The sequence below is a fragment of the Acidovorax sp. Leaf73 genome, from assembly GCF_916855635.1.
GTDB classification, from domain to species: domain Bacteria; phylum Pseudomonadota; class Gammaproteobacteria; order Burkholderiales; family Burkholderiaceae_C; genus Acidovorax; species Acidovorax facilis.
The window spans coordinates 168298-225586 of the sequence record NZ_CAKASI010000008.1; the positions used below are offsets into that span (position 1 = coordinate 168298).

Genomic DNA, 57289 nt, shown 5'->3' on the forward strand with positions numbered 1-57289 from the left:
GGCCGGGCGGGCTATCGCAGCCGAGCCCGGCGCGGAGGCCGTCGTCGTGCTGGGTGATGCCGATGCTGCCGCCATGCTGGCCCTGGCGCAGTTGACTGAGCCCGGCCCGTTCCTTGCACGCACCCACACCATGGGCCGCTTTGTGGGCATCCGGTCCGAAGGTGTGCTGGTGGCCATGGCGGGTGAACGCATGCGTTTTGAAGGCGGCACCGAAGTGAGCGGCGTGTGTGTCCATCCCGAGTTTCGAGGGCGCGGTTATGCCCGCCGGCTTTCATCCGTGGTGGCCCACGCCATTCAACAGCGGGGGGACCAGCCCTTTTTGCATGCCTGGACCACGAATGAAGCCGCCATTGCCTTGTACGAAAGCCTGGGGTTTGAAATCCGCACGGAGGTGCAGGTGGCTGTCTTGGGAAAATAACGCAGCAAACCAGCTGAGGACACGCCATCCCAAACCGTCGCATTTATGTCGGCCATCTCAAAAGGGATCAAGCGGACTTGGGATATTGAAATTCTGAAGAGTGAAAATAAAATGCACCAAAGCATTCGATATTTTTTGCAGGAGCAATTGAATTAAGCAAAAATTAATCTGGCATGGCTAGCATGGAACCATCATTCCATTGGAGGCCTGTCGATGAACCATGCTGTGAGAAGCGCCGCTGCGAGTGCGGTGGGGGCCTTGGCCTTGGCTATGTCCGCGCTTGCGGCGGAGGCCGACAAGCCGCCCGTCCAGTCGGCGGGGCCAACCAGTTTCAGCCGTGAGCGCACTGAAGATGTGTGTACGCGGGAGCCGCGAAGTCAGTGGTTGCCTGAGGCGGAAATGCGCCTGCTGGCGGAGTTTCGTGGCTACAAAATCGCCACATTCAAAATCGCCAATGGCAGTTGCTACGAAATATACGGATTCAAGAGTGGCAATATGGTCGAGGCCTATTTCGACCCCGTAACGTCGAAACTCGTGCGGCAGAATATTGCCAAATAAAACCGCTGCAAAAAAGCTGGATGCTGTAGCGTAAAAAAACCCCGCACTCCGAAGAAGTGCGGGGGTAAATAGCTGTATGTCTGCCCTCCCACCAGTTAGGGCAGCAGCGGGATCAGGCCATCAGAAGTTGTGGCGCACACCCATCGCGAAGGAGCTGAAGTCGTTGCCCGCAGTGGCCACGCCGTAGCTGGCGTTGTGGTTGTTGTTGATGCGGGTGTAGTACGTGTAGATCTTGGTGCGCTTGCTCAGGTTGTAGTTGTAGCCCACGGTGTACTGGGTGGCGGCGCTGTCGGCCACGTTGGAGTACTTGCCGGCACGGCCCACGTTCAGGTGGAATTCCGACACGCCCATGATGTAGGCACCCGACAGGCGCACGTTGGTGCGGTTGCCGCCGTTGGCGAAAAACACGTTCTTGTCGCGCTGCACGTAGGCGCCCACCACGAAGGGGCCGGTCGAGTACGAAGCACGCACCGCGAACTGGTTCTGGTCGTCCAGCTTGGAGTAACCGGCGCCCAGGCCCAGCTTGCCGATCTCGTAGTTGGCAGCCAGGTCGAGGCTGTTCTTGCCGCCGGTGCCGCTGGCTTGCTCATGCATGGCCCAGCCGGCTTCGAACGTGGCGCCGCCCAGGCTGGGGGCGCGATAGGCGATCTTGTTTGCGTCGCGGGCAGGGTAGGCGTACAGCGCATCCGACGACGAACCGGTGTCGTGGTTGTGGTTGCTGATGAAGTCAGCGGTGGCGTAGTAGGACTCCGAAGTGAAGTTGCCCAGACGCAGCATGCCGAAGCCACCGGCAAGGTTCACTTCGCTCTGGCGGCCGAAGAAGGTGGAGCTTGTGGCGCCGGTGCTGGAGTCAAAGCCGCTTTCCAGCTGGAAGCCTGCCATCAAACCGCCGCCCAGGTCTTCCTGGCCCTTGAAGCCGAAGCGGGAGGAGTTGTTGAACAGGCCGGTCTTGGACACATTGCCTTCTTTTTGGTGCTCGAACGTGGTGTTGACCCGGCCGTACAGGGTGACGCTGCTCTGTGCAAAGGCAGCAGACGTACCCACCAGGGCCAGCGCGGCGAGGGCGCAGCGGTTAATCGTTTTCATTAGCAAGGTTTCCTTAAATCAAATTTTGTTTGATGACAAATAATCACCGGCCAAAAACGCACAGGGGTGATGCTTTCGGGCCGTCGCTACAAGCAAGTTTGATGCCTGTGGTGATGTGATCGTTGCACTTTGCAACGGAGGGGGATGCTAATGGCCTATTTGTATGTCCGCCACAGGGGTAAACACCTTTTACCCGTGGGGGTGTTGGTGCTGTGCAACAAAGTGGAACATTTTTCCTGGAGCGCCCCGGCTGGGCTCTCGGGCGCTTCGTCGATGCCGATGGTGCAGGCCCGTCCGGGCGAGCACCGATGCGGCGCACAGGGGCTCTGTGGCGGCAGGCCCAGAACGCGGCGTGTGGGTGGTGTAAGCCTGATCGCGTGCAGTTCCGACGATCAAGTCGTGACAGGCTTCAGAGACTTTGGGACCAATCAAATGCTCGGATGGATATGGTGCCCATCAGGAACGATATTTCTGAGGTGGCTAGATAATCGCTTCTACCAGGGCGCGGGCCATGGCGGGTGCTGTTGAGTATTTGCCGGTGTCGACGGATATATAGTTTCCGAGTCTTTGAATGCCATATTCCGAACGGGAGTGCAGTGTGGAATCTCGGTCCGAAAGCACACCTTGCCCGACAGCAAAGACCCATCCGCCTTGAATGGTGGAGCGCTCCGCTTGCTCGCGAATTTGTGCTACCCACGGTAACAAGGATTGGAGATGGTCGAAAATGGAGTTTGGCAAGTTCTCCAAGTTCTGGGCAGTCAAATGAGGCTCCGGTGGTGAAATATCGGAGCTGTCCACGCGCAAGCCATCGGAATACCAGGAGAGATAAAAATCCCGCCCATTGTAATTTTTGATGTCTCCGAAGGGGCCGGTGGCAATGACCACGCAAGGCGTATGAACCGGTTCTTTGGTGCGCAAGAACAGTGACTGGCGGTATCTGTGTGACCAAACTCCCGTGGGCTCCAGCCCAGCAGTCCGATCTATGGCCAATCGGCCTTGCCACAGCGAGTTGATGACGTAGTCGAATGGTCCAAAGATGCCTTCGGATGTTTCAATTTCCCACTTGCCGTCGATCCCATCTTTTGCGGGGCGCACCGCCGTGATGCGGGTTTTCATAAACTGCTGGATCGATGCTTCTGCGTCCATCGCAGGTATGAATCGTTCAGCCACCCAATTTGTGTCAACGGATCTCTCAGGAGTCCGAAAGCCCGCAACAATCTCTGTCGATGAGGTCAATCCAGCCAGTTCGGAAGCGCTCAGCGTGTGAATCCGACTGCCAGACGCATCTGCCAGGTATTGCGCCGCATCTGGGTGATTGCGTACACGCTCGACGACCTTCTCCATGTACGTCTTCATTTCTGCTGCAGATGTCACGGATTTGCGGTGACACAGGTACAGATCATCTTCGGAAGTGATCGCTGGAGCGAGGGATGTGCCGACCAATTCCTCGATCAAGGGGCGAAATTTGAGCCCACCGGGAATGACACGGTCCGCCGTGCTCAGGGACGGATCTGCGCTGTAGAGGCAGCCTAAGTGGATTTTCCCTTCATTCCATCGGCTCGCTGCGCTGAATGGTTGCTCTGCCATATCGAAGACAGATACTTCAATTCCTTTGCGGGCCAGAAATATCGCAGTCGAACAGCCCATGATTCCGGCGCCAAGGATGGCAATTCGGGGAGTCTTTCGCATTTATATCAGTTCCAGGTGGATATATATGACTCTGGATCATACGGTTCGCTGGCCAATACCAATAGTACGGAATTCGAGACGAGGTAAGTCTGGCGGCACCACACGCCTGCGCCCAAAAGGAGGCCTGGCCCCGCTGGGGTGAGCGCCGTAGTGGCTTCTTCGTACCCCTTTCTGAGCAAAAGGTCGATTTTCCCTTGCAGGCAAACGAGCAGTTGTTCCCCACTGCGGTGACCATGCTCCCCCCGGATGGAGCCGGCGGGGACGCCTGTTACGGTGAATACGCGGCGTGGCATGAACGGGAGGCTGTCGAAGTCGAGCGGTAGCAGGTTGCCACGCTCGTCTGAATGAATGGGGAGATCAACCAGGCGAGCGCGCCCTCCAAACCAGCTCGAACAGGATGCCGGGTCGGTGGTATTTATCACTTGCCCTCGCCGAGTCGATCAGGATTATTGTGGTAGAGCCATCTTGCCAAGGGACTGGCAAGCGTGAGCTTTTGCTCAGTGGTTAGGCCTGAAATCCATATTTCGCGCATTATGGCCGCGTAAACTTCATAGATCTGGTGTTTGGAAAACTGCCAGCTTCTCGATAAGCTTCCAAGCTTGTAATACTTGTAGCACAGGGTTTTGGGAACCCGTGCGAATTCTCCCAAAAGGCTCATATGGAACAGCCATGGCCAGTCTGCCGAAAACTCTCCCGCGTGGTGGGTTTTGAGGCCGTTGATTTGCCGAGCTTGACCAAGGCGGAATAACCCTCGGTTGGGCACCCACCATTTATTTTTTCCACTCATCATGAGAACACCCCGCTGAACCGGGTCACGAACGCCTTCAAGTTCGGTGAATACCCAGTGTTCTTCCGTTCCGTTGGTGTTTGTGAGGTGAACGTCCGAATAACTCATGACGACCTCTGGCCGTGCGTCAAGCACTTCTGCCAGCAGCGTGATGTAGTCAGGGTTCAGGATGTCATCATGAAATGCAAAAAGTACGTAATCAGCTTCGGCCTGATTGAGCAAAAAGTTGCAGTTGCCCACATACCCTAGCCGCTGCGATTGGCGGATTACTCGGAAACGAGAATCTTTCTGAGCATGGGCGATGCAAATCTCATAGGTCGAATCATTGCACTCATCGACAGAGACGATGACTTCCAGGTGTGGGTAAGTCTGGGCTGAGAGAGAGTCGAGGGTTGCTTGAATGAACGCCGAAGACTGCCACGCCGGAACCAGCGCGGCCACTTTGGAGGGCTTCGAATGGGGTTGCATGGGTTGGGTGAAGTGAACGCCAACGCCCAGTGTAGTGGGACTGAACAGGTGGGCGGTGCGGTAACCCGCCCACCTCCACTTCACGCCTGCTGTGTGCATGAATGCCGAGGCAGAGTGGGGGCTAAGTTGGGGCACCCCACGGCGTACCCCCAGTGCGCTTGGGGTGCCCCTTCCAGTCGTTAGAACCGATACGTCGAAGTCAGCGTGTACGTCCGCGCCTGCCCATAGAAACAATCCCCTCGCGCCAGGCACTGCGTGATGTGCACCTTGTCCGCCAGGTTCACCACGTTGAAGGCCACGCGCCAGTCGCCTGCGTCATACGCCACCATGGCGTCGGCCAGCGTGGCAGCCGGGGTGCTGATGGCGCTGGTGCCGCTCCACTGCGAGCCGGTGTAGCGCACGCCAGCGCCCACCGTCCAGCCGCCACGGCCTTCGCTGGCGAAGCGGTGGCTCAGCCAGGCCGATGCGGTGTGCTTGGGCACGCTGGCCACGGGTTGGCCCTGGTCGCCGGTGTTGCTGCGGGCAATTTTTGCATCGGTGAAGGCGTAGCCCACGGTGAAGTCCCAGTTGCGCGCCAGGCTGGCTTGCACCTCGGCCTCAAAACCTTTGACCTTGACCTCGCCGATCTGCAGGCTGTTGAGCGGGTTGCCCGGGTCGGTGGTCTTGCGGTTCTTTTCGCGCAGCTGGTAGACGGCGGCAAAGGCGTTGATGCCCTGGCCAGGCGGCTGCCACTTCACACCGGCCTCCCACTGCTCGCCGCGCTGGGGCTTGTAAGGCGTTCCATAGGCGTCCACACCGCCCAGGGGCTGGAACGACTCGGAGTAGCCCGCATACGGTGCCCACCCGCCATCCATCTGGTAGGTGACGCCAGCGCGTTTGCTCCAGGCCTTGTCGTTCACCGCAGCTGCGGGGCGGCCTTCGGTGTCGGTCTTGGCGTTGTCGTGGCGCAGGCCCACCGTGGCGGTGAAGCGATCCCACTTGATCTGGTCCTGCAGGTAAAAGCCCAGCTGCTTCTGCTCCACGCTGGGCTGGCGCACCAGCTGCGACGCGGTGGGCGGCGTGAAGTTGCCGTACACGGGGTTGTACACGTCGATGGCGGGCGCCACGGCGCGCCAGGCCTGCTGGCCCGTGTGGTTGCGCTGCACGTCCAGGCCCGCCAGCAGCGTGTGTTCGGTGCTGCCTGCCTTAAGCTTGCCTTCCAGCTGCGTGTCGATCAGCAACATGCGGCCGGTGTTGATGTTCCACACCGCGTCGCGCACCACGGTGCGGTTGTCCGCGTTGAACACGGGGCGTGCTGGGCGGCCCGTGGCTGCGTTGGCGGTAAAGCTGGTGTAGATGGTGCGGTAGTCCACCTCGCTCACGGTGCGACGCAGGTTCTGGCGCACCGTCCAGTCGCCGTTCAGGCGGTGGCTAAAGAGGTAGCCCCACGAGTTGTTGGTGGTGTCATACGCATCCCAGCCCGGCTCGCTGATGAAGGTGTTGCGCGGGATCTGGCCGTACTGGCTGGCCAGCTGCGTGCCCTGCCACGGAAAGAAGCCGATGAGCGAGCCGCTCTTGTCCTTTTGGTGCAGGGCCTGCAGCGTCAGCGACGTGTCGGCATTGGGCTTCCACGTCAGCGATGGCATCAGCACCATGCGGTCGTCGCTCACATGATCCACCTGCGAGCCGCTGTCGCGTCCCACGGCCACCAGGCGGTAGAGCCACTGGCCGTCCTTGTCCAGGGCGCCGGTCATGTCGGCCGCAATCTGCTTGCGGTTGTTGTTGCCCAGCTGCACCTGCACTTCGCGCAGCGTTTCGGCCTGCGGGCGTTTGCTCGTGAGGTTGAGCACACCGCCTACGCTGCCCTGGCCATACAGCACCGACGTGGGCCCGCGCAGAAACTCCACGCGCTCCAGCGTGTACGGGTCGGGGCGGCTGGTGTTGTAGGTGCCGTAGGTGCGCAGCAGCCCGTCCTGGTACTGGCTGACGGTGCCGCCGCGTGCGCTGAAGCTATCCACGCGGCTGTCGAAATAGTTGGACACGGCGCCTGCCGTGTACGCCGTCACCTGGCGCAGCGTCTGCACGCCCTGGGCCTCCATCTGGTCGCGGGTGATCACGCTGATGGCCTGCGGGGTTTCGATGAGCGGGGTGTCGGTCTTGGTGGCGCTGAGGGCGCGCTTGGCGACGAAGCCGGTGACGGGTGCGGTGGGGCTTTCCTGCTCGGCGCCCGCACTCACGGTGACGGGGGCCAGGGCCTTCTCTGCAGTGGGCGCCGCGGGTGCGGTGGGGACCGTGGGTGTGGCCTGCTGCGCATGGACCGCGCCGCACAGGGCGAGCAGGGCCGCGTGTGCGATGGCGGTGCGGCAAACGGTGATGCCAGATTGCATGGTGCTGTTTCTCCGATGGTTGAAAAAAGGGGGCGGGCCCGAAGGCCAGGCACGGCGCGTGGCGCGCCTGGAGTGCCAGGAGCGCTTGGCTTTCGGGGCTGGCGATGGGACAGGCGCAGCCTTGGCGCCGGTCTTCAGAACGTGTAGTCCAGCGACACCTGCAGGCTGCGTGGCGTGCCGGGCACCACGGCGCCAAAACCGGCGGCGGTGGTGGTGCCGTCGATGTAGTAGCGGCGATTGCCCGCGTTCTTCAGGTTGGCCTGCAGCCGCACGCCACCCGCAAATTGGTAGCCCACGGCCAGGTCGACCACGGTGTAGCCTGGCAGGCGCCACTTGTTGTCGTTGGCCGTGAACTTGTCGCCCTGGTGCACTAGGCCACCACCCACCCACAGGCCGGGCAGTTGCGGCAGGCGGTACTGTGTCCACAGCGATGCGTTGCGGCGCGTGGCCCGCTCGACGCGGTTGCCCACGTTGGCACCGGCCGTGGTGTCGGCCAGCACCTTGGGGTCGTGGAAGCTGGCGTGGGCCGTCACCGTCCAGCCGGGCGTGATGCGGCCCTGCAGCTCCAGCTCGATGCCCTTGATGCGCTGGCGTGCGGTGAGCACCGAGTAGCCGGGGTGCGCCGGGTCGGTGGCGGGGGCGTTGGTCAGTTCCAGGTCAAACGCCGACACGGTGGTCATCAGGCGTTGGTTCAGCCATTCCTGCTTCCAGCCCACCTCCAGCTGCTTGCCCTCTGAGGGCGGGGCCGACTGCGCGCCCCACACCATCGTGCCCGAGTTGGCCTGGAAAGAGCGCGCATGGCTCGCGTAGAGCATGCTGCCCGGGCGGGGCTCCCAGCTGATCGCCGCGCTCGGCTGTGTCTTGCTCACGTCGGTGACGGGCGTGGTGTAGGCGTCTTTGAAGCGGTCGTGGCGCAGGCCCAGCAACAGGCCGAAATCGCCCAGCACCATCCGGTCTTGCACAAACACACCGGTGTTGCGGGCGTCGGAGGAGAGCTTGCCCACGCCGGTGGAGGCCACGGGTGGCACCAGGCCTGCAACGGGGTTGTAGAGGTCGATGGCGCCCAGGTTGCCTGTGGTGCGCGCGCCATAGAAGCCCGCAATGGCGCGCCAGTCCAGGCCTGCCAGCACCGTGTGCTTGACCGCGCCGGTCTGCAGCTGCGCGCGCAGTTCGGCCAGAGCCGTGTCCGACGTGTATTTTTGCCCCGGCGCCATCCAGTAGCCGCGCGCCACGCGGCCGTTGGTCACCGGGCCCATGGGCGACACGATGTTCACGTTGCGAAAGGTCTCGTTGCGCGACAGGTGCACGCGGCCTTCCAGCTGGTCCGAAAAGCGGTGCTGCAGCTCGGTGGAATAAAAGCGCAGATGGCCATCGGTTTTCAACCAGGGCTCGCCGTAGAACGCGCCCACCGGCAGCACATCCGCGCTGCGTGGATTCTTGGGGTCGGGCACGGCCAAACCGGAGGTCGAAGTGCCGTCGATGCTTTGGGTCTCGGCCTGCGCGCGCCAGACGGTGTCGGGCGTGATCTGCCACTCCAGGCTGCCCGCAATGCCTTGCTTGCGCGGGGTGTTGCCATCCACAAAACTGCCGCCCCGGCTGGCGCCGCCGTCCAGGCGGTAGCGCAGCGTGCCATCGGTGGTGAGCGGGCCGGTCAGGTCGAAGTCGGCGCTGCGCCAGCCATGGCTGCCTGCGCCGATCTTCACGGTGCGCAGTGGGTCGGCCTGGGGGCGCTTGCTCACGTAGTTGACGAGGCCGCCCGGTGCGACCTGGCCAAACTCCAGCGCGGCCGGGCCCTTGATAACTTCCACCCGCTCGACGTTGAACAGCGGTGGATCCAGAAGGTGGACGAACTTGGCGCCGTCGCGCAGGAAGTTGTAGGTGTTGTTGGCCCACAGCCCCCGGATGGAGAACTGTGAGTACGAGCCGTAGTACTCGCTGCGCGAGGACACGCCCGAGGCATTGCGCAGCACATCGCGCTCGGTGGTGGCCATCTGCTGCTCCAGCAGCGCGTTGTCGATCACGCTGACCGAGCGCGGCGTCTCCAGCACCGACAGGCCCAGGCGCGAGCTGCTTTGCGCGCGCCGTGCGGGCGTGGCGGCTTCGCCTGCCGTGGAGTCGATGACATCGACCTGGCGCAAGGAGGGGGCGGCTGCTGGAGCGTCGGAGGGTATAGGTGCGGATGCTGTGCTGTTCTGCGCGAACGCGGTGCCGCACACAGCCAGCAATGCGGCTTGCGCCACCGCGGTGCGCAAGAGATTGGGGTGAATCATGGCGCTATCGAAGTAATAGCTGTCGGCGCTTTTACGTAAAGCGCTACAGCCCATTTTTAGTGATAGGAATGCCAGCCGCCCGAGCGTGCCAAGGCAGTACCACGCGCCGCGAGAGGGCGGTGGTTTGTGCGGCTAGCAAATCGGCGGTGGCGGCAGCCGGGGCTCAGTGGGCCTTGGGCGGCTCGGGCAGGGCGGGCGACGCCATGCCGTCGGCCAGCACAAAGGTGAGCGTGGTCACGTAGCTGGCTTCGCCGTACTTCTCGCCTTGCACTTCGCCGGGGGTCTTGTCGCTGTGCTTTACCTCGGCCACGTACTGGCCCTTCCAGGGGGTGACGAAGGTCACCGTGCCGTCTTCACCGGCCTCGGCTTCGCGCGTCCAGCCCGACGGGGCGGCCAGCTGCACCTTGGCCTTGGGCAGCGGCGCACCCTTGTAGACCACCTTCAGCTCGCCGGGCTTGCCGGTGGGCACCAGGTCCAGCGGCGCGGTGGGTGCCACGGGCTTGGCCAGACTGGCCACCCAGCGGGCCGAGGGCTGCCAGATCATGGCCGGCAGGTTGCGCTTGCTGCGGTCGATCAGCGGGTAGCTGGCGGCGGCGAACAGGGTGTCGGGCGTGCCCGTGGTGGTGTAGACAAAAGCGTCTTTGGCGAGCTGGCCTTCCACGCGCTGGGCGGCGGCACCTGCGCGTTGTTGTTCCAGTGCAGGCACACCCTTGAACTGGTCCAGCCGGCCGGGCGAGGTCTCGCGCAGGTTCTCGTTGAACTCGCCAAAGTGCAGGCGCGCCTGGCCGCCAGCGTTTTCGAGCCAGACCTGGTGGGCTTGGGCGGAGTTCACCGCGGTGAGGGCGCCGCAGGCCAGCAGGGCGGACAGCAGCGGGGCTTGGAGGCGTTGGTTCGAGGACATGGACGTTTTCCTTTCGGTGGTTTTAGTGACAGCAAAAAACAGCGGAGCGCAGTGCTCCACACCCCCGGCGCTACGGGGGAAAAAACTCATTTTTTGATAGCTGCCTGCGCTTGTTGGATAAGCGCTGGGTGGCTTTTTGACCCTGAAATGGGTCTTGGCAGTGCCTGTGTGGCGCGGGTTGCCGCTTTAGAAGTCCACGCTCACGCTCAGCGACAAGGTGCGCGGCGCACCCACCACCAGGTAGCCCGAGCCGGGGTAGCCGCCGACTGAGGCCCAGTGGTTGCGGTTGGTCAGGTTGTCGATGCGGGCGCGCAGCGTAACGAGCTTGCCTTGCACTTCCGTCATATAGCGGGCACCCACGTCGAGCCGGTTCCAGCCGGGCACGCGCAGGGTGTTGGTGGCGTTGGCATAACTGGCGCCGGTGTGCACCCAGCGGCCGTCCACGGCCAGGCCCGGCACGCCGGGCACGTCCCATTCCGCCCCCAGGTTGGCTTGCAGCTTGGGGACACCGATGACGCGCTGGCCGTCGGTGGCGGCAGCGCCGGTGGTCAGCTGCTTGGCATCCAGCCAGGTCAGGCCGCCCAGCAGGCGCAGGCCCTGGGTGGCCTCGCCTTGCACGGCCAGCTCGATGCCCTGGTGGCGGTCCTTGCCGCTGGTGCTGAAGAGGTTGGCCGCGTTCAAAAACGCACGCGGCTTGGTGGTGGAGAACAGCGCCACGCTGCCGCCCACGCGGCCGGCGTCAAACTTGATGCCCACTTCCTTTTGTTTGGAGACATACGGCGCCAGCATCTCGCCCCGGTTGGTCGCCGTGCTGGGCGCGGTCTGGCCCTGGCTCAGGCCTTCCACATAGTTGGCATACACCGACAGGCCCTTGTTGACCTTGTAGACAGCCGCCAGCAGCGGGCTGGTGCGGCTCTGGTCGTAGCGGTCGGTCTGCAGCCCGGTGCCGTAGTCGTAATTGGCGATCTCCATCTTCTGGTGGCGCAAACCCACGGTGAAGAGCAGGCGGTTGTCCATGAAAGCCATCGTGTCGCCCAGCGCAAAGCTGGTTAGGCGGGTGCTGCCGGTGCGCAGGGGATTGGCCAGATCGCCGCCAAACAGGGTGTTGGCGCTGAACCCCGGTAGGCTGGTGGCTATGGGGTTGTAAAGATTGGTGGCGTGCGTGTTGCGCCAGTCCATGGCGTAGGCGTTCTTCTTTTCGAAGTCGTAGTGCGACGCCACCGCCACCCATTCATGCCCAACGCTGCCGGTCTGCAGCTTGCCACGCAGGCCCAGCTCGCCGGTGTTCACGCTGTCCTTGCGGGTGTTGTCAAAGCGGTAGGTGGTGGCGGCACCGCCGGCGGCGTTGGTCACCGTGAGGTTGGCCAGTGAATTGGCTTCTTCGCCACGGCGCGCGCCCGCCGCAGCCCAGGCCGTGGTGCTGGGCGACAGGTCCCACTCGCCACGCAGCGTGCCGAACACATCGCGTTCGTTGGAGTAGCTCCAGGGCTGGGCAAAGTTGGTCTGGTTGTCGGGCACGCTCGGCACCGTGGTCACAGCGCTGCCCAGCGTGACGTTGGTGCGGGTGTTCTTGAGCTTGTGGTCTTGCCAGCCGATGTCGCCCGACAGGCGCACATCGCGGCTGCGCCAGTCCAGGCCCACGGCCAGCAGGCCGAGCTGCACGTCTTCGTGGTCCACCGCCGTACCGCCATTGCGGGCAGCAGCATTCACGCGGATGCCCGTATTGCCATCGGGCCCAAAGCGGCGGGCAATGTCGGCCGCCACCTGCGTCTGGCCGCCGCTGGCCACGCCAAAGGTCACGCGGTTCAAGGGTTCGTTGGGCGCGCGCTTGGGCAGCAGGTTGATGCTGCCGCCCAGGCCGCCGCCGTTGGGACTGGCGCCGTTCAAAAAGGCCGATGCACCGCGCAGCACCTCCACACGCTCGAACAGTTCGGTGGCAATGTATTGGCGCGGCAGCAGGCTGTACAGGCCGTTGTAGGCCGTGTCGTCCGAATCGAGGATGAACCCCCGGATGAAGAACGCCTCCTGAAAATTGCCAAAGCCACGTGCCACGCGCACCGTGGGGTCGTTCTGCAGCACATCGCCCACGCTGCGGGCATGGCGGTCCTGGATCAGTTCGTTGGTGTAGCTGGTGATGGAAAACGGCGTGTCCATCGCGTCCTTGGTGCCCAGGATGCCCGCGCGGCCCCCACGGGCCACCTGGCCGCCGGGGTAGGCGGGCGACAGGCCTTGGGCCGATGCGTCGGCGCTGGCGTTCACCGTGACGGTGGACAGGGTTTTGCCGTCGGGCTCGGTGGCGCTGGTCGTCGCTTGCGCCCATGCGGCAGGCGCGCCCAGTGTGAAGAGCAGGGCGGCGGCCAGTGCGGCTGGGGTCAGGGCAGGGCGGCGAGGGGAATGGGGATTGCGCATGGCGTGGTGAAGGTGCGGGGAATGTTCAGAGTGGCGTGGCGTTGGCGTTGGTGCCCGCTTCGTCGGCATCGCTGTGGGGTTTGTCATGGGCGCGTTGCGCAGTGGCCTTTGGCGTGGTGCGCGGCCAGCAGGTCCAGCCCATCACCGCCACCGGAATGCCCAGACCCACCCACGACCACCAGTCGCCCCAGGTGTCAGACACCAATGCCGTGATGAGGCCGGTGGTGGTCAGCACACCCATCACGAGGGGCCAGCCCCACAGCGACCAGAAAGGGCTCGCCTTCATGCGCGGCCCTCCGTGCTTGGCAGCGCGCCGCCAGTGCGTGCGGCAGCCGTTGGCGGCAGGCCGGTGTGGCCGTGCACGGTGGCGGCCGCCGTGGCGGTGCTGGTACTGGCGTTGCCCGCCTGCGCACCTTTGCGCAACCACAGGTACAACCCGCTGCCCAGCACCACGATGGTGGCAATGTCGAGCAGCGCCCAGAGGATCTTCATCGGCATGCCGCCGTAGTCGCCAAAGTGCAGCGGCTGCGAGACCAGCAGCGCAGTCAGGTACCACGGCAGCTGGGGCGCTGCTGTGACCTGCGCCGTGCGCGCATCCACCAGCACGGGCTTGAGCAGGCGCGAGGTGAGCGGCTCGTTGCCCCGCAGGAAGAATGTGTTGTGATGCGGGCTGGAAAACGCCGTGCCCGGGAACGCAATGAACGACAGCTTGGTGCCCGGCGCCTGGGCCTGCGCCACCTCCAGCGCTTGCTGCAGCGGCCCGCGCTCTGCGGCGGGCACGATGGGCTGGCCCTCATAGGGCTTGAGCAGCACCGACAACTGGTCGTACTGCCAGTACTTGATGAGCAGATCGGCCCACGTGTTGATCATGCCCGTGCCGCCCACCACAAACGCCCACACCAGCGTGACGATGCCCAGCAGGTTGTGCAGGTCGAGCCACTTCACGCGCGTGGAGCGGTCCCGCCGCACCTCGCCAAACGCCAGCTTGCGCATGAAGGGGGCATACAGCACCACGCCGGTGACGATAGCCACCAGCAGCAACAAGCCCATGAAGCCCAGAAACAGCTTGCCCGGCAGCCCCGCAAACAGGTCCACATGCAGCTTGAACATCACGTACATGAAGCCCTCGTCAAACCGTGGCTGCGCCAGCACCTGGCCCGTGCGCGCATCCACCGCCACGGAGCGGAAATCGTCCGTGGGCGCCGGTGTGGGCGTGAGCGTGACGAACCACACGTTGTCATCGTCCTCGGCGTGCGACGCGAACTGCACCACACGATCCGGGTGCAGTGCCTGCGCGGTGGCCAGCACCTTGTCAAGGCTGGCGCGCGGCGTCTTGGCGGGCATGGCGGGCGCCTCGACCTCGGTGCCCAGCAGGTGGCCAATTTCGTGGTGAAAGATCAGCGGCAGGCCGGTGAGGCACAGCAGCAGCATGAAGACGGTGCACACCAGGCTGGACCACTTGTGGGTCCAGCTCCAGCGGCGCAGGGCGGTGGGGCTCAGCATGGCGTGGGGGCGGGGTGGCAAGGGCTGGGCTGGCGCACACCCGCAGGGCCGGCCCACAGCGCAGAGGCGGCAATGGCGGCAGCAGAAGGAGTGAAGAAGTGGTTCAAGCCAGACAACCCGAATACATCGAAGGACGGTGGGTGCTGGCTGCAGCCTTAGAGCAGGTCTAAGGGGGAGGCTGTGGCTTGCGGAAACTGAATTTTACATTGCAAATGGGAATTGTTTGTATTTGTGGTGATGTTGTGATTCAGGCGGTTGCGAAAACCGCAAGTAGATGGTGCAGAAAAGTGATTCGAGAGGCTGGATGAACCCTCTGCAGAGCTGGCGGTCGGTGGCCTCTGCGCAAGGGCTAAAGTGCTACGTTCTGCCAGAACCATGCACCAGAAATTTCCGCCTAATTTCCTGTGAAGCTATGCACGGAAACGAAACTTCACGACCGGAGCTTGAACGGCGGCTTGTGGCCATGGTGCGCTCTTCAAGCCACTTGATCGCAGCGCTGTTGGCGGTCCGTTCTCTTGGATTGGACTCTTTGTGCATTGGCGCTGGCGCCGTGCGGTCTCTGGTGTGGGATGCTCTCCATGGCTTTGAAACCCCCTCGGTGCTTGAGGATGTCGATGTCGTCCACTTTGACCGCAAAGTTCTCGGCCCGGAGCAAGATGCATATCTCGAAAACCGCCTCCGCGCGATCATGCCGACGGTGCAGTGGGAAGTCACCAACCAAGCCACGGTGCATCAATGGTTCGCCAGCAACCTGGGGCAGTTGGTGCATCCTCTTGGGTCCCTCGAAGAAGGCGTGGCAACCTGGCCAGAGTTCGCGACAGTTCGCGCTTCGCGTGAGGCACAACCCGATCAGAGCGAGTTTCGCCATCTACCGGCAACGTGTGAAATCGAAGCGGTTTAGCGAACGATGGCCGCTGCTTTCGATAGACGCATGTTGAAGCTGAGCCCCAAAGTTGGCCCAAGCACGCAGCTTGGCTGCAGCCCAAGCTGGATGCCGTTTTCAAGATGGTGCCATGTCAAAATATTCCGATCCGTCGAGCTTGTCTCGCAAGTTCTGCGGGATACGGCGAGCTAGCCGTCACAACGAGCACTGGAGGCCCAACTTGGACCTGATCGTCCGTCAAGCACTTGCAGGCGACGCTCCTGCCGCACGCCAATGCGTCGTAGAAGCCTTCAGCCCTTATATCGCTAGGATCGGCAGGCCTCCAGCGCCGATGCTGCTCGACTTCAACGCACACACCCAGGACGGTCATGTCTGGGTCGCGCAGTACGAGAACGCGATCGTCGGCGCGCTCGTTCAGTACGAAACAACAGAGGGCTTCTACATCGACACAGTAGCCACCGTCCCTCATCTGCGCGGCCACGGGGTCGGCAGGGAGTTGCTCATGTTTGCAGAGCACGAGGCGCTGCGTCGCGGCTTCGACAGCTTGTACCTGTGCACGAATTCCAAGATGGTTGAGAACCAGGCCCTCTACACGAAGATCGGCTACGTCGAGTACGAGCGCAAGCATATGACGGGCTACGACAGAATCTTCTACCGAAAAGCACTTCAAGCTTCCAAAGGGAGGCCCCCGGCTGGGCCGGGGAAAGTTTGACTTTTCAGGGGGGTGTCCACCGTAGAGACTTTCGATCGTGAGCCGCCAAGCAACGAAAGAACGCACACGGTGGACAGGGATGAAAGCGGTTCACATATCGAATGCGCTCGGCTTCGCCGGGGAATGGTTCCCTAAGTGCCGCCGGACACATTTTTACTGCCACAGGTGAGTAAGCAGATGATTGAAGCCCCGACTCCGGACGACTTGCAAAAGATTGCTCTGTCCCTGGTTCATGCCCGGCAAGCTATCGTGGATATTCTTCATGCTGAACTCGATGGATCAAAGCGCGACCTTGACCTGATTCAGCGAGCGCTCGACTCCGGCGTTATTGATGCAGAGGCGGAATACACCATTCACGCCCTTGGCATAGCCTTTGGAAAAGTCTTCGTTAACGCCGAGCCAGACTACGACTGGTGGATGATTGACGATGAATATGGTCGAGACCCGGCCGTCCGGTATCTGCAGTCAAGCTTGACTTTTCATCCGCAGGACATGCTCATTAAACGGATTGAGCGGGGCGAGAAGGTGGACGTCACAGAACTCTATGAAGGTTTGCGTTCGCAACTTCAAGAGATCATCGAGGGTGGTGTGGACGGTGCCTGACAAGCTCGACAAGCTTGATTGCCATGGGCGCCCCCTCCAACAACGGCTGCGTCGACGAGACTCCATACTTCCCATCGCGGCACTTGGTGCCGTACCCTGCAACTACGCGCATCGCTCGGGGCGGGGACGCCACTCTCATTCGTTAAGTAGCACCAAGCCAGTCCTAGCGCATATCAATGTCGAAACCACGCTTGCTCCTCGTTATTTGGCTAGGTCTCTCTGTGTGCGCTGGAGTTTTCCTGTGGCAAGGGCATCCCGAAGGTCTGCTCCGTTGGCTGCTTCTCGCAATGTTTGCTCCACCGGCCTACCTCCTGCTCAGCGCGGCCGGGGATCTACTAGGGTTTGTCTACTCCCGTTTGCCAGGTCTCCGCCACGCTAATGAGTTTGTTGAGCAAAAAACCAAGCAGCGGTCGATCTCGGGGCTTCGCGTACTGTGGTACCTCATTTCTACGCTTGTTGCCGTTGCATTCGTAGCTGCAGTCGCATGTGTCGTCCGCGCGCATTCCTAAGCAAAAAGCGAATTTCGCAAAATAATCCATCGGTCTGGTCACGCCTCTCATCTCCTTTCAACAAACCTTGAATCGCATGGGTTGCATAATTCATTTCGTGGGCCGCGAGGCTGATGTGGAAAGCCTCGTCGCGCTGAGTCCGGTTGAACCGTGCAACATTTGGCGGCGAGGTGTGCCGCGCAGTTCCCGGCCGAATAGTCGGCCTGCAGTGACTTCTGGGCTGACCTTGGTGGTGAGTGACGCTGAGTTTGAAGACCTGGAGCAGCAACAGGCCGATGCAATCCAGTTTCTCCGTGCCCATTCAAGCATCTTGAAGAACATGAGCGAAGTCGCAGGCGTGGAGCACGCGACTTTGGACTTTGGGATCGCTATGCGCGATGTGGTCGTACAGTCTGACCATTTTCCCGCCGACCTGACTGCGGCGCTGGCGGTCGCTGGCTGCGGCATGGAGTTAACTCAGTTTCCGACGGGACGCAAGGCGAAGAACCTCAAACGCTATCGCAAGGCGCTGCGTTCCGGTCAGCTTCGACGTTAAACCTCTGCAGTTCCTGCCCCATGCTTGCCTCCGGTCGTTTCGAGCTCCGCCCCTTCGCTGAATCCGATCTCCCCTCCTTCGTCGAGGCCGTTCTGGAGTCCACTGCCACCGTCGGGAAGTGGATGCCCTGGGCCCATCCCAATTACTCAACCGCCGATGCTGCGTCCTGGTTTGCGCATTGCGAGGCCGAGTGGGAGCGCGGTTCCAGCTACGAGTTCGGCATTTTCGACGCCGGGTCCAATACCCTTGTGGGCGGCTGCGGCCTCAATCAATTCAACCTAGTCAACGGCTTCTGCAACCTGGGCTACTGGGTCCGCCAGTCCTGGCAGCGCCAAGGCGCAGCGCTCGCCGCCGTTCAGGCACTCAGTCAGTTCGCCTTTGCAGAGCTCAAGCTGAGCCGCGTTGAAATCGTCGTGGCCCAGCACAACACACCCAGTCTCAGCCTGGCCGAGCGGTCGGGCGCAGTGCGGGAGTGCCTCGCGCGGAATCGGCTCAAGGTGCATGGCATCTTCACCGATGCCTATGTCTTTTCCCTCGTCCCGCCTCAATACCGCGCCTTGAGCGCCACCGTCACACGCCGGGGCTCGCCATAAAAGTTCTGGCGCGAAATGCCTGACACCTTCTCGTAGTAGGTCTTGTCCAGCAGGTTGTCCACCGACAGGTTCAGAGACAGGTGGTCGTTGATCTGGTAGCCCACCTGGGCGTTGAACACTGCGTAGCCCGGTGCGTTGATGCGCAACGCACCGCTTTGCGCAAAGAACTCGCTGCGGTAGGTCATTCCGCCGCCCACGCTGAAGCCGCGCAGCGCCGGGCTGGTGAAGGCATAGCGGGTGAACAGGTTCACGCTGTGGCGCGGCGTGACGGGGCTGAACACCTGGCCCTGCTGCGCCACGGGGGCCTGGAGGTAGCGGGTGTCGTTGTAGGCGTAGCCCGCCACGATGTCCCAGCCGGGCTGGGGCTGGCCGCTGATCTCGGTTTCGAAGCCTTGCGCGCGCACCTTGCCGCCGGCGATGTAGGCGTTTGCCACCACCGGGTCGGCGATGGCGCGGTTCTCGTCAATGATGCGAAACAGCGCTGCATGGGCCTGCAGGCGCTTGTGCAAAAACTCGCCCTTCACGCCCAGCTCCACCTGCTTGCCTGTGCGTGGGGCAAGCAATTGCTTGGCCGCGTTGAGCTGGCTTTGCACCACGAAGGTCTCTGCATAGCTGGCGTAGCCGGTGTACTGCGGGTGGAAGTCCCACATCAGAGCCAGCGACGGCACGAACTGGCGGCCAGGGTCTGCCGATGCGGTGACTGCGCCCGTGCTGGTGCTGCGCGTCACCACCTCCGCCCACGACAGACGCCCGCCTGCCAGCAGCTTGACCGTGTCGGTCAGGCCGATCTGCGCCTGCCCGTACAGCGCGTTCTCGCGGCGCGTGACGATCGAGGTGAAGCCCGGTAGCCGGATGTCTGGGTAGGCCAGGTCGTAGTGGGGCTGCAGCAGGTTGAACGGCACGCTGGGGCCGTAGGCGTAGTTGCCGTCCCAGCTCTTGCCCTCGTTATGGCTCGCGCCCACCAGCAGCTTGTGGGTGCGGCCTGCCATCTGCACCGGTGTGGCCAGGAAGGCGTCGTAGTTGCGGGTGCGCACGTGAAAGTCGCCGTCCACGGTTTCCATGGTGAAGCTGCCGTCGGCGGCCAGGGCACTGTTGGCGCGGGCCGAGCGGTAGAACGCCGTGCGGTCGATGTCGCGCGCGGACAGGCGCACCAAGCCGCCCCCATCCAGCCGGTGCTCCAGCTCTGCGAAAACGTCGGTGGTCTCCAGGTCTTGGCGGTTGGCACGCAGGCCGGCAAAGGCACTGCGGGGCAGGTCGGCCGGGCGGCCATCGGCATAGGTGGGCAGGCCCTGGTCGATGGCGGCGCGCACGCGCTGCTGCGCCGCGCCCACCGACACGGTGGTGGAGGGGGCGATGTCCCATTCCAGCGTGCCGTAGCCCAGGCGCTTGTTGTTGAACAGGGTGTCTACAAAACTGTCTTTGTCTTCCACCACCGCGACGGCGCGCGCGCGGATCGTGCCTTCGGCATTGAGGCCGCCGCCCACGTCTACAGTGCCCCGGCGCAGGCCGAAGGAGCCCACCGCCGCATCGGCGCCAATGGCCAGCTTGGCCGGGGCGCGCTTGCGCACCAGGTTCACGGTGCCGCCGGGCTCGCTCGCGCCCTGCAGCAGCCCGGCCGGGCCGCGCAGCACTTCGATGCGGTCATACATGGCCGTGTCGAGCGTGCTGTAGTTGCCCTGGGGGATCGGAACGCCATCGAGCTGGATGGAGCCCAGATCGAACCCGCGCGCCTGGAAGGTGTTGTAGTTGCCCGCACCATCAAAGCGCGTGACCGTCATGCCGGTGCTCAGCTTGATGGCGTCTTCCACCTTGGTCAGGTTGCGGTCATCCAGCTGCTGGCGCGTGACCACGCTGAGGGACTGCGGCGTCTCTCGCGGTGCCTGCAGGAGCTTGCCTACGCTGACTTCGCGGGCGGTGTACTGGCCCGAGCCTTCGGTCGCCGCGCTGTTGGCCTCGTCGGTCACCTTCACTTCGGGCAGCGCTGTCGTGGTGGGGGTGCCCGTGGTGGGGCCGGAGCTGGTCTGTGCTTGCGCCGTTGCCACGGTGGCCAGCAGGGCGGCAAAGGCCAGTGGGTGCATTTGCATGGTGCTTCTCCTCCTCGGTGTTTGATATTTGCTATCAAATTAATAGCTGCTATCGCTTATCCATCAAGCGCTAGCAGCCAAAAATTCTTCGAATTTGCGTGCTGTGCCTGCAGGCGCAGCGTCAGAACCGCGTGCGCAGCGTCACCTGCACCGCGCGCGGCGAGCCGGGCAGGATCAGGTTGTCGTTGCTGCCGTGGGCCGACACGTAGTACTTGCGGTTGGCCAGGTTCTTGATGTTCACGTCCACATCCCACTGGCCCAGCGTGTACTGCAGGGCCGCGTCCAGCGTGGCGTAGCCGGGCAGGGTGACCAGATTGGTCAGCGAGGTGAAGCGCGCACCCACATAGTTCACGCCGCCGCCCACGCGCAGGCCGTGGCCCAGGTCTTTCATGGCCCACAGGAACGCCGAGTTGCGCGGCGTGAGCGCGGGCACCTTGCCTTGGGCGGCGATGGCGGCTGTGGGCAGCTGTGTGGATGTGGTGGTGGCCAGTGACTTCGTCATGCGGCCGTCCAGCCAGGCGTAGCCGGTGCTCACGTCCCAGCGGCCGGGCAGGCGGCCGTTGGCGGTCAGCTCCAGGCCGTTGGTGCGCTGGGTGCCCACGTTGATCTGACGACCGGGATTGGCGGGGTCGGTGTTCTTGATGTTGGTGCGCTCCAGGTTGAAGAGCGCGCCGGTCACATTCATGCGGCCATCGAGCAGGTCGAGCTTGACGCCGATTTCCTTGTTCTCGGTGATCTCTGGTTCGGCGCCGGTGTTGTTGGCGGCCAGCGCAAACGCTTCGGCCGAGGGCTGGAAGGATTTGCTGTACGACACGTAGTACGACACCACATCGCTCGGCTGCCACACCAGGCCCGCGCGAGGGCTGAACTTTTTGTCGGTGCGCGAGAGCGTTGCGAGCTTGCGGTCGAACGTGGTCTCTTGCCCGAAGACGTCGTAGCGGGCGCCCACCAGCGCCTTCCATTGGGGCGCCAGCGTGATCTGGTTTTGCCAGTACAGCGCGGCTGTGTCTTGCGTGGTGTGGCTGGGGATGGCGCTGTCGGCGTTGTAGTTGGCCGCTGGGATGGCGGGAGCAGGGCGGTTGCCGGGGTTGAAGAGTGGCACGCGGTCTGCGCCACCGGTGACGGACTCGGAGCGTTTCTTTTGCTGGCCCACTTCCACACCCATCAGCCACTCCTGCTTCAAGCCGCCGAGCTGGTTGCGCCACGTCACGTCGGTCTGGTTGAAGAAGCCTTTTTCATCGCGCAGGATGAACGAGCGCGTGCGGCCCACGGTCAGGTTCACCGGGTCGGTGGTGCCGCCGGGCAAGGTGTTGTAGCGGTCCAGCGTGTAGTCGTACAGGCGCGTGACGTTGCGCACCGACCAGTCGTCGTTGAAGCGGTGGTTCAGCGTGGCCGCGAACGACTGCATGGTGCTGGTGGTGGTGTCGTCCTGCGCGGCGTTGCTGGAGCCGTAGTAGGTGCTCGCGGGCACGTTGACGGGGCGGCCATTGAGTGCGGGAATGCCGAAGTCCGTCAGGCGCTTGTCGCGCGCGTTGGTGTACTGCAGCAGCAGGTCGGTCTGCGCCGCGAGCTTGAGCGCGAGCGAGGGCGCGAAGTTGTGGCGCTTGACGAACTGCTGGTCGCGGTAGCTGCCCGAGTCTTCGACGGCGGCGTTGATGCGGAAGGCGGCGGTGTCGCTGATGCCCACATTCACGTCGGCCGTGGCGCGGCGGTAGTCGAAATTGCCCAGGCCCAGCGATGCCTCGCCCGAGGTCTCGCCAAACTTGGGCTTCTTGGTCACGCGGTTGATCAGGCCACCCGACGATCCGCGCCCGTACAGCACGGCGGCAGGGCCCTTGAGCACTTCCACACGCTCGATGTCGGCCAGGTCGCGGAAGTACAGCGCGTCGTCGCGCACGCCATCCACAAACTGGTCGGCAATGGCGGTGAAGCCCCGGATAACCACCTGGTCGCGCTGGCCGTCGCCGTGGCTCATGGCCACGCCGGGCACGTTGCGCAGCGCGTCTTCCATGGAACGCGCACCCTGGTCGCGCAGGAGCTGCGCGGGCACCACGTTCACGGCCTGGGGCACATCGCGCAGCGGCGCGCTGCCCTTGGTGGCCGTGCTGGCGGCGGCGGGTGAATAGCCGTCGTCGTCCGCGCTGGATTGCACGGTGACCTCGCCCAGCGTCTGCGGCGTGGTCTGCGCAACTGCAGGGGGCGGCGCCGTCGTCTGCGCCAGTGCCGTGCCACACAGCGTGGCAAGCAGGGCGGCCACCAGCGGGTGGAGCCGATAGGGGGTTGGTGTGTAAGCGTGCATGGTTTTCCTTGGAGTGAGCGCAACGCGGTTGGCGAAAAGCCCTTGCACCTCGTGGCCTGGCGCGCGCCGCGAAGGCCCGCTGTCTGGGATGTGGTGGGGCCGTGAAAACAGAAAAGCGAGTTCGAGCCCGAGCGGCTCAGCGCACGGCTGCGGGAGCGTGGAGCCTGTCCATCACCACCCCAGCGCCCGCGCCAGCAAGCCCGCCAGCAGGGCGGCGCCAGCCAGTTCGGGCGTGCGCCGGGGCTGCCAGGTGACGGTTGCCGTGACCGCCACGGCGGCCACCGACAGGGCCACGGACCATGCCGTTACGCCCAGGGATGCAGGCACGCCCCCCGGCGGGTGCGCCGCTGCCAGCCACAGCGAAAGCACCAGCAGCAGCCAGCCCGAGCGGCGCAACGCCACCAGGCGGCGCGCGGCGCCTTCCTGGCCCAGGGCGTCTTCGTGGTGGCGATCCATGCCCAGCGCAATGGCCGACCAGGCGGCAAAGCACAGAAGAAAGGCAGACATGGCTCAGGCTCCCGAGGTGGAGGTTTCGGCAGGCGCCACGGGCACCGACGGGGCAGGTCGCGCGGGTCGCGCACTCCGTGCAGGCGCACCGCGCCGGGGCGTGCGACCAGGGCGCACGCGCCACGCCAGCCAGCCCAGCAGCAGCCCGGTGGCCAAAAACGACAGGTCCATGCTGACCCACACCCATTCGCGCGCGGGCAGGCTCACGCCCAGGTGGGTGTGTGTGGTCAGCGCGTTGATCAGCGGCAGCGCGACCCACACCAGGCCCGCAGCGGCCAGCGGCACCGTCCAGCCCAGGCGGTGCGGGCGCACCACCGCGCAGGCCAGCGCCCACAGCAGCGTGATGCCCCAGGCGCTGAAGAACCAGGCCAGCTCTGCATCCGCTCGGCCCTCGATGCCCACAGGGATCAGGCGGTTGGCGGCCAGGTACACGCCACAGGCCAGCGGCAGCCCGGCCAGTGTCGCGATGTTGATGCCAGCCACCAGGCGCTCGCCGAACGGCGCTTTGGGGTGCGCAGCGGGCGCGTTGCTGGTTGTGTTGCTGGTCGTTTTGGCCGCCCCTTGGCGGCTGGCCTGTGTCTGCGACTTGGCGCTGCGCTTGACCGACCACAGCACCATGCCCGTGGCAATCATCAGGCTGCCCAGCACCCCAAAACCGAACAGCGCCCAGCGCAGGCCCACATCGGCAAACCGCGCCATGTGCAGGCCATACAGCACACCATAGGTCTTGACGGCGGGGCTGGTGGCGTCGGCATGGTCCAGCCACTCGCCGGTGGTGGCATCAAACAGCAGGCGCGGTGGGCGGTACTGCAGGCGGTCGCCTTCGTGGCGCGTTACCTCCACCACGGCGCGGCCGTTGGCATCGCGGCGCGCCTGCACGCTGCCGATGCGCCCGCCCTGCCAGCGGGTGGTGGCCGCGTCGATGATGGGCTGCAGGGTGATGGCGGGCAGGGGCGCCACCTTGTCGCCCGCACCCCGGCGGGGACGGCTTTCGGGCTTCTCGCCCTGCAGGTCGGCAAAGTACGCGTTGGAGTCCACGCCTTTCTCGTTCTTGTAGTTGGCGGCAATGCCCGCGGGCATGTACAGCGTGTGGAAGATCATCAGCCCGCTGAAGGTGATCATCAGATAGAACGGCAGCACCAGCACGCCGCTGACGTTGTGCGCATCCAGCCAGGCACGCTGCCCGCCCTTGGTAGGGCGGAAGGTGAAGAAGTCCTTGAAGATGCGGCGGTGTGTGATCACGCCGGTGATCAGCGCCACAAACATCAGCATCGTGGCCACGCCCACCACCCAGCGGCCTTGGATAGTCCAGCGGCCCTTTTGCGCGGTACGCAGCTCGAAGTGAAAGCGGTAGAAAAAATCACCGCCCATGGTCTGGCGCGCCTCGATGGGCTCGCCCGTCTGCGGGTTCATGCGCAGCGTTTCAAAGCGCCCGTTGCCGGTGCCGCGCCAGAGCATGTTGACGGCTGGGTCGCGGTCATCGGGCAGGTGCAGGATCCACTGGGTGACGTCGGGGGCCTTGCGCACTAGCGCGTCCACGGACTTCTGTGCCACCTGCGCATCGGCCGCGTCGGTGCGCGGCAGCCCGTGCATCTCGGGCCGCATCCACAGGTTGAACTCGTTCTTGAAGAACGACAGCGTGCCCGTGAGGAAGATCGCAAACAGCAGCCAGCCGAGGATGAGCCCTGCCCAGGTGTGCAGCCACGACATCGCTTGGCGAAAGCCTTCGCGGTCGGCGCTCTTGCGCACGGTGGAGGTCGCTGTTGTCATGGCGTTCCCCTCATCCATTGCGGCGCCATGGCGCACGCGCCCAGTGCCAGGGCGGGCAGCAGCGTGCCGCCCCAGGCGCCCCAGGCCGTGCGCGCATAAAACGCCCATCCCGCCGCCATGGTATAGGCCAGCCAGGCCAGCATGGTGGCGGTCAGCACGGCCTCCACGCGCGGCATCCACAGCGCCAACACCAACGAAAGCGCAGCGGTGAACCCTGCCGCCAGCGCATAGCCGCCAGCGATGGCCGCCATGGCGCGGGAGGTGATGACCAGGCGGTAGCGCCAGTCAACGCGGGCCGCCTTCATGGCCGACCTGCGGCGGCACCCAGGGCGGTGCGGCCTTCAAAAAAGGAGAGAAGCAGAACTCCTGCAGGGCAGGGGCTGGCGGTGCTGCGCGGCATCAGAAAGGCTCCAGGCAGTAGGTGTCGTACGGCAAACGTACAAACGCTGGCTGCAGCGGCGGAGAGCCCGGCTGACTGGCTGGCTAGGTGTTAAAGGGAATCACGGGACCTGCCCTTGCAGATCGGGAGCTGCAAGAAGGAATGGCCTTGGTCGTAAGAACGCATTCTACTTTTGTTGAGAAGCATTCGCATTTATAAAAATGCTATTTGCGCTGGTTTGATGTGTGCTTGCAACAGCTTGTGACATCGGGGTAGGGCTGTGCTTCGCAGCCCCGTGCAATCGGGGGAGCTTGGTGATGGCGTGGGCACAAAAAAACGGGCCTCGGCCCGTTTTTTGTTGTTCTTCTTGGTACTTTTCGTGGAGCGCTCTGGTGCAGTCTTGGCGTTACTCCACGTCACCCATCTGCGATTGCAGGTAGTTCTGCAAGCCCACCTTGCCGATCAGATCGATCTGGGTTTCCAGGAAGTCGATGTGCTCCTCGGTGTCGTCCAGGATCTTTTGCAGCAGGTCGCGCGAGACATAGTCACGAACCGTTTCGCAGTGGGCGATGCCATCCTTGATGGTGGCCTGGGCGCCTTGTTCGGCGCGCAGGTCGCAGGCCAGGATCTCTGGTACGTCTTCGCCGACCTGGATCTTGGCCAGGTCCTGCAGGTTGGGCAGGCCATCCAGCGTGAAGATGCGGTCCATGAGCCAGTCGGCATGCTTCATCTCGCCGATGGATTCCGAATACTCCTTCTTGGCCAGCTTGTCGAAGCCCCAGTGCTTGAGCATGCGGTAGTGCAGGAAGTACTGGTTGATGGCCGTGAGTTCGTTCTTGAGCTGGGCCTGCAGATGGCCAATGACCTGTGCGTCACCTTTCATGGGGACTCCTTGTTGTGTTGTGTTGATTCGGCCCCGATTGTCGTGAGCCATATCAACACGCGCAAGGCATATCCCTGCTAGAGCGCGCTGGCTGCGTGTGAGGTTGATAGGCGTTCGCGTTCACCCCGGCTGACCCCATCCGGCCCGGTAGGCCCGATGGGGCTGCGCAGGCCGTGCGCGGGGCTATTGTGCGGCGCGTGGCGCGGCGGCCTGTGTGCCCATGGCGGTTGCGGCTGCAGACGATGGCGCCGTGCGCCGCTCACGCCAGTGCGCCAGGCCCAGCCATACCGTGGGCACCAGCACCAGGGCCAGCGAGATGGCCTGGGCAATGGTGCCTTCGGCCAGATCTTCGGTGGCCGCATGCCAGTAAGCGTTGTCGATGCCGGGTATCGCTGCGCCTTCGGTGAACTCATGGAACGCATACACCACCAGTTGCACCGCAAACACCGCCATGAACCACGACGTGACGCGGAAGAACCGCGCAAGGTTCACCGCGCGACCGTAGCGCGTCCAGGCCCAGGCGATGGCAATGGCCAGCGCCAGGCCCGCCAGACCGCCCCAGGCCATGTAGCCCAGCTCGGCGCTGCGGGCCAGGGCGGCGAGCATGGTGGCGGTTTCCACGCCTTCGCGGCCCACCATGAAGAGGGCAAACAGGAACACCGCCACCCAGGCGCGCGGGCCTTCCAGCACACTGGCGCGGTCCATGCGCTGGGCAATGTCCTGGCCCATGCCTTGGCCCGCACGGCGCATGTGCACCACGCACCAGGCCACGGTGGCGGCAGCCACCAGCGCCATGCCACCCTCGGCTGCGGGCGACAGCGCACCCACCTGCGAGAGCACCCAGCCCAGCACCAGCGAGAGCAGGGCTGCCACGCCCACGCCCGCGCGCAGTGGCAGCAACAGGTGCAGGCGCCCGGTCTTGCGCAGGTACAGGGTGGCAATCGCCACCACCAGCAGGGCTTCCAGCCCTTCGCGGAAACAGATCAGAAGTGTTTGGAACATGGTGTTTGAGGTCTTTGCTATAAATTTATGAGCTGCTTGCGCTTATCAATAAAGCGCTGCAGGCCGTTTTGACCAATATTTCAGAGGCGTCGAGCTTTGGCTGGCCCACTGCAGCAAAGTGGCATGGGCGGCGTTGCTGCAGTGCGGCAGATGATAAAACTAAACGCGAATCAGTTGTATTTGAATGTTTGATATGCCGCAAGGGTTGACCAGGTGGGCGGTGGTTCGTGCAGCGGCTTCGTGGCGGTCTTTGGGGGTTTAAAAGGGGGCAAAATGCCCGCCCCGGCCTGAGGGCAGGGTGTCACTGTATAGTCACAGGCAATTGATTCAATCAAATCAATTAATTGGATTGATGGTCTCGAAAAGCCTAGACTTCAGTCCTGTTCAGTTAACCAACCACCAAGGAAACAGCAATGTCCCTGATCAATACGCAAGTTCAGCCCTTCAAGACCACCGCTTTCGTCAACCGTGACGGCAAGGGTGAATTCATCGAAGTGACCGAGCAGTCCCTCAAGGGCAAGTGGTCCGTGCTGATCTTCATGCCCGCAGCTTTCACCTTCAACTGCCCCACCGAAATCGAAGACGCTGCCGACAACTACGCAGAGTTCCAGAAGGCCGGCGCCGAGGTCTACATCGTGACCACCGACACCCACTTCTCGCACAAGGTGTGGCACGAAACGTCGGACGCCGTGGGCAAGGCCAAATTCCCCCTGGTTGGCGACCCAACGCACCAGCTGACCAACGCTTTCGGCGTGCACATCCCTGAAGAAGGCCTGGCACTGCGCGGCACGTTCGTGATCAACCCCGATGGCGTGATCAAGACCCTGGAAATCCACTCCAACGAAATCGCCCGCGACGTGTCGGAAACCCTGCGCAAGCTCAAGGCTGCCCAGTTCACCGCCGCCAACCCTGGCCAAGTCTGCCCCGCCAAGTGGAAGGAAGGCGCCAAGACCCTGACGCCTTCGCTGGACCTGGTCGGCAAGATCTAAGCATTCGCTTTTCTCGGCCTCTGAAGCCGGACAGCGTCATGGCGCCTGTGCGCCGTGCCGTCCGGCTTTTTTACGCCCGGAGTTTGACCCGCAGGCTTGATCTGAATCCCGCTTGCCATCACGCTCCCCACATACAACTCCAAATTCAAAGGACACCACCATGCTCGACGAACAACTCAAGACCCAACTCGCCGCCTACCTGGAGCGCGTGCAGCAGCCGTTTGAGCTGGTGGCATCCCTGGACGACAGCGAGACTGCGCGCGACATGCGCGAGCTGCTGACAACCATCCAATCCCTGCGCAGCGACAAGATCACCCTGCGCACCGACGGCAACGATGCGCGCAAGCCATCCTTCAGCCTGCAGCGCGCGGGCGTCACCAACAGCCTGCGTTTTGCCGGCCTGCCCCTGGGCCATGAATTCACCTCGCTGGTGCTGGCCCTGCTGTGGACGGGCGGCCACCCGCCCAAGGTCGAGCAGGACGTGATCGATTCGATCAAGGCCCTGGATGGCGACTTCAACTTCGAGGTCTACATGAGCCTGACCTGCCACAACTGCCCGGACGTGGTGCAGGCGCTGTCGCTCATGGCCATCGTCAACCCCAAGGTCAAGACCACCGTCATCGAAGGCGGCGCCTTCCAGCAGGAAGTGACCGAGCGCGAAATCATGGCCGTGCCCATGGTGTTTTTGAACGGCCAGGTCTTCGGCTCCGGCCGCATGACGATTGAAGAAATCGTCGCCAAGCTCGACACCGGCGCCGCCGCCCGCGAAGCCGCTAAGCTCAGCGCCAAGGCACCGTACGACGTGCTCATCGTCGGCGGTGGCCCAGCAGGCGCCGCGGCCGCTGTGTACGCCGCCCGCAAAGGCATCCGCACCGGCGTTGCTGCCGAGCGCTTTGGCGGTCAGGTCAATGACACGCTGGCGATTGAAAACTACATCTCGGTGCTCGAAACCGACGGCCCCAAGTTTGCCGCCGCACTCGAAGCCCACACCCGCGCCTACGGCGTGGACATCATGAACCTGCAACGCGCCGACAAACTCATCCCCGCGGCCGAGCCAGGTGGCCTCATCAGCGTGCAAATGGCCAACGGCGCCACGCTGCAGTCCAAGACGGTGATCCTGTCCACCGGCGCCCGCTGGCGCAATGTCAACGTGCCCGGCGAAGCCGAGTACAAGAACAAGGGCGTGGCCTACTGCCCGCACTGCGACGGCCCGCTGTTCAAGGGCAAGCGCACGGCGGTCATCGGCGGCGGCAACTCGGGTGTCGAGGCTGCCATCGATCTGGCGGGCATCGTGGCCCACGTCACGCTCATCGAGTTTGCCGACCAGCTCAAGGCCGACGCCGTGCTGGTCAACAAGCTCAAGAGCCTGCCCAACGTGACCATCCACACCAACGCGCAGACCACTGAAATCACCGGCGCCGACGGCAAGGTCAACGGCCTCAAGTACAAGGACCGCGCCACCAACGTGGAGCACCTGGTGCCGCTCGAAGGCGTGTTCGTGCAGATCGGCCTGGTGCCCAACACCGAGTGGCTCAAGGGCACGGTGGAGCTGTCCAAGTTCGGCGAAATCATCGTCGACTCGCACGGCCGCACCAACATCCCCGGCGTGTTCGCCGCGGGCGACTGCACCACGGTGCCTTTCAAGCAGATCGTGATTGCTGCGGGCGACGGATCGAAGGCGGCGCTGAGTGCGTTTGACCACCTGATCCGCATGCCGGTGGTGGCTGCGGCCGAAGGCGCCAAGGCTCCCGAAGCGCAGCGCGAAGCCGTGGCAGCGTAAAGCTGCACCGCACGACCCCTCTCCCTAACTCTTTCCCGCAAAGGTAGGGTTAGTGATTGGGGGGAATATTCCAACAAAGTTGCCCTCTGGCGCTTGATGGATAAGTGCTAATAGCTATAAAAATAAGAGCGACTGGATGTTTCGGCATCCAGTCGCTTTGTTTTTGGGTGTCTGTCCGGGAGGGGCTGGAGTCGCCCAGGCGGTGTTACGTTGGATGGCTGGATGGCGCCGGCGTTTGCGGAGAAAGCGGCTGTGCTTGGGCCTGTAAAGCACCATCAAGAAGGGTTTTAAATTGTTGCTATTGAGAATTATTCTCATATAATTTCATCCCATCAGCCAGCCACAACCGCCCGATCTTCTGCGCGCAGAAGCCAAGGCCGTCTGCATGGAGCCAGCTCTGTATTCGTTGTCGTTTCAGAGAAGGACTCCCCTCCGTGGCGCAGGCATTCCGTTCCCCTCCGTTTTCTTCCCGGTGCGCACAGGCGCGCCCCTCCGATCAATGGTTGCAAGGCCGTCTGCTGCCGCTTGCATGGCTGGTGGCCTGTGCGTGCGCCGCCATCGGCAACGCGCATGCGCAAGATGCGGCCCAGTTGGTGGCTGCAGCGCCGCAGCTCAAAGAAGTGGTCATCAGCGGCTCGCGCAGCGAGCAGGACCGTGACGAGCTGCCCATGAGCATCGACGTGATCAATGCGCAGGCCATCGAGGAAGGCCAGGTGCGCGACATCCGCGACGTGGCGCGCGAGTTGCCCAACGTGTCGGTCACGCGGTCGCCCGCACGCTTCTCGCTGGCCAGTGGCTCCACCGGGCGCGAGCAGAACGCGGGCTTCAACATCCGGGGGCTGGACGGCAACCGCGTGTTGATGATGGTGGATGGCATTCGCCTGCCGCGCAGCTATGTCTTCAGCGCCAATGCCTTCGGGCGCGACTACCTGGACATCGGGCTGCTGCAGCGCATTGAGGTGGTGCGCGGCGCCACCTCGGCGCTGTATGGCTCCGATGGCATGGCGGGCCTGGTCAACTTCATCACGGCAGACCCCTCGGCGTTTCTCGATGGCGACAAGCGCATCGGCGGCCGGGTGAGCCTGGGCTATGACGGCGACGAGCACGGCAAGCGCGTGGGCGCCACGGTGGCAGGCAAGGCGGGCGACACGGTGCAGTGGTTGCTGGGCGGCAACGTCACCCGCGCCAGCGAGCTGGACAACATGGGCACCAACGATGCGGCCAATGCCGACCGCACCAAGCCCAATCCGCAAAAGGACAGAAGCGGCGCTTTGCTGGGCAAGGTGGTGCTGACGCCCGGCGGCGGCCAGCGCCATGTGTTCACGCTGGAGCATGTGGACAAGACGTCCGACTACGAACTGCTCACCGCACGCTCCAAGCCGCCGCTGGCTGCCACCTCGGTGCTGGGCTCCACCTCGTTCACCGACATGCAGCGCAGCCGCGCGACGTGGGAAGGCAACTGGCGCGTGAACACCGCGTTTGCCGACGATGTGAAGGCCACGCTGAGCTGGCAGGACGCCCATTCGCGCGAGTACATCACCGAAGACCGCAACACCGCCGCCGACCGCGTGCGCGACGTGACCTATGACGAGCGCACCTGGCAGGCCAACCTGCAAGGCAGCAAGGTGCTGCGCAATGGCGGGCCATGGGTGCAGAAGATCACCTACGGCCTGGACTACACGGCGGCCAAGGTCGAGAACCTGCAGACCGGCGTGACGCCGCCCACGGGCGAGACCTTCCCGCTCAAGCGATTCCCCGACACCACCGAGACCAGCACGGCCCTGTATGTGCAGGACGAGTTCGTGAGCGGGCCCTGGAGCATCACCCCCGGCGTGCGCTTCGACACCTTCCGCATCAAGGCCGACCAGGCGGGCTTTGGCGCGCAGGCGGTGTCGCTGTCGGGCAATGCCACCTCGCCCAAGTTCGGCGTGCTGTACCGTGCCAGCGAGCAGTGGAGCGTGTTTGGCAACTACGCGGCGGGCTTCCGTGCGCCCAATGCGGGGCAGGTCAACGCCTTTTTCGAGAACCCGGTGGGCAACTACCGCACGGTGCCCAACGCCAACCTCAAGCCGGAGAAGAGCCAGAACTTTGAGCTGGGCGTGCGCGGGCGCCTGGAGCGCCTGTCCATCGAGGCTGCCGCGTTCACTGGCCGCTACAAGGACTTCATCGAAGACCTGCGCCAGGTCAGCGGCACGGGCGCACCGGGCAACCCGCTGGTGTTCCAGTCAGTCAACATCGGCCGCGTCAAGCTGAGCGGCTTCGAGGTCAAGGGCGACATGCGCTGGGGCCAGTGGGCGGGCGGGCAGTGGAGCAGTCCGTTTGCCTACGGCCAGACGCGTGGCCGCGACACCACTACCGGCAAGCCGGTGAACACCGTGGACCCATCGCGCCTGACGGCGGGCCTGCGCTACGACAGCGGCGGCTGGATGGCCCGGCTGGACATGACCCATGCCGCCGCCAAGAAGGCCAGCGACGTGAGCGTGGCTACAGGCAGCACGCAGTTCCTCACGCCGTCGTACACGGTGCTGGACCTGGCCGCCCAGTGGCGCATTCGCAAGGACTTGCGCCTGAACGCGGGCATCTACAACCTCACCGACAAGAAGCACTGGCGCTGGGCCGACGTGCGCGGCCTGGCCGCGAACGCCAGCTTCATCGACGCCTACAGCCAACCTGGCCGCGCAGTGCGCGTTTCGCTGGTGGCGGACTTTTAAGGCACAGCCCATCCCGATGAACCCCATCAAGGAGACAGACCATGAGCCATGCACCTGACATGCCCGATTTGCCCACATCCGGCGCCCACTGCGATGAGGAATACAGCCTGCCCTGCGCCGAGGCACTGCTGGCGGGCACCCTGGCGCTGATGACGGGCTATGTGCAAGCCTGCTGCGACAGCCACCGCGACGCCATGGGCAGCAAGATCGCGGCCAACCTGCAGATGCTGGCCGACGCCCAGGGCTTCACGCCGCACTTTCGCACCGTGGTCTGGAGCCTGCAAGGCCGCTGGGACCAGCAATGCAAGGCGCGCCAGGACGTGGCCGCCAGCGCCGCGATGGTGGCTGCCGAACAACGCCGTGTGCTGTGGCACACCGCACCGGAGGCCGTGCAATGAATGCCGCTGCAACGAACCCCCCAAGCGCTCCGGCCCATCCGCCGCAGGCCGCCCCCGATATCCGTGAGCGGTTCGCCGCAGCCCGCGCAGCGGGCAAGCGTGCCAAGGACGCCGCCGAGAGCCTGGGGCTGTCGGAAGGCGCCGCCGTGGCCGCCCATGCGGGCGAGCATGGCCACCCGCTCAAGGCCGTGCCTCTGCAGGGCTCGTGGCTGGAACTGCTGCAGTCGCTCGAAGCCTGCGGCCCGCTGATGGCGCTCACGCGCAACGAGAGCACGGTGCACGAGAAGACCGGCGTGTATACGCACGTGTCGGCCACCGGGCCGGTGGGGATCGCACTGGGCGAAGACATCGACCTGCGCCTGTTCTTTGCGCAGTGGCATGCGGGTTTTGCGGTGACGGAGCTGGCGCATGACGCCGCCCAGGACCCCACCAAGCCGCCATCGCGCAGCCTGCAGTTCTACAACGCGCATGGCCGTGCTGTGCACAAGATATTCACGCGCGATGCCACCGACCTGGCTGCGTTCGACGCAGTGGTGAGCCGCTTCGTGCAACCCAGCGCCGGTTACGTGTTTGGTCCGGAGCCCGCGCCAGCGGCTGTGCTGCCCGACGCCGACATCGACGCCCAGGGCCTGCGCGAGGCCTGGGCTGCCATGCAGGACACCCACGAGTTCTTCGGCCTGACCAAGAAATTCGGCGTGGAGCGCCAGCAGAGCTTTCGTCTGGTCGAAGGCCAGTTTGCCTGGCGCGCCGCACCGCAGGCTGTGGCGCGCCTGCTGGACGAGGCCGCGGTGGACGGCCTGCCCATCATGGTGTTTGTGGGCAGCGGCGGCTGCATCCAGATCCACACCGGGCCGGTGCGCAATATCCAGCCGCTCGATACGCCGCGTGCGCAGTGGATCAACGTGCTGGACGCGGGCTTCAACCTGCACCTGCGCACCGACATGATTGCCAGCGTGTGGGTGGTGGAAAAGCCCACGGCCGATGGTGTTGTCACCTCGGTCGAGGCGTTCGACCACACGGGCGAGCTGATGGTCATGTTCTTCGGTGCACGCAAACCCGGCAAGCCCGAACTGCAGGGCTGGCGCGACCTGGTGGCACGCTTGCCTGGCGTGCAGGAGCTGGCCCATGCTGCGTGATCCGATGGCCGTGCAAAGCCGGGGGCCAGGTGGCGCGCGTCGGCGGCTGCTGCGCGGTGTGGTGGCGTTGCCTTGGTTGTCTGCGTTGGGGCCAGGGGCCGCCTGGGCGGCCCGCCCTGCGCGCATCGTCTCGCTGGGCGGCGCGCTGACCGAGGTGGTCTACCTGCTGGGCGCCCAGGGCCAACTGGTGGGTACTGACACCACCAGCCTGTTCCCCGAGGCCGCGCTCAAGACCGCCAAGGTCGGCTACATGCGCCAGCTCTCGGCCGAGGGTCTGCTTTCCCTCAAGCCCGACGCTGTGGTGGGCACCACCGAGGCCGGGCCGCCCGTGGTGCTGGACCAGGTGCGCAGCGCCGGTGTGCGCGTGGAGCTGGTGCAGGCCGACCACACCTGGGACGAAGTGCGCCGCAAGGTTGCCACCGTGGGCCGCGTGGCGGGCCGCGAGCGCGAGGCCCAGGCCCTGCAGGCGGACCTGGATGCGCAGTGGACGGCGGTGCAAAAGCAGGTGGCAGCCGCCACGCGGCGCCCGCGCGCCATCTTCATCCTGTCGCACGGCGGCAGCCCCATGGTGGCGGGCACGGGCACGGCGGCCGATGCGCTGATCCGCTTTGCAGGCGCCACCAATGCCATCACCCAGTTCGCGGGCTACCGGCCGCTCACAGCCGAGGCCATGGCCAGCGCCGCCCCCGATGTGCTGCTCAACAGCACGCAGGGCATCGAGGCGCTGGGTGGGGAGGCCGCTTTCTGGCAGCGGCCTGAGCTGGCACTCACGCCCGCTTACCGCCGCAAGGCCCTGGTGGCCATGGAGGCCAGCCACTTGCTGGGCTTTGGCCCGCGCCTGCCTGCTGCCGTGCGTGAGCTGCACACCCGCACCCAGGCGATCACCGCGTGAGCAGCGTGGCCGTGGCGCAGTCGGGTGCGCGCTGGAGGCCCGGGCGTCTGTCTCCCCGCACGGCGATAGGTCTAGGGGCAGTGCTGGTCGTGCTGGCCTTGGTCTGGGCCAGCACGCGGGGCGCGTACGCCATTGCACCCGCCCAGCTGTGGCAGGTGCTGCTGCAGGCCCTGGGCGCAGCGCCTTCTGCCGAGCAGGCACCCGAATACCTGGTGTTCATCAACATCCGACTGCCGCGCCTGTTGATGGGCGTGGCCGCTGGCGCCGGCCTGGGGCTGGCCGGTGCGCTGATGCAGGGGCTGTTTCGCAACCCGCTGGCCGACCCTGGGCTGGTGGGCGTGAGCAGCGGCGCCGCGCTGGCGGCGGCCATCACCATCGTGCTGGGCAGCCACTGGCTGCCCGACCTGCCGCGCACGCTGGGCAGCTGGACACTGGTGGGCATGGCCTTTGGTGGCGGCTTGCTGGTCACGGCGCTGATCTATGCACTGGCGCAGGCCGATGGCGGCACGCGCATGGGGCTGATGCTGTTGGCGGGCGTGGCGGTCAATGCGCTGGCGCTGGCGGGGCTGGGCTACCTCAACTTCATCTCCACCGACGAGCAGCTGCGCAACCTACAAATGTGGCTGCTGGGCAGCCTGGGCGGTGCGCGCTGGAGCGCCGTGGCGCTGGTGGGCGCCATCGTGGCAGTGGCCTGCGGCCTGGGCCTGGTGCTGGCGCGCCCGCTCAACGCGATTGCCCTGGGCGAGGCGCAGGCCGCGCTGCTGGGCGTGCCGGTGGAGCGCACCAAGCGCCTGGCCGTGCTGGTCACCGCGCTGGCCGTGGGCGCCGTCACGGCTGCCACCGGCATCATCAGTTTCATCGGCCTGGTGGCACCGCACTGGGTGCGCCTGGTGGCGGGGCCAGACCACCGCGTGGTGCTGCCGGGCTCGGCCCTGCTGGGCGCTGCGCTTGTGCTGGCGGCCGACGGCGTGGCGCGCACCATCGTGCAGCCTGCCGAGCTGCCGCTGGGCGTGCTCACGGCTTTCATTGGCGTGCCGCTGTTTCTGGCCATGCTGCGCCAGTTTCGGAGCAAGGTATGAATGCCGCCGTCGCATCTCCGGTCACCACCACCGCCGATCTGCTGGTGTGCGACCAGCTGGGTGTGGGCGTGTCCGGCAGGCCCTTGCTGGCCACCGTGCATACGCAGTTGGTGCCCGGGCGCGTCACGGCCATCCTGGGGCCCAACGGCGCGGGCAAGTCCACGCTGCTGGCCATGCTTTCGGGCCAGCGCGCGCCGCGCTCGGGCCATGTGTGGATGGGCGGGCAGCCGGTGTCTGGCAAAGGCGCCCAGGGCCTGGCCCGCCAGCGCGCCGTGCTGCCGCAGGACACGGCCGTGGCCTTCGACTTCACGGTGCAGGAAGTGGTGGAGATGGGGCGCTTTCCCCACCGCCAGCAGCCCAGCCGCCAAGAGGCGCGCATCGTGAACGAGGCGATGCAGGCCACCGGCGTGGCCCACCTGGCCGGGCGCAGCATCAACACCTTGTCGGGCGGCGAACGCGCCCGCAGCCACCTGGCCCGCGCGCTGGCCCAGATCTGGGAGCCTCTGCCCGATGGCGCCACCCGCTGGCTACTGCTGGACGAGCCCACCGCCGCCCTCGACCTGGCGCACCAGCACCACACGCTGGCCCTGGTGCGCCGCTGGGCGGTGGAGCAGGGCGTGGGCGTGGTCGCGGTGCTGCACGACCTGAACCTGGCCCTGCGCTACGCCCACGACAGCCTGCTGCTCGCCCCGGGCCTGGCGGGCCCGCGCAGCGTGCACGCCACAGCCCACCTGCTCACCCCCGCCACCATCGCGCAGGTGTGGGGCGTGCACAGCACGCCAGTGCTGGCGGCCGACGGGGTGCCGCAGTACCTGGTGGCGGCGCAATGAATGGCGTTTTATGACAAAAGTGGCCTCTGCCGCGCTATGGGTCTCAAAGATTGCTATCAAAAATGAAGCGTCTGCATGGTGTGCCTGTGCAACCCATGGAGGTAGGCCCCTCAACCCGTCAGGCTATCTGGCGGGGCGGGTGGTGCGGCCTGCTTAGAATCCCGCTGCCCATGCGCCGCTTGCTGCTCGTCTTTCTGTTGGTGTTCATGCCGCTCCAGTCCATCTGGGCGGCGGCCTCGCCCTATTGCGGGCACGAGTCAGCGCCGCAGGCTTCGCACTTTGGCCACCATGTGCACGAGCACCATGGCGACGAAGGGGCCGACCACTCGGTCCCGGGGGGCTCCCCCAGTACCCTGGCCGACATGGACTGCCATGCCTGCCACGGCACAGGCGGCGGCCTGGCGCACAGTGCCAGCGCCCAGGCCATCGTGGTGGCCGTGGCGCACCCGCCGGGCCAGGCCGCACCCGCCTGGCCACCCGCACCCCTTACGCGGCCCGAACGCCCCAACTGGCCTGTCCTCGCCTGAGCGGCGAGGCGGGGGCTTGGGTGGCTCCGTTTCTTTTCCTGATGCTGTTGGAGACCTGCCTTCCCAGGCAGTAGCGGTGCTCGTCTTGCTGTTGGCATGCGTGCCCCTCTGACGTCCCCTCCGTGCATCGCGCCTCGCCGATTTCAACCTGTGGCCCCGGCCACTGCAGAGGAATCGGATGCAACCAACGAAACAACGACAACACACGTCCATTGCCGCGCTGGCGGTGATGGCACTGGGCTGGGCACTGCTGGGCAGTGCCGCACAGGCCCAGACCGCACCCCCCGGCACAGCGCCGCTCACGCTCCAGGCCCTGTTCGAGCAGGCCTGGCAACGCCAGCCAGACGCGCAGTCTGCAGCTTTGCGGCGCGAAGCCGCGCAGGCAACGCGCAGCGCCGCAGCGGCCTGGACGGCCGAGCCCGTGGCGCTGGAGCTGTCCACCAAAACCGACCGCCCCGGCAGCAACCAGGGCAGCCGCGAGGCCGAAGTGGGCCTAGCCCTGCCGCTGTGGTTGCCGGGCGAGCGCGCCCGCAAGGCCGCGCTGGCCGACGCCGAAGTGCAGGCGCTGGACAGCCGCCAGCGCGCCGCGCAGCTGCAACTGGCCGCCACTGTGCGCGAAGCCTGGTGGACGGCGCTGCGCGCGCAGGCCGACTGGGCCCTGGCGCAAGACCGGCTGCTGAACGCGCAGCGCCTGGCCGCCGACGTGGCGCGCCGCGTGCGTGCAGGCGACCTGTCGCGTGCCGACCAGGCGCAGGCCGACGGCGCCGTGGCCCAGGCCGAAGCCGCCATGGCCGAGGCCCAGGGCGCACGGGACGCAGCGCAGGCCGCACTGGCCGCCTGGGGTGTGCAGGCCGCGCCCACCATGGCGCTGGCGGACGGGGCAGAGCCCGAGCCCCCCGTGCCCGATGCCACGGCAGCCGCTGCCCAGCACCCTGCGACGGCCGACTGGCAGGACCAGGCCGAGGTGGCGCGCCGCGCCGCTGACCTGGCCGCCGTGCAAACCCGTGCCAACCCCGAGCTGACGGTGGCCGCCACGCGCGGCCGCGAGCAGGCGGGCGACCGCTATCAGCAGACATTCACCGTGGGCCTGCGCATACTCCTGGGCGGGGGCGACCGTGCGCAGGCAAAACAGGCTACAGCACGCGCCGATGCCATCGATGCCGAGGCGCGTGCTGCCGTGGAGCAGAGGCGCCTGGCCGCCGACATTGCCGCCGCCATGGCCCGCGTGAAGGCCACGCAGGCCCAGCGCGATGCGCTGGCACGGCACGCGGCGCTGGCGCAGGGCACGCGCGGCTTTGTCGACAAGGCTTTCCGCCTGGGCGAGGCCGATGGCCCCACGCGCCTGCGTGTGGAGCTGGAGGCCGCCCAGGCTGAACGCCAGCTGGCCCGCGCCCGCATCGATGCGGCCGCCGCCATCTCCCATCTGCGCCAGGCCCTGGGCCTGCTGCCGCAATGAACTCCCTGTGAATCCCGACCAATTTTTAAGACAACCATGACACTCTCTTCCGCTTTCTCCACACTGGGCCTGGCCCTGCTGCTGGGCTTGCTACCGCCGACCGCGCTGGCCGGTGATGGCCATGACCATGGCGAAGCCCCCGCAGCCGCAGCGGGCACAGCCCTGCCGCGCTTTGCCGCCACCTCGGACCTGTTTGAACTGGTGGGCGTGCTCGACGGGCAAAAAATCGCGCTCTATCTGGACCACGCGGGCGACAACAGCCCCGTGAAGGACGCCCGGCTGGAGCTGGACATTGCGGGCACCAGCGTGCCCGTCACCCGCGTGGCCGAGGGCGAGTTCCAGGCCACCCTGGCCGCGCCGCTGGCCGAGGGTGTGAGCCCCGTCACCGCCACCGTGGCCGCAGGCACTGACACCGACCTGCTCGCAGGCGAGATCGACCTGCACCCCGCCGCCCACACCGATGCCGCACCGGCAGGGCTGGCCCGCCGCACCGCGCTGATCGCAGGCGCCGTGGCCGCCGTGCTGTTGGCGCTGTTTGCCGCTTGGGGACTGCGTCGGGGCCGTGCTGCCCGCATTGGCAACACCCAGCGCGTGGGAGGTGCAGCATGAAGCGCTTCCACCCCATGCCTTCCTTGCTGGCTTTGCTGATGGCCGCCGCGCTCAACGCCCCCCTGCCAGCCCTGGCAGGCCCCGGCCACGACCATGGCGACGCGCCGCCTGCGCCCACCGGCAACGGCCCCAGCCGCCAGCCCGATGGCAGCGTGTTTCTGCCCAAACCCGCACAGCGCCAACTGGGCGTGCGCACTCTGGTGGCAGCCACCGGGCAGCACGCCAAGGCCTTTGAACTGGCAGGCACCGTGGTGATGGACCCCAACGCAGGCGGCAAGGTGCAGGCCGTGCTGGCCGGGCGGCTGGAGGCCGGGCCCAAGGGCCTGCCGGGCGTGGGCCAGGCGGTGCGCAAGGGCGAGGTGCTGGCCTATGTGGTGCCCACGGCGGGCGCCATCGAGCGCTCCAACCAACTGGCCCAGCAGGCCGAGCTGCGCGCCGCCCGCGACCTGGCTGGACGGCGCGTGGCGCGCTTGGCAGAGCTGGCAGACACCGTGCCGCGCAAGGACATCGAGGCGGCCGAGAGCGAGCTGCAGAGCCTCACCCAGCGCCTGGGCGCCGTGGGCGCGGGCCTGGCCACACGCGATCCGCTGGTGGCCCCGGTGTCGGGCGTGATCGCCTCGGCCAATGCCGTGGCCGGGCAGGTGGTGGATGCGCGCGAACTGGTGTTCGAGGTGGTCGACCCTGCGCGCCTGCGCATCGAGGCCCTGGCCTACGACCCGGCACAGGCCCAGAGCGTGGCCGGTGCCACGCTGGCCGTAGCCGGGCAGCGCGTGCCACTGCGCTTTCTGGGCGCAGCGCGCAGCCTGCGTGATCAGGCGCAGCCGCTGCAGTTTGCGGGCGACTCGTCTGCGCTTGGCACCTTGGCCCTGGGCCAGCCGGTGCGCGTGTTCGTGCAGTCCACCGACAAGGTCGATGGCGTGCAGGTGCCCGCCGCAGCGCTGCTGCGCAACCCGGCCAACCAGACCATCGTCTGGGTCAAGGAGTCGCCCGAGCGCTTTGCGCCACGGGTGGTCACGGCGGTGCCGCTCGATGGCACCTCGGTGGCCGTGACCTCGGGCCTGAAGCCCGGCGACCGCGTGGCCACGCAGGGCGCCACGCTCATCAACCAGGTCCGCTAAGGAGTCACGATGTTCAAGTGGCTTCTCGAAAACAGCCTGGTCAACCGGCTGCTGGTGCTCATCGCCGCCGCCGTGCTCATGGCCTATGGCGCCTTCACGCTCTCGCGCACGCCGGTGGACGTGTTCCCTGACCTCAACAAACCCACCGTCACCCTCATGACCGAGGCGGGCGGCATGGCCGCCGAAGAGGTGGAGCAGCTCATCACCTTCCCGCTGGAGACCACGATGAATGGCCTGCCCGGTGTGGAGAGCGTGCGCTCCACCTCCAGCGCGGGCCTGTCGTTCATTTACGTCACCTTTGACTGGAGCACCGACATCTACCGCGCGCGCCAGATGGTGTCCGAACGCCTGTCGTCCATGGAAGAAGGCCTGCCCAGCGGCATCACGCCGCGCATGGGGCCCATCAGCTCCATCATGGGCGAGATCATGCAGGTGGCCATCCCTATCGACGCGGGCAAGACCACACCCATGGCCGTGCGCGAGTACGCCGACTGGGTGCTGCGCCCGCGCCTCATGGCCATCCCTGGCGTGGCGCAGGTGATCCCCATCGGTGGCGAGGTGCGCCAGTTCCAGGTGCTGCCCGACACGGAGCGCATGGCAGCGCTGGGCATCACGCACGACCAGCTCACGGGCGCGCTCAAGGGCTTTGCGGCCAATACCTCGGGCGGGTTCTTGGAGCTGGGCGGGCGCGAATACCTCATCCGCCACCTGGGCCGCACCTCACGGCTCGAAGACCTGCAGAACCTGGCCCTCACCGCCAAAAACGGCCAAAGCGTGCTGCTGCGCCAGGTGGCCGATGCCACCTTTGCCGCCGCCACCAAGCGCGGCGACGCGGGCTTTGAAGGGCAGGGCGCCGTCATCCTGGGCATCCAGAAGCAACCCACGGCCGACACCATCGGGCTCACGCGCAGCATCGAGGCCGCGCTGGTGGACCTGAAGAACTCGCTGCCCGCAGGCATGGAGGCACCGCGCGTCACGTTCCGCCAGGCAAGCTTCATCGAGGCCTCGGTCACCACGCTGCAAGGCAAGCTCATGGGCGCCTCGGTGTTTGTGGCGGTAATCCTGTTCGTGTTCCTCGGCACGCTCCGGCCCACGGTGATTGCGCTCACGGCCATCCCGGTGTCCATCTTCATCACGGCGCTGGTGTTCAAGTATTTCGGCCTGTCGATCAACACCATGACGCTGGGCGGCCTGGCCATTGCCATTGGCGGCCTGGTGGACGACGCGGTGGTCGATGTGGAAAACGTGCTGCGCCGCCTGAAGATGGACCGCTCCAAGCACCCCCACCACCGCCTGCACCCCATCGAGGTGGTCAAGCTCGCGTCCATGGAGGTGCGCTCCGGCATCCTCTACGCCACGGCCATCATCGTGCTGGTGTTCTTGCCGCTGTTTGCGCTGCCGGGCATCGAGGGGCGGCTGTTTGTGCCGCTGGGCATTGCGTTCATCGTGTCCACGCTGGCATCGCTGCTGGTGTCGGTCACCGTCACGCCGGTGCTGGCCTTCTACCTGCTGCCGCGCATGAAGAACCTCGACCATGGCGACACGCGCGTGGTGGCCTGGCTCAAGGCGCGCTACCGCAACGGGCTCTCGGCCGTGCTGGCGCGCCCGCGCACGGCCCTGGCCGTGAGCGCGGTGGCGGTGGCGCTGTCGGCAGCGGCGGTGCCGTTTTTCCCCACCACCTTCCTGCCGCCGTTCAACGAAGGCACGCTGCTTATCGGCATGCGGCTCAACCCCGGCGTCACGTTGGCCGAATCGAGCGCGCTGGCGCGCCAGGCCGAGGTGCTGGTGCGCCAGGTGCCCGAGGTCACGCACGTGGGCCGGCGCAGTGGCCGGGCCGAGCTGGACGAGCATGCCGAAGGCGTGCACGTGAGCGAGCTGGATGTGGGCCTGCTGCCTGCGGCCGAGCTTAAGCGCAGCATGGCCGAGGTGCAGGCCGACATCCGCAGTAGTCTCGCGCATCTGCCCGCTGCCATCGCCATCGGCCAGCCCATCTCGCACCGCATCGACCACATGCTCTCGGGCGTGCGCTCGCAAATCGCCATCAAGCTCTTTGGCGACGACCTGGACACGCTGCGGGGCCAGGCGGAAGCCCTGCGCGCACGGCTGGCGGGCATCCCCGGCCTGGCCGACCTGGAGGTGGAAAAGCAGGTGCTGGCACCGCAGATCACCGTGCGCGTGGACTACGCCGCCGCCGCGCAAATGGGCGTGCCCGCACCCCAGGTGCTGGCCGCGCTGCAGACGCTGGTAGAGGGCGAGAAAGTGGCCCAGGTGGTGGAAGGCAGCCGCCGCTTTGCGCTGGTGGTGCGCCTGCCCGACAGCGCACGCTCCATCGACGGCCTGGCGCGCGTGCTGATCGACACGCCACGTGGCCCCGTGCCCCTGTCGCGCCTGGCCACCATCGAAGAAGGCGACGGCCCCAACCAGATCAGCCGCGACGATGGCAAGCGCCGCATCGTGCTCTCGGCCAACGCGCAGGGCAGGGCGCTGTCCGACGTGGTGGCTGACATCCGCCAGGCCGTGGCTGAAACCCGCCTGCCCGAGGGCTACTTCATCACCCTGGGCGGCCAGTTCCAGGCGCAGGAAGAAGCCAGCCGCCTGGTGGGCCTGCTGGCCGCCGTCTCGCTGGTGCTGATGTTTGTGGTGCTGTACACGCGCTACCGCTCGGCCACGCTGTCGGCACTCATCATGGCCAACATCCCGCTGGCGCTGGTGGGCGCGGTGCTGGGGCTGTGGGTGTCGGGCCAGCCGCTGTCGGTGGCGGCGCTGATCGGCTTCATCACGCTGGCGGGCATCTCGGTGCGCAACGGCATTTTGAAGGTGAGCCACTACCTCAACCTGATGCGCGTGGAAGGCGAGCGCTTTGACACCGCCATGATCGTGCGCGGCTCGCTGGAGCGCTTGAGCCCGGTGCTGATGACCGCCCTGGTCACCGCCTTTGCCCTGGCCCCGCTGCTGCTGGAGGCCGAGCGCCCCGGCACCGAAATCCTGCACCCGGTGGCCGTGGTCATCTTCAGCGGCCTCATCAGCTCCACGCTGCTCGACACCTTCCTCACCCCCGCCCTGTTCTGGCTGTTTGGCCGCAAGGACGCCGAACGCCTGCTGGACGACAAGAACGCCGAGGCGTTCTGAGCTTTTCTTGTTTTGTATTTGTTCTCTTTGTTTGTTCGTTTGCTTTTTCATTCACCCGTTGAAAGGACTCTCATGAAAACCACCCGCCAACTCTTCGCCGCCCTGGCCCTCGCAGCTGTGGCCACCACCGCCGTCCATGCCGCTGGCGACCACGGCGCAGGCCACGACCACAAGCCCCAACACGGCGGCATCGTGGCCGAGGCTAACGATATGGACTACGAACTCGTCGCCAAGCCCGACACCATCACCCTGCACCTGCGCGACCACGGCAAGCCTGCCAAGACCGAGGGCGTGAGCGCCAAGCTCACCCTGCTCAACGGCACCGAGAAATCCGAGGCCGTGCTTGTACCGGCCGGCGAGGGCAGACTCGAAACCAAAGGCATCTTCAAGGTCGCAGCAGGCACCAAGGTGGTGGCGCTAGTGACGTTGCCGGGCAAGAAGGCGGCGAATGTACGGTTTGTGGTGAAGTAAGCCGCTGCCAAAGAGGGCAAGCGTTGAGCTCGACGCGCCGCCGCGCTGGCTTTTGCTGGCGTGGCGGTGTGGCTTGTCCTAGTTGCAGTGCGCCATGAGCGCGGGCGAGGTGGGTGCGCGCGTGGTTTCAGTGGGGAGGTATGCTGAAATTTGAAGAAAATCGGGCTCTACCGCCTGTCTATCAAGCGCTTATAGCTATCAAATTGGTAGTGAGGTGGTTGATGCTGGGCGCAAGGTGCTGAGCTTCCGTGGGCGGGAATAGGCAGATTTCCCTGGGCGGAGTGTCTGGCTGTTTTAGGCTGAGAGCGGTCGGTCGGGTTGGCCCTTCTCACTGTCTGCGTTTGCCGATACCCGACATCGGGGAACTGGTGCGACGAGCGATCGCGATTGGCCGAAAGCGGACATGCCAGATGGGCATTACTTTTACTTTGTTCGAGAGCTTGACCCAGAGAAGAAAGTCGGCCGTGACTCCTGGTATCAAGATGCCCTCTAGCGGCGCAATAAATTCTTGTGGGGTCATGCCGTCTCCGGCGATGGGGGTGGTGACGAATGGGTTCCAAGCCAACGAGTGGGGTCTAGGACGTCGGCAATGGCATGCAACATCTCTCTCACCCGCGCTGGATCTGATCGTGCAAGCGCTCTTTCGGCGTATGAGTGCGAATAGCCGTCTCGATACTTATCGGCTTCTTCTCTGAGGTTCTCCGCTTCACGAAACATCTGCTCTGGATTCAAGTTCTTCGCCTTCAGGCGGGCAGTCTCGACCTTCGCTGCCATCGCCCTGGAGTCGCCCAATTCGCACCAAAGCTGAATTGCAGCAGCCGCCAGCATTCCTCGCTCAAGACTTCCCCAGCCGTTTGCCTCCTGGCCGACCTCCATCGCCCAACGGATGATGATTGCCTGCGCACGCTCGCAAACTTCAGTTGCGTCGAAGCGTGCAGCGCCCTGTGCGACCCGGAAACACACGTCTCCGAAGCTATTCGACTCTAAGCGGTGGGCTGCATTTTTGTCAGTCGGCGCCCAAGAAAGCACCGACACCAGCCAAAGCGCGTGCTTTTCAAGTTCAGCCTTTCTCCGTGCGCTTGCATGGGATGCCGTCAGCAACAATGCCTGGGGGATCATCTCGATCCAGTGCAGTAGGTGGAATGTGAGGCTAGAGCCCTTCGTGACAGCTGGTTCGAAAAGGCTTCTCGTGAAATCGGATTGCCTGTCAGCCCATTCGGCGATGTGACCGCATATGCGCTCCCTCCGGGTGTCGTCTTCTATGTCACCCAGCGCATTCGCCAGATTGACGAAGCTGTGAACAAAAGACCCACTGTCTGTGGCTCCGAAGTAAGGCGCCAACCAGGCGCCGTGGCCGCTGGCGAAACCTTCGTCAGGCGTCTGGAGGACTGCAAGGGCGAGTGTGCGAATGGAGCTTCGGCATTCCTGCAGCGCAAACCCCACATCGTTTCCTCGCCCCTTCAGGACAGCAAGCTCAATTGCCGCCAGCTGTCTCGCTGCCGTCATCGAGACTACTAAGTCTCTGCGGGCAGCAATGCACCCGACCAAGGAAACTGCGTTCGTTACCGTTGTAGCTTGGGTTGGCGACTCTTCTGCCAGTGCGATGCCGATCTGCCCGAGCAATCGAGTGCCTTCCATGGAGACATCCGGGAAGCCCTGCCTCACGACGTCTTGGACGGCGCCGACCAGGTAGTGAGTAGCGAGCATCGCATGGGTTTGCGATTGACTCTGCTTCTGGTATTCGATGCGTGCATACACACGAAAGAGCTGCTCGAACCCTCGAAGCGTCAGCTCCATCTGTCTCTCATCGCTCGCCGTCAGGGCAGTTTTCGCACGCTGGCGCAGGCTCTCTAAGGTGCGCGTGATTACTGAGTCATCAACCAGCGGGTTCTCGACCATCCAGGCATACGAGAAAAACGTCCGTCCTTTCGCCTGAACATAGAGGGCGTTGATGAATACGAGTGCATTGAGTGCCTGTTCGGCGACCTCGTAGTCGCCTTGCTCCCCATACCTGCGGCTGTAAGCGATTGCGTGTTCGATTCCTTGTTTGACTTCTTGAGTCCAGGAAGAGTTGACGTTCAAAAAGAGAAGGCGTCGCTGATCTACGCCGGAATCGTCGCTACCGTCATCAGGCATCGCTTTAGTTGCAGCATCAGCGAGGGTCCGCCAGCGGCCGAGTGCCTTGTGAATCCGTTGGACAAGCCTTGACAGCTGCTGGATCGGGCTAACAAGAGCGATCGCACGTCTATAGGCCAGCATGTAAAGGCCAAACACCGCGAGCGTGAGCCAGGCTCCAGCGACCAGAACCACCGCCGACCAGGTCACGTCCGGGACTAGCGAAAGGAGCGCGACCCCACATGCAGCTCCGAACGAAGTAACCGCGTATCCCAATAGGCGCCAATCGGCACTCAGGCGATTGAATAAGGCGTGTGGCATGCGTTCGACATTCACCTGCATTGCGAAGGTGATGATCGAAAAGGCGATTGCCGTCGATCCAATCAGCGCCCCACCTGCTGAAATGAAGAGCTGCGAAAGAGTTTCCCAACGCTTGTCGACTTTGAAATAGCCGATGATTTCGCAGTTCGCCCACCAAGCAAGGCCCGAACTTGCAGCAAGCGCAACCAAAACCGCAACGGCCACAAGCGCTCCGCTACCTCGCGCCAGTCGATCCACCAACTGTGCCCGACGTCTCTCGGTTTCGAAGTGAAACCTCGCGAGACGCAACCTCACCCTGCCAATAATGGGTCGGCGTACGGTGGCACTACGGGCCGGATCTGCGGTCGCGGCAGGCGGCAGTGGTTCGGGGTTCGGGGTTTGGGGTTTGGGGCTTGGTGGTCATACGTCATGAAGGCGAATCCGTCAAAGATGCGCCTATGATCACTGAAAGGTGCTACGACGGCCACTCTCCGCTTGCTAGAGAGGCCTTGTGAGTCAAAGACTTAAGCCTGGCTGGTCGAATCTTGCCCTCTCCACCGAGCTGCCAAGGCCCGCTTTCGATCCACTGTCGTCCGTCCTTCTACAGGTCAGGGTTACCAACGACCGCATTTGAACAGGAACCGTGAACTTGACTCCCACCAGCCACCGACCGCAATCGCTGCAAAGCAGCCCCTGCTGATCTGAGCTGATTTGAAATGCCCTCGCTTGGCCCAGCCACCCATCGGCTGAGCATTGTCTCCAACGGCCTCCCTGCCACGCAGGCTGTCCGCCCGGCCCAGACCCATCGGTAGATGGTTCTCGGCCGACCGCCCCCGTACCCGCTCCCGTTTGTCCCGCTCACGCAACCTGCGTGCGGCGCGGCCTCGCGCGCCTTGTACCGCCACATGGCCCTGCAATCTCCCGCACCGCCGTCAAAGTCATATTCACACTAGTGATGTGAAACATCACCAGCGTTCCATTGACTGATATTGCTGCAGAGCGAATGATCGGTTCCCAGGCGCTGGGTGCATCCGCACCGGCCCAAAAGACTGATGAATTGATGGATCAATTGACTGATCACCCCGCGATGGAAAAAAGCAAAGGAGACGCCCATGCATGAATGCCCCGTCACCGTGTTCCCGCAGCAGATTCGCTGGGAGACGGAAGGCACCAGCCGTATTCCCTTCCAGGCCTATACCGATGAGGCGCTGTACCGCAAGGAGCTGGACCGTTTGTTCTACAACGGGCACTGGTGTTATGTCGGCCTGGAGGCAGAGATTCCCAACGCGGGGGATTTCAAGCGCACGGTGATTGGCGAGCGTTCGGTGCTGCTGGTGCGTGACAAGGACGCTTCTATCCACGTGGTGGAGAACGTCTGCGCCCACCGTGGCATGGCGTTTTGCCGCGAGCGGCATGGCAACCGCGAGAGCCTGACCTGCCCGTATCACCAGTGGAACTACACCCTGTCGGGCGACTTGCAGGGCGTGCCCTTTCGGCGTGGCGTGAAGCAGGATGGCAAGGTCAATGGCGGCATGCCTACGGATTTCAACCAGGCAGAGCATGGGCTGACCAAGCTCAAGGTGGCCACCCGTGGCGGCGTGGTGTTTGCGTCGTTTGACCACAGCGTGGAGCCGCTGGAGGAGTTCTTGGGCCCCACCATCCTGGGCTACTTTGACCGGCTGTTCAATGGCCGCAAGCTCACCATCCTGGGCTACAACCGCCAGCGCATTCCGGGCAACTGGAAGCTGATGCAAGAGAACATCAAAGACCCGTACCACCCCGGCCTGCTGCACACCTGGTTCGTCACCTTTGGGCTCTGGCGTGCCGACAACAAGTCCCAGTTGCTGATGGACGCACAGCACCGCCATGCGGCCATGGTGTCCACACGCGGCGCGGCGGGCAAGGCGGCGGATGTGACGCAGGTGTCCAGCTTCAAGGCCAGCATGTCGCTGAATGACCCGCGCTTTTTGGACATTGCGCAGGAGGACTGGTGGGCGGGGCCACCCCCGGTTGCCAGCAGTGGTGATGCAGCGGTACCCAGCGCGCCAGCATCGGTGCCCACGGCGGTGATGATGACCGTGTTTCCCAGCGTGATCTTTCAGCAGCAGGTCAACAGCGTGTCCACACGCCACATCCAGCCCGATGGCAAGGGGGCGTTTGATTTTGTGTGGACGCACTTTGGCTTTGAGGACGACAGCGAGGAGATGACGCAGCGCCGCCTGCGCCAGGCCAATTTGTTCGGCCCGGCGGGCTTTGTGTCGGCCGACGATGGCGAGGTGATCGAGTGGTCGCAAGAGGGCTTTGAGACCAAGCCCGCGCACCGCACGCTGGCCGAGCTGGGCGGGCGTGAGGTAGGCGACACAGACCACATGGTGACCGAGACGCTGATCCGGGGCATGTACGAATACTGGCGCAAGGTGATGGAGGCGGAGGCTTGACCATGGACTTCCAGACCTACTTTGAACTGAACCAGCTCTACGCCCGCTACGCCCGCGCACTCGACGCGGCGGACTGGGAGGCGTGGCCTGAATTTTTCATCGACCACTGCGTGTACAAGCTGCAGCCGCGCGAGAACCACGAGCGCGGGTTCCCGCTGGCCACACTGGCGTTTGACAGCAAGGGCATGCTGAAAGACCGCGTCTACGGCATTCGCGAGACGTTGTTCCACGACCCCTACTACCAGCGCCATGTGGTTGGTGTGCCGCTGGTGCACAAGGTGGATGCCGATGGCCGCATCCACTGCGAGGCCAACTATTCGGTGCTGCGCACGCGCCTGTCGAAGGAATCGACGGTGTTCAACGTGGGGCGCACGCTGGATGAGGTGGTGCCCACGCCCGAGGGCCTGAAGTTCGCATCGCGCCTGGTCGTCTACGACAGCGAGATGATCCCCAACTCGCTGATCTACCCCATCTGAGGAGCTGCCATGACGACGATGACGACGAACTGGATTGACGCCGCCGCGCAGGATGATGTGCCGCAGGATGACGTGATCGGCCTGGCCGTGGCCGGGCGCGACATTGCGCTGTATGGCGTGGGCGGCGAGGTGTTTGCCACCGACAACATCTGCACCCACGGCCATGCGCGCCTGTGCGATGGGTTTCTGGAGGGGCACGAGATCGAATGCCCTTTGCACCAAGGCAAGTTTGATGTGCGATCAGGCCAGCCCACCTGTGCGCCAGTGACGGAGCCGCTGCGCAGCTACCCCGTGAAGATCGAGGGCGGCCGCGTGTGGCTGGCCCTGGACTGAACCTCTAAAGGAGCCCCCCATGACTGCCGAACGACCTGAGGTCGAGGCCGCTGCATTGCCGCATGAAGGCGTAAACGCCCACTCGGCCCACACCATCGTGATCGTCGGTGCGGGCCAAGCGGGTGGCTGGGCCGCGCAAACGCTGCGCAGTGAAGGCTTTGCGGGCCAGATTGTGCTGATCGGTGAAGAAGCCCACCCGCCGCACGAGCGGCCACCGCTGTCGAAGGCGGTGCTCTCGGGCGCAGCAGCCCCTGAGAGCACGCGTCTCATGAAGCCCGAGGCCTTTGACGCCCTGGCGGTGCAATGGCGGCCCGGTGTGCAGGTGCACCGCATTGACCGCGCTGCCAAGCAGGTGCTGTTGTCGGATGGCACAGCGCAGCCCTACGACAAGCTCATCCTGTGCACCGGGGGGCGCGCCCGGCGGCTTGTTGTGGCGGGGGCAGACCAGGTGCCGCTGCACACGCTGCGCACCATTGAAGATGCGCAGGCGCTGGCCCCGGCCCTTCGGCCTGGCCGCAGCGTGGTGGTGGTGGGCGGTGGCTGGATCGGCCTGGAGGTGGCGGCCACCGCACGCCAGCAGGGCGCGGAAGTGGTGGTGGTGGAGACGCAAAGCCGCTTGTGTGAACGCACCGTGCCCGCCGAGGTGTCGGCGTATCTGTTGGCGCTGCACCGCGCCCAGGGCGTGCGCGTGCTGCTGGGCGCGGGTGTGCGGGGCCTTGCCCGCGCTGCAGATGGCCGTTCGGAAGTCTTGCTGGCCGATGGCAGCGCGCTGGCGTGCGACACCATCGTGCTGGGCGTTGGCCTGGTGCCCAACGATGAACTGGCGCGCGCGGCGGGTCTGGTTTGCGAAGGTGGCGTGCTGGTCGATGCCCAATGCCGCACGTCCGACCCCCACATCCTGGCCGCAGGCGATGTGGCCGTGGCGCCCAGCCCCTGGGCAGGCCGCAGCCTGCGGCTTGAATCGTGGCAGAACGCGCAGGAGCAGGGCATGGCCGCAGCGCGCTCGGCCCTGGGTCAGGCCGTGGACTACCAGCCGCTGCCGTGGTTCTGGTCTGACCAGTACGGCATGAACCTGCAGATCTACGGCATGCCCACGCCTGCGCACCGCGTGGTGCAGCGCGGCGACCCGGCCAGCGGCAGCTTTGTGCTGTTCTACCTGGCGGGTGACGTGGTGCAGGCCGCCGTGGGGGCCAACGCAGCGCGCGACCTGCGCTTTGCCCGCAGGCTGATCGAGCAGCGCAAGCCGGTGGATGCCGAGCGGCTGGCCGACCTGAACACGCCGATGGCAAAGCTGTGAACCCACATGGATGCCGAGCAGCACAGAAGCCCGCACCCGCACCCAAGCCCACCAGAACCGAACACGACAACCCGCTAAGGAAACCACCGATGACCGCAACCACGTCAACCACTTACCTCTGGACCCCGCCCCCCGTCTATTCGCTGCCCGTGCATGGCCGCAGCGAGCGCCTGCCCATCCACCGCCTGTTCTTTGTGGGCCGCAACTACCACGCGCATGCGGTCGAGATGGGGCGCCCGGTGGACAAGGCGGTGGAAGTGCCGTTCTATTTCACCAAGGCGCCGTCCACACTGGTCGAGTCTGGCGCGACCGTGGCTTACCCACCCGGCACCCAGAACTACCACCACGAAATGGAACTGGTGCTGGCCATTGGTGCGCCCGGCTTTCGCGTGAGCGAGGCGGATGCGCTCCGCCTTGTCTATGGCTATGCCTGCGGCCTGGACATGACGCGCCGCGACCTGCAGCTTGTGGCGCGGGATAAGGGCCGGCCTTGGGACCTGGGCAAGGATGTGGAGCAGTCGTCCGTGGTCTCAGAGATCGTGCCCATGCCGCAGGTGGTGCTGGGCCAGGGCGATCTGGAGCTGTCGGTCAACGGCACGGTGCGCCAGAAGTCCGACCTGTCCAAGCTGATCTGGAACATCCCCGAGCTGATTGCCGACCTGTCCAAGTTCTACCACCTGCAGCCGGGTGACCTGATCTTTACCGGCACGCCCGAGGGCGTAGGCCCGGTGCTGGCAGGTGACCGCATTGATGGACACATCGAAGGCGTGGGCAGCATCGTGCTCCACGTTGGCCCGGCGGAATAAGAAAAAAAGCCACATCCAGGAGACAACCCCACCATGACTACCGACCTCACGCCTTCCCCCGTGCGGCTGCATGCCGTTGCGGGCAAGGGCCAGCCCGATCCGACGCCCGAACTGGAGCAGCTGTACCGGGGCTTTGAGCAAGAGCTGCTGGTGCCGCTCTGGACGCAGATTGGCGACCTGATGCCCCGCCAGCCCCAATCCAAGGCCGTGCCGCACTTGTGGCGCTGGGACCGCTTGAAGGCCCTGGCCGCACAGGCGGGCGCCATCGTGCCCGTGGGCCGTGGCGGGGAGCGCCGTGCCATTGCCTTGGCCAACCCTGCGCTGGGCGGGCGCCCCTTTGCCACGCCCACGCTGTGGGCCGCCATCCAGTACCTGATGCCCGGCGAAGACGCCCCCGAGCACCGGCACACGCAGCACGCGTTTCGTTTTGTGGTGGAAGGCGAGGGCGTGTGGACCGTGGTCAATGGCGATGCCGTGCGCATGTCGCGGGGCGACTTTCTGCCGCAGGCGGGCTGGAACTGGCATGCCCACCACAACGCTGCCACCGAGCCCATGGCCTGGATCGACGGCCTGGACATTCCGTTCTCGTACTACACCGAGAGCCAGTTCTTCGAAGTGGGGCGCGAGAAGCTCCCGCCCGCCGAGCGCACCACCGCCGAGCGTTCATATTCCGAAAGGCTGTGGGGCCACCCGGGCCTGCGCCCGGTGTCGATGGTGCAGGCCCAGCCCGCCACGCCCTTGCTGGCCTACCGCTGGGTGGACACCGATCGTGCACTGGCCGATCAGCTCTCGCTGGAAGACGAAGGCCAGGCGGGCACGCTGAGCCCCGGGCACGCGGCGGTGCGCTTTACCAACCCCACCACCGGCGCCGATGTGTTGCCCACGATGCGGACCGAAATGCACCGCGTGCGCGCGGGCGGTGCAACGCGGGTTCAGCGTGAGGTGGGGTCGTCGGTGTTCCAGGTGTTTGACGGCAGCGGCACCGTCACGGTGGGTGAACGCACTTGGCAGGTGGCGCGGGGCGACTTGTTTGTGGTGCCGTCGTGGCAACCGTTCTCAGCCCAGGCATCTGCTGCTGGCGCGCTCGACCTGTTCCGCTTCAGCGACGCGCCGATTTTTGAGGCGCTGCACAGCCACCGTGTGCAAGTCACTGTTTGATCCATCACTCACCAAGCCGGATTCGGCTTTCATAAAACCAAGGAGACACCCCCCATGCTGACCGCCATTCGTTCACAGATTTTTAGACCTGCCCTGGCGTTTTGCGCGCTGGCCCTTGTGGCCGCCGCGGGCGTGCCCGACGCCGTGGCGCAGACCTTCCCCGCCAAACCCGTCCGCTCCGTCGCACCGTATTCGCCCGGCAGCGGCCCTGACGCGGTGATGCGCATCCTCAGCGAGCGCTTGTCGCGCAACTGGGGGCAGCAACTCGTCATCGACAACAAGCCCGGCGCCAACGGTTTCATCGCCATCGGCGATGCCAAGCGCGCAGCGCCAGACGGCTACACCTTGCTGCAGGTGGACAACACGCACATGGCCTTGCAGCCGCATGTGTTCAAGCAGCTGCCCTATGACCCGGTGAAAGACTTTGAGCCAGTCGCTCCGGTGTATTTCACGAACTTCTTTGTGGTGGTGGCGGCCAACTCGCCCTGGAAGGATGTGGGCGATCTGATCAAGGCGGCCAAGGCGGCGCCGGGCGACATCACCTACGGATCCTGGGGCATCGGCAGCGTGGCCCATGTGGGCGCGGCGAGTCTGGAGGCAGCAACGGGCACAAAGATGATGCATGTGCCGTACAAGGACATGGGCAGCGTCTACACCTCTGTGGCCACGGGGGACATCAAGTGGGCGTTTGGCACGGCAGCGACGGCCGGGCCCATGTACCAGGCCAAGAAGGTGAAGTTTCTGGCCCTGGCTGCGCCCCAGCGTCTGGCGGGCTTCACCGACATACCGACCATGGGCGAAGCGGGCGGACCGGCCGGGTTTGAAGTGAAGACCTGGGTGGGCCTGTTCGCGCCCGCAGGCACGCCCAAGGCAGCCATCGAGAAGATCAATGCCGACGTGGGCAAGGTGCTGGCCACCCCGGAGGTCAAGGAGCGCCTGGCGACCTTCGGTTTCGAGCCCTACATCGGCCCGCCCGCCGAACTCACCAAGGCCATCGAACGCGATTCGCGCACGTTTGGTGAAGTCGTCAAGCGTGCCAAGATTGCCTTGGACTGACACAGGGACTGACACAGGGACTGACACAGGGACTGACACAGGGACTGACACAGAGACTGACCATGAAGCTCTATTCCTTCTTCCGCAGCGGAACCTCCCACCGCTTGCGCATTGCGCTCAACCTCAAGGGGCTGGTCTACGAGCAGATAGCGGTCGATTTGCGGCGTGAGGAACATTTTGGCGATGCCTTCAAGGCCATCAACCCGCAGCAGTTCGTGCCCGTGCTGGAAGCCGACGAACGCCTGATGATCCAGTCGCCCGCCATCATCGAGTGGCTTGAAGAGCGCTATCCCACCCCACCGCTGCTGCCCGGCGATGCAGGCGATCGCGCCCAGGTGCGCGCTCTGGCTGCCATCGTGGGCTGCGACATCCACCCCATCAACAACCGCCGCATTCTGGAGGCGCTGCGCCACCGCTTTGGTGCCGACGAGGCGGCGGTGAACGACTGGTGCGGCACCTGGATCAGCGCGGGCTTTGACGCCATCGAGGCGCTGCTGTCGAAGGACCCGCAGCGCGGTGATTTCTGCTTTGGCAGCTGCCCCACGCTGGCCGATGTGTACCTGGTTCCGCAGGTGGAGAGCGCGCGCCGCTTCAAGGTGGACGTGTCGCGCTGGCCGCTGGTGCAGGCGGTGGACGCGGCCTGCGCGCAACTGGAAGCGTTCCGCAAGGCGGCGCCCAGTGCGCAGCCGGATGCGGGCTGAGCCTGCCGAAGCCCCTCGCGGCGCTTCGACCGCGCTGAGTGAGCGGTTCAAGTGGATTCAGGCGACTCCAAGAACCTCATTCCGTTTCCAAATCATTCGTGTCTAGGCGCGAAGCCGCAGACAGTGCTGTAGCACGGCAAGGCGAAGCAACAACGACACGGATGATTTGGAGACGGAATCAGTCGCCCTGCATGTAAAAAGCCTCGGCATGGAGGTGAGCCGCCTCCATGCCTTTGCCCAGCGCCAGCAGCGTGGTGGTTTCCACCATCGGGGGCGATCCGCACAGATACGCCTGCCAGCCTTGCAGGCTCGCGTGGTCCTGCTCGATGGCCTGGGTCACCAGCCCGCGCCGCTGCGTGGCAGGGTCGGCGCCCGAGGCCACCACCACATGCACCTGCAGGGCCGGGTGCACGCTGCGCAAATGGTCCAGCCACGCCAGGCCATACAGCTCGCGCGGGGAGCGCAGGCCGAAGTACAGGTGAATGGGGTTGCGCATGCCCGCAGCCACCGCGCCGCGCACCACCGACAGCACCGACGCCAGCCCTGTGCCCCCAGCCACACACAGCATGGGCCCCGTGTGCTGCTGGCGCAAATACGCTGCGCCCAGCGGCCCGCTGACCTTGACCTTGTCCCCCACCTTGAGCTGCCCGGCGATGTAGCTGCTGACCCGGCCCTGGGGCATGAGCTGTATGTGGAACTCCAGCAGCTGTTCGCCCGGCAGGTTTGCCATCGAATAGGGGCGCACATGCGTCGGCGTGAACCCCAGTTGCACGTACTGGCCTGGTGAAAACGCAATGGGTTTTGCCACCTTGAGCAGCAGGCGCCGGATGTCTGCCGCCAGCGGCTCGATGGCCACCACGGTGGCCTTGGCCACGCGTGCACGGTGCACCACGGCCTCTTCGGGGGCGGGCACTTCGATGGTGCAGGGCTCGGTCACATAGGTCTGGCAAGCCAGCACGGCGCCGTCCACGCCGTCCAGCGGGCGCTGCTGCTCGCGCCCGCCATCGAGCACCTCGCCAGACAGCACCCGGCAGCGGCAGATGCCGCAGCGGCCTGACAGGCACGAATACGACATCGGAACCTGCGCCGCGCGCAGGGCGTCAAGCAGGTTCACGCCGGGCTCGGCGCGGATCACGCGGTTAAGCGGCTGAACGAGGATGTCCATGGCGGGCTACGGTCGATTTCATCCAGCCCATTGTGCCCACGAAAGCGCCTGCGAATCACTGGCTGCAATACCATCGCAACTTCATATCACCCGAGCTGATGGAGTAGCGATGGAGCTATCGGATATCGACCTGAACCTGCTGGTGCTGTTTCAGCAACTCATGGTCGAGCGGCGCGTTTCCAAGGTGGCCGACAACCTGGGGCTGACGCAGCCTGCCGTCAGCAACGCGCTGGCCAAGCTGCGGCGCATTTTTGGCGACGAGTTGTTCTTGCGCACCTCGGGCGGCATGGTGCCCACGCCTTTTGCCGAGCAACTGGGCGAATCCGTGGGCTATGCGCTGGGCATGATCCACAGCGGGCTGAACCAGCGCACGCAGTTCACGCCCGCAACGCTCAAGCGCACCATCACCATCGGCATGACAGACATTGGCGAGATCGTCTTTTTGCCCGCGCTGCTGGAGCGCCTGGGGCGGGAGGCGCCGGGCGTCACGCTGAACACCGTGCGCAACAACGCCGCCCATCTGCGCGAAGACATGGAGGCTGGCAAGGTGGACCTGGCCATCGGCCTGCTGCCGCAGCTGAAAGCGGGATTTTTCCAGCGGCGCTTGTTCCGCCAGCGTTATGTGTGCCTGTTCCGCAAGGGCCATGCGCTGGACCGGCCCAAGCTGCTGCTGTCGGACTACAAGGCGGCAGAGCACCTGGTGATCGTGTCCGCAGGCACGGGGCACGGCAAGGTGGACGAGCTGATCCAGAAGGCTGGCATCGACCGCCTGGTGCGGCTAAGCGTGCCGCACTTTGTGAGCGTGGGCCACATCCTCCAAAGCACGGCGCTGGTGGCGACGGTGCCGGAGCGGCTGGCGCTCAAGCTGGTCGAGCCCTTTGGCCTGGTGGTGCGCACGCACCCCGTCAAACTGCCTGACGCGCCCATCAGCGTGTTCTGGCACGCCAAGGTGCACCGCGAGCCGGTGAACCAATGGCTGCGCAGCATGGTGTTTGAATTGTTTGGGGGCGATGGCCCCGCTGGCGGTGATTTGCCGTGATCTGCGGGCGGGGTCTGCGGCGCAAGCCAGACTGCACCGCCGGTCCTGTGAGAACAATGCTATGTT

General features: G+C 65.0%; 51 protein-coding genes (1 of these 51 cut by a window edge). 31 read left to right on the plus strand and 20 right to left on the minus strand.

The window, feature by feature from the left end; genetic code table 11:
* Window positions 1-418, plus strand: partial view of a GNAT family N-acetyltransferase gene (locus LPA35_RS24055; protein WP_228899496.1) — the 3' portion only. 266 nt of this gene lie to the left of the window's left edge; the window shows 418 of its 684 coding nt (coding positions 267-684); its start codon lies off the left edge, out of view; the stop codon is at window positions 416-418.
* A gap of 213 nt (window positions 419-631) precedes the next feature.
* A complete protein-coding gene (locus LPA35_RS24060; protein WP_228899497.1) occupies window positions 632-976 on the plus strand; it encodes a PepSY domain-containing protein in 345 nt (114 codons plus the stop codon).
* Window positions 977-1096: 120 nt separating this feature from the next.
* Here LPA35_RS24060 and LPA35_RS24065 read toward each other — a convergent pair whose 3' ends face one another.
* From LPA35_RS24065 to LPA35_RS24105, 10 genes are all read right to left on the minus strand, one after another.
* Complete coding sequence (locus LPA35_RS24065) at window positions 1097-2062, minus strand: porin (RefSeq protein WP_055399553.1); 966 nt, start codon at window positions 2060-2062, stop codon at window positions 1097-1099.
* A gap of 480 nt (window positions 2063-2542) precedes the next feature.
* A complete protein-coding gene (locus LPA35_RS24070; protein ID WP_228899499.1) occupies window positions 2543-3751 on the minus strand; it encodes an FAD-binding oxidoreductase in 1209 nt (402 codons plus the stop codon).
* A gap of 5 nt (window positions 3752-3756) precedes the next feature.
* The gene (locus LPA35_RS26230) at window positions 3757-4173 is read right to left on the minus strand and encodes an FdtA/QdtA family cupin domain-containing protein (RefSeq protein WP_370641509.1); all 417 of its coding nucleotides are present in this window, start codon (window positions 4171-4173) and stop codon (window positions 3757-3759) included.
* Window positions 4170-5006, minus strand: a complete 837-nt coding sequence (locus tag LPA35_RS24075) for a glycosyltransferase family 2 protein (protein WP_228899501.1) — start codon at window positions 5004-5006, stop codon at window positions 4170-4172. Before LPA35_RS24075 ends, LPA35_RS26230 begins: the two co-directional genes overlap by 4 nt.
* A 179-nt stretch (window positions 5007-5185) precedes the next feature.
* The gene (locus tag LPA35_RS24080; RefSeq protein WP_228899504.1) at window positions 5186-7372 is read right to left on the minus strand and encodes a TonB-dependent siderophore receptor; all 2187 of its coding nucleotides are present in this window, start codon (window positions 7370-7372) and stop codon (window positions 5186-5188) included.
* Between the two features lie 134 nt (window positions 7373-7506).
* Window positions 7507-9642 (minus strand): TonB-dependent siderophore receptor, encoded by a 2136-nt coding sequence (locus tag LPA35_RS24085; protein WP_228899509.1) that lies wholly within the window; start codon window positions 9640-9642, stop codon window positions 7507-7509.
* A 163-nt stretch (window positions 9643-9805) separates the two neighbouring features.
* Window positions 9806-10543 carry a DUF4198 domain-containing protein gene (locus LPA35_RS24090; protein ID WP_228899513.1) on the minus strand — a complete coding sequence of 246 codons (738 nt, stop codon included), beginning with the start codon at window positions 10541-10543 and terminating at the stop codon, window positions 9806-9808.
* 186 nt (window positions 10544-10729) lie between these two features.
* Entirely contained in the window at window positions 10730-12952 is a 2223-nt protein-coding gene (locus LPA35_RS24095) for a TonB-dependent siderophore receptor (RefSeq protein ID WP_228899516.1), read from the minus strand.
* A 25-nt stretch (window positions 12953-12977) separates the two neighbouring features.
* Window positions 12978-13238 (minus strand): hypothetical protein, encoded by a 261-nt coding sequence (locus LPA35_RS24100; protein ID WP_228899519.1) that lies wholly within the window; start codon window positions 13236-13238, stop codon window positions 12978-12980.
* A complete protein-coding gene (locus tag LPA35_RS24105) occupies window positions 13235-14455 on the minus strand; it encodes a PepSY-associated TM helix domain-containing protein (RefSeq protein WP_370641511.1) in 1221 nt (406 codons plus the stop codon). Before LPA35_RS24105 ends, LPA35_RS24100 begins: the two co-directional genes overlap by 4 nt.
* A gap of 412 nt (window positions 14456-14867) precedes the next feature.
* Between LPA35_RS24105 and LPA35_RS24110 the strand changes: the two genes are divergently transcribed.
* The 5 genes from LPA35_RS24110 to LPA35_RS24130 all read left to right on the plus strand — a co-directional run bounded on the left by LPA35_RS24110 (window position 14868) and on the right by LPA35_RS24130 (window position 18290).
* Window positions 14868-15356: a nucleotidyltransferase family protein gene (locus LPA35_RS24110; RefSeq protein WP_370641512.1), complete on the plus strand. Its 489-nt coding sequence runs from the start codon at window positions 14868-14870 to the stop codon at window positions 15354-15356.
* 202 nt (window positions 15357-15558) lie between these two features.
* Window positions 15559-16050, plus strand: coding sequence for a GNAT family N-acetyltransferase (locus LPA35_RS24115; protein ID WP_228899523.1), 492 nt, complete (start codon window positions 15559-15561; stop codon window positions 16048-16050).
* Window positions 16051-16227: 177 nt separating this feature from the next.
* Window positions 16228-16653 carry a DUF3806 domain-containing protein gene (locus LPA35_RS24120; protein ID WP_218300650.1) on the plus strand — a complete coding sequence of 142 codons (426 nt, stop codon included), beginning with the start codon at window positions 16228-16230 and terminating at the stop codon, window positions 16651-16653.
* A 576-nt stretch (window positions 16654-17229) separates the two neighbouring features.
* The gene (locus tag LPA35_RS24125; RefSeq protein ID WP_228899526.1) at window positions 17230-17697 is read left to right on the plus strand and encodes a hypothetical protein; all 468 of its coding nucleotides are present in this window, start codon (window positions 17230-17232) and stop codon (window positions 17695-17697) included.
* A 20-nt stretch (window positions 17698-17717) separates the two neighbouring features.
* Window positions 17718-18290, plus strand: a complete 573-nt coding sequence (locus tag LPA35_RS24130; protein ID WP_228899533.1) for a GNAT family N-acetyltransferase — start codon at window positions 17718-17720, stop codon at window positions 18288-18290.
* Here the strand turns inward: LPA35_RS24130 and LPA35_RS24135 are convergent.
* The 7 genes from LPA35_RS24135 to LPA35_RS24165 all read right to left on the minus strand — a co-directional run bounded on the left by LPA35_RS24135 (window position 18242) and on the right by LPA35_RS24165 (window position 27214).
* On the minus strand, window positions 18242-20374 hold the full coding sequence (locus tag LPA35_RS24135) for a TonB-dependent siderophore receptor (RefSeq protein WP_228899536.1): 2133 nt from the start codon (window positions 20372-20374) through the stop codon (window positions 18242-18244). The two genes, LPA35_RS24130 and LPA35_RS24135, sit on opposite strands and share 49 nt — an antisense overlap.
* Before the next feature lie 121 nt (window positions 20375-20495).
* The gene (locus LPA35_RS24140; RefSeq protein ID WP_228899537.1) at window positions 20496-22673 is read right to left on the minus strand and encodes a TonB-dependent siderophore receptor; all 2178 of its coding nucleotides are present in this window, start codon (window positions 22671-22673) and stop codon (window positions 20496-20498) included.
* A gap of 171 nt (window positions 22674-22844) precedes the next feature.
* Window positions 22845-23180: a DUF3325 domain-containing protein gene (locus tag LPA35_RS24145; protein WP_055398625.1), complete on the minus strand. Its 336-nt coding sequence runs from the start codon at window positions 23178-23180 to the stop codon at window positions 22845-22847.
* Window positions 23181-23183: 3 nt separating this feature from the next.
* Complete coding sequence (locus tag LPA35_RS24150) at window positions 23184-24950, minus strand: PepSY domain-containing protein (protein ID WP_228899539.1); 1767 nt, start codon at window positions 24948-24950, stop codon at window positions 23184-23186.
* Window positions 24947-25255 (minus strand): DUF3649 domain-containing protein, encoded by a 309-nt coding sequence (locus LPA35_RS24155; protein WP_228899541.1) that lies wholly within the window; start codon window positions 25253-25255, stop codon window positions 24947-24949. The genes LPA35_RS24150 and LPA35_RS24155 overlap by 4 nt, the downstream gene beginning before the upstream one ends.
* A 480-nt stretch (window positions 25256-25735) precedes the next feature.
* Window positions 25736-26212, minus strand: coding sequence for a bacterioferritin (bfr, locus tag LPA35_RS24160; RefSeq protein ID WP_055398627.1), 477 nt, complete (start codon window positions 26210-26212; stop codon window positions 25736-25738).
* Between the two features lie 183 nt (window positions 26213-26395).
* The gene (locus LPA35_RS24165) at window positions 26396-27214 is read right to left on the minus strand and encodes an FTR1 family protein (RefSeq protein ID WP_228899542.1); all 819 of its coding nucleotides are present in this window, start codon (window positions 27212-27214) and stop codon (window positions 26396-26398) included.
* A gap of 413 nt (window positions 27215-27627) precedes the next feature.
* Between LPA35_RS24165 and ahpC the strand changes: the two genes are divergently transcribed.
* From ahpC to LPA35_RS24235, 14 genes are all read left to right on the plus strand, one after another.
* Window positions 27628-28203, plus strand: coding sequence for an alkyl hydroperoxide reductase subunit C (gene ahpC / locus LPA35_RS24170; RefSeq protein WP_055398629.1), 576 nt, complete (start codon window positions 27628-27630; stop codon window positions 28201-28203).
* A gap of 160 nt (window positions 28204-28363) precedes the next feature.
* Window positions 28364-29983 carry an alkyl hydroperoxide reductase subunit F gene (ahpF, locus tag LPA35_RS24175; RefSeq protein WP_228899544.1) on the plus strand — a complete coding sequence of 540 codons (1620 nt, stop codon included), beginning with the start codon at window positions 28364-28366 and terminating at the stop codon, window positions 29981-29983.
* 503 nt (window positions 29984-30486) lie between these two features.
* Complete coding sequence (locus tag LPA35_RS24180) at window positions 30487-32694, plus strand: TonB-dependent hemoglobin/transferrin/lactoferrin family receptor (RefSeq protein WP_228899730.1); 2208 nt, start codon at window positions 30487-30489, stop codon at window positions 32692-32694.
* Window positions 32695-32735: 41 nt separating this feature from the next.
* Window positions 32736-33092 carry a hypothetical protein gene (locus tag LPA35_RS24185; RefSeq protein WP_228899546.1) on the plus strand — a complete coding sequence of 119 codons (357 nt, stop codon included), beginning with the start codon at window positions 32736-32738 and terminating at the stop codon, window positions 33090-33092.
* Entirely contained in the window at window positions 33089-34228 is a 1140-nt protein-coding gene (locus LPA35_RS24190) for a hemin-degrading factor (RefSeq protein ID WP_228899548.1), read from the plus strand. The genes LPA35_RS24185 and LPA35_RS24190 overlap by 4 nt, the downstream gene beginning before the upstream one ends.
* Window positions 34218-35120 carry a hemin ABC transporter substrate-binding protein gene (locus LPA35_RS24195; RefSeq protein WP_228899558.1) on the plus strand — a complete coding sequence of 301 codons (903 nt, stop codon included), beginning with the start codon at window positions 34218-34220 and terminating at the stop codon, window positions 35118-35120. Before LPA35_RS24190 ends, LPA35_RS24195 begins: the two co-directional genes overlap by 11 nt.
* Window positions 35117-36199 carry an iron ABC transporter permease gene (locus tag LPA35_RS24200; RefSeq protein ID WP_228899559.1) on the plus strand — a complete coding sequence of 361 codons (1083 nt, stop codon included), beginning with the start codon at window positions 35117-35119 and terminating at the stop codon, window positions 36197-36199. The genes LPA35_RS24195 and LPA35_RS24200 overlap by 4 nt, the downstream gene beginning before the upstream one ends.
* Window positions 36196-37029, plus strand: a complete 834-nt coding sequence (locus LPA35_RS24205; RefSeq protein WP_228899561.1) for a heme ABC transporter ATP-binding protein — start codon at window positions 36196-36198, stop codon at window positions 37027-37029. Before LPA35_RS24200 ends, LPA35_RS24205 begins: the two co-directional genes overlap by 4 nt.
* A 170-nt stretch (window positions 37030-37199) precedes the next feature.
* Window positions 37200-37556 carry a hypothetical protein gene (locus LPA35_RS24210; RefSeq protein ID WP_228899564.1) on the plus strand — a complete coding sequence of 119 codons (357 nt, stop codon included), beginning with the start codon at window positions 37200-37202 and terminating at the stop codon, window positions 37554-37556.
* Between the two features lie 178 nt (window positions 37557-37734).
* A complete protein-coding gene (locus LPA35_RS24215) occupies window positions 37735-39012 on the plus strand; it encodes a TolC family protein (protein WP_228899569.1) in 1278 nt (425 codons plus the stop codon).
* 36 nt (window positions 39013-39048) lie between these two features.
* The gene (locus tag LPA35_RS24220; protein ID WP_228899571.1) at window positions 39049-39621 is read left to right on the plus strand and encodes a hypothetical protein; all 573 of its coding nucleotides are present in this window, start codon (window positions 39049-39051) and stop codon (window positions 39619-39621) included.
* A complete protein-coding gene (locus LPA35_RS24225; protein ID WP_228899573.1) occupies window positions 39618-40739 on the plus strand; it encodes an efflux RND transporter periplasmic adaptor subunit in 1122 nt (373 codons plus the stop codon). Before LPA35_RS24220 ends, LPA35_RS24225 begins: the two co-directional genes overlap by 4 nt.
* Before the next feature lie 9 nt (window positions 40740-40748).
* Window positions 40749-43868, plus strand: coding sequence for an efflux RND transporter permease subunit (locus LPA35_RS24230; RefSeq protein ID WP_228899578.1), 3120 nt, complete (start codon window positions 40749-40751; stop codon window positions 43866-43868).
* Window positions 43869-43940: 72 nt separating this feature from the next.
* Window positions 43941-44339, plus strand: coding sequence for a hypothetical protein (locus tag LPA35_RS24235; protein WP_228899586.1), 399 nt, complete (start codon window positions 43941-43943; stop codon window positions 44337-44339).
* Between the two features lie 328 nt (window positions 44340-44667).
* On the opposite strand, the gene LPA35_RS24240 is transcribed toward LPA35_RS24235, so the two are convergent.
* Together LPA35_RS24240 and LPA35_RS24245 are read right to left on the minus strand one after the other, a co-directional pair.
* Window positions 44668-44859, minus strand: coding sequence for a hypothetical protein (locus LPA35_RS24240; RefSeq protein WP_228899588.1), 192 nt, complete (start codon window positions 44857-44859; stop codon window positions 44668-44670).
* Window positions 44856-46979 (minus strand): hypothetical protein, encoded by a 2124-nt coding sequence (locus LPA35_RS24245; protein ID WP_228899590.1) that lies wholly within the window; start codon window positions 46977-46979, stop codon window positions 44856-44858. Before LPA35_RS24245 ends, LPA35_RS24240 begins: the two co-directional genes overlap by 4 nt.
* A 754-nt stretch (window positions 46980-47733) precedes the next feature.
* Here LPA35_RS24245 and LPA35_RS24250 point away from each other — a divergent pair.
* From LPA35_RS24250 to maiA, 9 genes are all read left to right on the plus strand, one after another.
* Complete coding sequence (locus LPA35_RS24250) at window positions 47734-47874, plus strand: hypothetical protein (RefSeq protein ID WP_228899591.1); 141 nt, start codon at window positions 47734-47736, stop codon at window positions 47872-47874.
* Window positions 47867-49192 (plus strand): aromatic ring-hydroxylating dioxygenase subunit alpha, encoded by a 1326-nt coding sequence (locus LPA35_RS24255; RefSeq protein ID WP_228899596.1) that lies wholly within the window; start codon window positions 47867-47869, stop codon window positions 49190-49192. The genes LPA35_RS24250 and LPA35_RS24255 overlap by 8 nt, the downstream gene beginning before the upstream one ends.
* Window positions 49193-49194: 2 nt before the next feature.
* Entirely contained in the window at window positions 49195-49668 is a 474-nt protein-coding gene (locus LPA35_RS24260; protein WP_228899597.1) for an aromatic-ring-hydroxylating dioxygenase subunit beta, read from the plus strand.
* 9 nt (window positions 49669-49677) lie between these two features.
* Window positions 49678-50001 carry a non-heme iron oxygenase ferredoxin subunit gene (locus LPA35_RS24265; RefSeq protein ID WP_082564876.1) on the plus strand — a complete coding sequence of 108 codons (324 nt, stop codon included), beginning with the start codon at window positions 49678-49680 and terminating at the stop codon, window positions 49999-50001.
* A gap of 19 nt (window positions 50002-50020) precedes the next feature.
* Window positions 50021-51298, plus strand: coding sequence for an NAD(P)/FAD-dependent oxidoreductase (locus LPA35_RS24270; RefSeq protein WP_228899603.1), 1278 nt, complete (start codon window positions 50021-50023; stop codon window positions 51296-51298).
* 89 nt (window positions 51299-51387) lie between these two features.
* The gene (locus LPA35_RS24275; protein ID WP_228899605.1) at window positions 51388-52104 is read left to right on the plus strand and encodes a fumarylacetoacetate hydrolase family protein; all 717 of its coding nucleotides are present in this window, start codon (window positions 51388-51390) and stop codon (window positions 52102-52104) included.
* Window positions 52105-52137: 33 nt separating this feature from the next.
* Window positions 52138-53262, plus strand: coding sequence for a cupin domain-containing protein (locus tag LPA35_RS24280; RefSeq protein WP_228899610.1), 1125 nt, complete (start codon window positions 52138-52140; stop codon window positions 53260-53262).
* Between the two features lie 54 nt (window positions 53263-53316).
* Window positions 53317-54318 carry a tripartite tricarboxylate transporter substrate binding protein gene (locus LPA35_RS24285; RefSeq protein WP_228899613.1) on the plus strand — a complete coding sequence of 334 codons (1002 nt, stop codon included), beginning with the start codon at window positions 53317-53319 and terminating at the stop codon, window positions 54316-54318.
* Window positions 54319-54380: 62 nt separating this feature from the next.
* On the plus strand, window positions 54381-55019 hold the full coding sequence (maiA, locus tag LPA35_RS24290; RefSeq protein ID WP_228899617.1) for a maleylacetoacetate isomerase: 639 nt from the start codon (window positions 54381-54383) through the stop codon (window positions 55017-55019).
* Between the two features lie 178 nt (window positions 55020-55197).
* Here the strand turns inward: maiA and LPA35_RS24295 are convergent, their stop codons facing one another.
* A complete protein-coding gene (locus LPA35_RS24295) occupies window positions 55198-56184 on the minus strand; it encodes a 2Fe-2S iron-sulfur cluster-binding protein (RefSeq protein WP_228899618.1) in 987 nt (328 codons plus the stop codon).
* A 109-nt stretch (window positions 56185-56293) separates the two neighbouring features.
* On the opposite strand from LPA35_RS24295, the gene LPA35_RS24300 reads away from it, so the two are divergent.
* Window positions 56294-57223, plus strand: coding sequence for a LysR family transcriptional regulator (locus LPA35_RS24300; RefSeq protein ID WP_228899619.1), 930 nt, complete (start codon window positions 56294-56296; stop codon window positions 57221-57223).
* Window positions 57224-57289 lie beyond the last annotated feature (66 nt).

Coding starts and splice junctions, on each gene's coding strand:
- LPA35_RS24210 (WP_228899564.1), top strand. CDS start 37,200: ATGCGCCGCTTGCTGCTCGTCTTTCTGTTGGTGTTCATGCCGCTCCAG.
- LPA35_RS24090 (WP_228899513.1), bottom strand. CDS start 10,543: ATGTCCTCGAACCAACGCCTCCAAGCCCCGCTGCTGTCCGCCCTGCTG.
- LPA35_RS24140 (WP_228899537.1), bottom strand. CDS start 22,673: ATGCACGCTTACACACCAACCCCCTATCGGCTCCACCCGCTGGTGGCC.
- LPA35_RS24300 (WP_228899619.1), top strand. CDS start 56,294: ATGGAGCTATCGGATATCGACCTGAACCTGCTGGTGCTGTTTCAGCAA.
- LPA35_RS24095 (WP_228899516.1), bottom strand. CDS start 12,952: ATGCGCAATCCCCATTCCCCTCGCCGCCCTGCCCTGACCCCAGCCGCA.
- LPA35_RS24215 (WP_228899569.1), top strand. CDS start 37,735: ATGCAACCAACGAAACAACGACAACACACGTCCATTGCCGCGCTGGCG.
- LPA35_RS24120 (WP_218300650.1), top strand. CDS start 16,228: ATGATTGAAGCCCCGACTCCGGACGACTTGCAAAAGATTGCTCTGTCC.
- LPA35_RS24240 (WP_228899588.1), bottom strand. CDS start 44,859: ATGACCCCACAAGAATTTATTGCGCCGCTAGAGGGCATCTTGATACCA.
- LPA35_RS24155 (WP_228899541.1), bottom strand. CDS start 25,255: ATGAAGGCGGCCCGCGTTGACTGGCGCTACCGCCTGGTCATCACCTCC.
- LPA35_RS24065 (WP_055399553.1), bottom strand. CDS start 2,062: ATGAAAACGATTAACCGCTGCGCCCTCGCCGCGCTGGCCCTGGTGGGT.
- LPA35_RS24205 (WP_228899561.1), top strand. CDS start 36,196: ATGAATGCCGCCGTCGCATCTCCGGTCACCACCACCGCCGATCTGCTG.
- LPA35_RS24270 (WP_228899603.1), top strand. CDS start 50,021: ATGACTGCCGAACGACCTGAGGTCGAGGCCGCTGCATTGCCGCATGAA.
- LPA35_RS24225 (WP_228899573.1), top strand. CDS start 39,618: ATGAAGCGCTTCCACCCCATGCCTTCCTTGCTGGCTTTGCTGATGGCC.
- LPA35_RS24135 (WP_228899536.1), bottom strand. CDS start 20,374: ATGCAAATGCACCCACTGGCCTTTGCCGCCCTGCTGGCCACCGTGGCA.
- LPA35_RS24285 (WP_228899613.1), top strand. CDS start 53,317: ATGCTGACCGCCATTCGTTCACAGATTTTTAGACCTGCCCTGGCGTTT.
- LPA35_RS24260 (WP_228899597.1), top strand. CDS start 49,195: ATGGACTTCCAGACCTACTTTGAACTGAACCAGCTCTACGCCCGCTAC.
- LPA35_RS24190 (WP_228899548.1), top strand. CDS start 33,089: ATGAATGCCGCTGCAACGAACCCCCCAAGCGCTCCGGCCCATCCGCCG.
- LPA35_RS24185 (WP_228899546.1), top strand. CDS start 32,736: ATGAGCCATGCACCTGACATGCCCGATTTGCCCACATCCGGCGCCCAC.
- LPA35_RS24280 (WP_228899610.1), top strand. CDS start 52,138: ATGACTACCGACCTCACGCCTTCCCCCGTGCGGCTGCATGCCGTTGCG.
- LPA35_RS24150 (WP_228899539.1), bottom strand. CDS start 24,950: ATGACAACAGCGACCTCCACCGTGCGCAAGAGCGCCGACCGCGAAGGC.
- ahpF (WP_228899544.1), top strand. CDS start 28,364: ATGCTCGACGAACAACTCAAGACCCAACTCGCCGCCTACCTGGAGCGC.
- LPA35_RS24070 (WP_228899499.1), bottom strand. CDS start 3,751: ATGCGAAAGACTCCCCGAATTGCCATCCTTGGCGCCGGAATCATGGGC.
- LPA35_RS24145 (WP_055398625.1), bottom strand. CDS start 23,180: ATGTCTGCCTTTCTTCTGTGCTTTGCCGCCTGGTCGGCCATTGCGCTG.
- LPA35_RS24060 (WP_228899497.1), top strand. CDS start 632: ATGAACCATGCTGTGAGAAGCGCCGCTGCGAGTGCGGTGGGGGCCTTG.
- LPA35_RS24255 (WP_228899596.1), top strand. CDS start 47,867: ATGCATGAATGCCCCGTCACCGTGTTCCCGCAGCAGATTCGCTGGGAG.
- LPA35_RS24195 (WP_228899558.1), top strand. CDS start 34,218: ATGCTGCGTGATCCGATGGCCGTGCAAAGCCGGGGGCCAGGTGGCGCG.
- LPA35_RS24265 (WP_082564876.1), top strand. CDS start 49,678: ATGACGACGATGACGACGAACTGGATTGACGCCGCCGCGCAGGATGAT.
- LPA35_RS24230 (WP_228899578.1), top strand. CDS start 40,749: ATGTTCAAGTGGCTTCTCGAAAACAGCCTGGTCAACCGGCTGCTGGTG.
- LPA35_RS24275 (WP_228899605.1), top strand. CDS start 51,388: ATGACCGCAACCACGTCAACCACTTACCTCTGGACCCCGCCCCCCGTC.
- LPA35_RS24100 (WP_228899519.1), bottom strand. CDS start 13,238: ATGAAGGCGAGCCCTTTCTGGTCGCTGTGGGGCTGGCCCCTCGTGATG.
- LPA35_RS24235 (WP_228899586.1), top strand. CDS start 43,941: ATGAAAACCACCCGCCAACTCTTCGCCGCCCTGGCCCTCGCAGCTGTG.
- LPA35_RS24130 (WP_228899533.1), top strand. CDS start 17,718: ATGCTTGCCTCCGGTCGTTTCGAGCTCCGCCCCTTCGCTGAATCCGAT.
- ahpC (WP_055398629.1), top strand. CDS start 27,628: ATGTCCCTGATCAATACGCAAGTTCAGCCCTTCAAGACCACCGCTTTC.
- LPA35_RS24080 (WP_228899504.1), bottom strand. CDS start 7,372: ATGCAATCTGGCATCACCGTTTGCCGCACCGCCATCGCACACGCGGCC.
- maiA (WP_228899617.1), top strand. CDS start 54,381: ATGAAGCTCTATTCCTTCTTCCGCAGCGGAACCTCCCACCGCTTGCGC.
- LPA35_RS24110 (WP_370641512.1), top strand. CDS start 14,868: ATGCACGGAAACGAAACTTCACGACCGGAGCTTGAACGGCGGCTTGTG.
- LPA35_RS24165 (WP_228899542.1), bottom strand. CDS start 27,214: ATGTTCCAAACACTTCTGATCTGTTTCCGCGAAGGGCTGGAAGCCCTG.
- bfr (WP_055398627.1), bottom strand. CDS start 26,212: ATGAAAGGTGACGCACAGGTCATTGGCCATCTGCAGGCCCAGCTCAAG.
- LPA35_RS24220 (WP_228899571.1), top strand. CDS start 39,049: ATGACACTCTCTTCCGCTTTCTCCACACTGGGCCTGGCCCTGCTGCTG.
- LPA35_RS24295 (WP_228899618.1), bottom strand. CDS start 56,184: ATGGACATCCTCGTTCAGCCGCTTAACCGCGTGATCCGCGCCGAGCCC.
- LPA35_RS24085 (WP_228899509.1), bottom strand. CDS start 9,642: ATGATTCACCCCAATCTCTTGCGCACCGCGGTGGCGCAAGCCGCATTG.
- LPA35_RS24105 (WP_370641511.1), bottom strand. CDS start 14,455: ATGCTGAGCCCCACCGCCCTGCGCCGCTGGAGCTGGACCCACAAGTGG.
- LPA35_RS24075 (WP_228899501.1), bottom strand. CDS start 5,006: ATGCAACCCCATTCGAAGCCCTCCAAAGTGGCCGCGCTGGTTCCGGCG.